Raw genomic sequence first — 54,856 nt, 5'->3', positions numbered from 1 at the left:
TCCCCTTTTCCAGGTGCGCTCGCTCCCGATGGTGCATCTGGCCGTCCGTGGCTTTGTCAGGCCCCTTTCGTTTGGTTGCGGTCATCACCGCTGGCTGTTGCCGCTTGTCGTGGTGACGCCTGCGTTGCTGGTTCGCACGGGTCTGTCAGCCCAGCCTGTGTCCGGGAGCGTGCAGGGATTCGAGTTCCTGTTCGGACGGCTGCTGGCGGCCCAGCCGACAACTCGACTCACCTCGATCACTGGGAGCCACTACATGTCACTCAACACGCGACGTCTCGTTGCCTCGTCTCGACCTCGATTCGAGAAAACTCTGCTGGCCGTCACGCTGGCCTCGTTGGCCTGTTCGGCGCTAGCCGAGGAAAAGGCCGAGCAACTGGAACTCGGAGCGGTAGTCGTCACCGCCACGGGCTTCGAGCAAAGCGTCAAGGATGCGCCCGCCGCCATCACCGTCATCTCTGCCGAGGAGTTGAAGAAGCGCTCCTACACCGATGTGACCGATGCACTGAAGAATGTGGCTGGGGTGCAGATTGCCGGTGGCGGGGTGGAGCGCTCGATCCAGATCCGCGGCATGACGTCCGGCTACACGCTGTTTCTGATCGACGGAAGGCCGATGCAGGGCAACGATGCCTTCGGCCTGAACGGTACCCAGAACGGTACGCCGATCAACTTCCTGCCGCCCATCGAGGCCATCGAGCGCATCGAAGTCATCCGCGGCCCGGCGTCCTCGCTGTATGGCTCCGACGCCATGGGCGGGGTGGTCAACATCATCACCAAGAAGGTCCGCAACGAGTTCAGCGGCAGTATCACCGGCGAATATTCGCTGGCCGACAGCGCCAACAAGGTCAACGAGGACGGCTACCAGACCAGCGCGTACCTCAATGCGCCGCTGATCCGTGACGTGCTTTCCCTGCAGCTCAATGGCTCCTTCCTGAATCAGGACGAAAGCCACCTTGCCGGCCTGGACGACAGCGGCGCCACCGACCCGCGCTATAGAAGAAGCAACGCCGGCGGCAAGCTTGGCTGGAACATCAATGAGCAGAACCTCGTCACCCTGTACTACAACGAGGGGCGCCAGCGGCGCTGGGCCAATCCCGGCAGGAGCCTGCCGCAGGCCGACGAGCCGAGCTTCGCCGACTCCATCCAGCGGACCTATGCGCTCACCCATGAAGGTCGCTACGACAACCTGCTCACCGACAGCTACATCAACTACGACCACTCGGAAAACCTCAGTCGCCTCAACGCGACCACCGGCAACGGCATCGAGTACGGCGTGCTGACCGCCAACACCCAGGCGACCTACTTCATTGGCTCGCACGCTCTGACCGGCGGCCTGACCCACAAGTACGAGAAGCTCGAGGACGGCGCCAGCAGTGGTTTGCGCGAGCCCGTGGTGGCCGATGCCAACGCCGTTGTGGAGATGGACCGCTACCAGAACTCCCTGTTTCTGGAGGACAACTGGAGCCTGACCGACGACCTGACCCTGACTCTCAGCGGCCGCTTCGACGACAACCAGGCCTACGGCAGCGAGTTCAGCCCCAAGGCGTATGCGGTCTACCGGATCAATGACAACTTCACCCTCAAGGGTGGCGTGACGTCCGGCTACAAGGCGCCGAGCCTGCGTCAGGCCGCAACCGATTTCGGCTCTACCTCCCGCGGCGGCGTAATCATCGGCAACCCCGATCTCACGCCGGAAACCAGCCTCAACCGCGAGCTCGGCATTGGTTACGAGAACTTCGATCTGGGCCTCAACACCACGTTGACCGTCTACCAGACCGACTACAAGGACAAGATCAACCGCACTGGCCGAATCTGCGAACCGAACGTGCCCTGCGTCTACAACGGCACCAACTACCCGGCACACCAGTTCGGCTACACCGCCTACGAGAACGTGGACAAGGCCGAGCTCCGGGGCGTCGAGTTCACCTTGGATTACCAGCTTCTCGACAACCTGATGTACCGCCACAGCTACACCTACACCAGCACGGAGCAGAAGTCCGGCCAGTACAAGGGCGAGCCGCTCAACGACATGGCCAAGCACATGTTCAACGTGTCGCTGGACTGGCAGGCGACGGAGAAGCTGAACCTCTGGACCCAGGTCAACTACCGGGGCGAGACGTCCGGGCGCTGGCAGACCGGCACCAGCGGTGCCTCCAGCAACGGCATGACCTACCCGTCCTACACCTTCGCCGACGTCGGTCTGGTGTACCGGCCAACCCAGGATCTCAGCCTGAAGTTCGGCGTTTACAACGTCACCAACAAGGAAGTCACCACCGACGATGACTACGCCTACAACCTCGACGGCAGGCGCTACGTGTTCGGTGTGACCCAGAGCTTCTGACCCTTGTGCATTGGCCAGGTCGCCGATGCTGGCGGCCTTTTGCAACTCGTTTCCGGCGCTGGCACGGCGTCGGACATGACCCCATCGAGAAAAACGAGGAAAGCGATATGACGCTATTCAAGCGTACCCTGACGAACCTGCTGCACCTTGGCGCGCTAATGTGCGCCGTATCGGCCCACGCCGCCTACCCGCTGGCCATCGAACATGGCCAGGGCAGCCTGACGCTGGACGAGGCGCCTAAGCGCGTCGCCGTATTCGACCTGGGCGTGCTCGACACGCTCGACGCCCTGGGCATCGCTGCCGCCGGCGTGCCGCAGATGGCCGGGCCGGCTTACCTGAAAGCGCAATACGCAGGGCGCGAGAGCGTCAACATCGGCACCCTGTTCGAGCCGAACCAGGCCGCGCTGGAAGCGCTCAAACCTGACCTGATCATCATTGGCGGCCGCTCCAGCAATCAGTTCGAGACGCTCTCGGCGCTGGCGCCGACCATCGACCTGAGCATCGCGCCGGACCAGTTCCTGGCGGGTGTGCGGAGCAATATAAAGGTGCTGGGCGAGATATTCGACAAGCAGGAGCAGGCTGCGCAGCTCAAGGCGCAACTGGGCAAGGAACTGGCTGCGGTTCATGCCAAGACTGCCGGCCAGAGCTCGCTGACCCTGTTCACCATCAACGATGCGCTGATGCTGCACGCGCCGGGCGAGCGATTCGGCATGCTCAACGAAGTGCTGGGTACTCGTCCGGTGGTCGAGGCGGTCGACCCGGCGAGCGTCGCGCAGGGGCGCCTAGCGCCGGATTCGCCCGAGGCCAGGCAATTGCGTGAGCGGCAGAAGGCGCGTCTGGATGCAGCATTGAAAGAGCAGCCGCAGTGGCTGGTGGTGCTCGACCGTGGTGCGGCCACCGGCGGCGAAGGCAAGGGCGCCGAAACCCTGGGCAAACATGCCGGTGTCGCGGCCAGCACGGCCTGGCAGCAAGACAAGGTGTTCTATCTCGAGCCGGCTACCTGGTACATCGCCACTGGTGGCTACCAGGGGCTGATGAACACCCTGAAGGATTTTGCCGCCGTGCAATAAGGACGTGGCTTTACTCGACTGCGGTTGGCAGTGCTCAGTCACTGCCCACTGCATCCGGGCTAAGGCCCGATCACGCCCTGAAACCGATCATGGCGTGATGAAGCCCTGGGTTCGGCGTATCATGACGCCCCTTCGCGTCAGTCTGGATTCGAGCGACCCATGACCCTGCAATTTCCTACCATTGCCGACTGCATTGGCAATACCCCTCTGGTACGCCTGCAACGCCTGGGCGGCGACACCAGCAACACCCTGCTGGTCAAGCTGGAAGGCAACAACCCGGCCGGTTCGGTCAAGGACCGCCCGGCGTTGTCGATGATCGATCGCGCCGAACTGCGTGGTGCCATCGTGCCCGGCGATACCCTGATCGAGGCGACCAGCGGCAACACCGGCATCGCCCTGGCCATGGCCGCGGCGATCAAGGGTTACAAGATGATCCTGATCATGCCGGACAACTCCACCGCCGAGCGCAAGTGGGCGATGACCGCCTATGGCGCCGAGCTGATTCTGGTCAGCAAGGAGGAGGGCATGGAAGGTGCGCGCGATCTGGCCGAAAAACTGCAGGCCGAAGGGCGCGGCAAGGTGCTCGACCAGTTCGCCAACGGCGACAACCCCGAGGCGCACTACAGCGGTACCGGCCCGGAGATCTGGCGCCAGACCGGCGGCACCATCACCCATTTCATCAGCTCCATGGGCACCACCGGCACCATCATGGGCACCTCGCGCTATCTCAAGGAGCAGAACCCGGCGATCCAGATCGTCGGCCTGCAGCCGCAGGAAGGCTCGGCCATTCCCGGCATCCGCCGCTGGCCCGAGGAGTATCTGCCGAAGATCTATCAGGCCGAACGGGTCGACCAGGTGATGGACATGGGCCAGGCCGAGGCCGAGCACGTCATGCGTCGCCTGGCACGCGAAGAGGGCATCTTCTGCGGTGTGTCCTCTGGCGGCTCGGTGGCCGGCATGCTGCGCCTGTCGCAGCAGGTGGAAAACGCGGTGCTGGTGGCGATCATCTGCGACCGCGGCGACCGTTACCTTTCCACCGGCATTTACCAAGAACCGGCGCACTGATGGCCAGACGCAGCTCCAACCTGCGCTTTCAGCCCAGCGGCGGCAGTCGCGCGGCGCAGGTTCCGGTCGGCAAGAAGCAGAAACTCGCCATCGAGCGCCTGGCCGGCGACGGTCGCGGCATCGCCTTCGAAGGCGGGCGCACCTGGTTCGTCAGTGGCGCCCTGGCCGGTGAGCAGGTCGAGGCGCGGGTGCTCAGCGCCCGCAGCCAAACCATCGAAGCGCGCGCCGAACGCATCATCACCGCCAGTAGCGAGCGCCGTGAGGCGCCTTGCATTCATGCCGATCGCTGCGGCGGTTGCAACCTGCAGCACATGCCGCATGCCGAGCAGCTTGCCCTGAAACAGCGCACGCTGGCCGAGCAGCTGTCCCGTCTGGGCGGTATCCAACCAGACGAGTGGGCAGCGCCGTTGACGGGCCCAGAGCTGGGTTACCGCCGCCGTGCGCGCGTCGCCGTGCGCTGGGATGCCAAGGCGCGCCAGCTGCAGGTTGGCTTCCGTGCTGAAGCCAGCCAGGACATCGTCGCCATCGATGAGTGCCCTGTGCTGGTACAGCCCTTGCAGCCTATTTTCAACGCCTTGCCGGCGTTGCTGCGCAGCCTGGAAAAACCACAGGCAGTTGGCCACGTCGAGCTATTCAGCGGCACGGCCGAAGCGTTGCTGCTGCGCCACACCATCGCGCTGACAGAGGCTGATCTGAACCGCCTGCGCATGTTCTGCCTTGAGCACCGCGCGCAGCTGTGGCTGCAGGGCGAAGGCCAGCCCGAGCCGGACGATCAGTCCGCCGAGTTGGGCTTCGAGCTGCAGCGCTGGCAACTGCAACTGGCCTACCGTCCGGGTGATTTCGTACAGGTCAATGGTCTGGTCAACGAGGCCATGGTCGCTCAGGCGCTAGACTGGTTGGCAGTACAGCCTGGCGAGCGGGTGCTGGATCTGTTCTGCGGCCTGGGCAACTTCGCCCTGCCGTTGGCCCGTCAGGCGGCTGAAGTGGTGGCCGTGGAGGGCGTCGAGGCGATGGTGCAGCGCGCGGCAGCCAACGCGCGAAACAATGGTTTGGGCAATGCGCACTTTTATCGTGCCGACCTGTCCAACCCGCTGGCCAATGAGGCCTGGGCGCGCGGCGGTTTCGCTGCGGTGCTGCTCGACCCGCCGCGCGACGGGGCGCTGGAGGTGGTGCGTGGGATGGGTGAGCTGGGCGCGCGGCGTCTGGTCTATGTATCCTGCAACCCGACCACGCTGGCGCGCGACGCCGCCGAGTTGGCGCAGCAGGGCTATCGCCTGCGCCGCGCCGGGATTCTCGACATGTTTGCGCAAACGGCGCATGTCGAGGCCATGGCACTGTTCGAGAAACCCGAGGCTTAGGTCTGGGCAAAGCGGTACGTTCGGTACCGCAGGGTGCGCAGGATGCGCATCCTTTCAGTTAATCCGACCGGCTCAGAGAAGGCCGGCGACTGCTCGGTGCGGCCTATGCGCACCGTAGGGAAGGTAAGACGATGGTTCAGGTGAGAGCGCATCAGCCGATCAACGATGACGGCAGCATCAACCTTGAGGCCTGGCTGGATCATGTCACTCGCGTCGATCCGGCGCTGGATCGTCAGGCCCTGCACGAGGCCTGCGAATTTGCCCGCGATCTGGAGCAGCAGGCCAACACCACCGAGCATCACTGGAGCGAGGGCGCGTCGACATTCCGCGCCGGCCTCGACATCGCGGAAATTCTCGCCGATCTCAAGCTCGATCAGGATTCGCTGGTTGCGGCGATCATTTATCGCGGCGTACGCGAGGGCAAGATCACCCTGGCCGCGGTGCACCAGCGTTTCGGCCCGGTGGTGGCCAAGCTGATCGAAGGCGTGCTGCGTATGGCGGCGATTAGCGCCAGTATCAACCCGCGTGAATCGGTGGTGGTCGGCTCGCAGACGCAGGTGGAGAACCTGCGCAAGATGCTCGTGGCCATGGTCGACGACGTGCGTGTGGCGCTGATCAAGCTGGCCGAGCGCACCTGCGCCATCCGCGCGGTCAAGGAAGCCGACGAGGAGAAGCGCCAGCGCGTGGCGCGCGAGGTGTTCGACATCTATGCGCCGCTGGCCCACCGCCTCGGCATCGGCCATATCAAGTGGGAGCTGGAGGACTTGTCCTTCCGCTACCTGGAGCCGGAGCAGTACAAGCAGATCGCCAAGCTGCTGCACGAGCGCCGCCTGGACCGCGAGCAGTACATCAACGACGCCATGGACCATCTGCGCCAGGAGCTGGAAGCCACCGGCATCAAGGCCGACATCAGCGGCCGGGCGAAACACATCTATTCGATCTGGCGCAAGATGCAGCGCAAGGGCCTGCAGTTCAGCCAGATTTACGACGTACGCGCGGTGCGTGTGCTGGTGCCGGAGGTGCGCGACTGCTACACCACCCTGGGTATCGTGCATACCCTGTGGCGGCACATCCCCAAGGAGTTCGACGACTACATCGCCAACCCCAAGGAGAACGGCTACCGCTCGCTGCACACCGCCGTGCTCGGCCCGGAAGGCAAGGTGCTGGAAGTGCAGATCCGCACCCACGCCATGCACGAAGAGGCCGAGCTGGGGGTCTGTGCGCACTGGCGCTACAAGGGCACCGACGTCAAATCCGGCTCCAACCACTACGAAGAAAAGATTTCCTGGCTGCGTCAGGTCATCGAGTGGCACGAGGAATTGGGCGATATCGGCGGCCTGGCCGAGCAGCTGCGCGTCGATATCGAGCCGGACCGGGTCTACGTCTTCACGCCCGACGGCCACGCCATCGACCTGCCCAAAGGCGCGACGCCGCTGGATTTCGCCTACCGCGTGCACACCGAGATCGGTCACAACTGCCGTGGCGCCAAGATCAACGGGCGCATCGTACCGCTGACCTACAGCCTGCAGACCGGCGAGCAGGTGGAGATCATCACCAGCAAGCAGGGCTCGCCAAGCCGCGACTGGCTCAACCCCAACCTGGGCTACGTCACCACCAGCCGCGCGCGGGCCAAGATCGTCCACTGGTTCAAGCTGCAGGATCGCGACCAGAACGTCGCCGCCGGCAAACATCTGCTCGAGCGCGAGCTGGCGCGCATGGCCCTGGTCGGTGCTGACTTCGACAAGCTGGCCGAGAAAGCCAACCTGAAAACTGCGGAGGACCTGTTCGCGGCCCTGGGCGCTGGCGACGTGCGTCTGGCCCATGCGGTCAACCTGGCGCAGCAACTGGTCGAGCCGGAGCGCGGCAACGAGCAGCTCGAGTTGATCCCACGCAAGGCGCAGGGCTTCAAGCCGGGCAAGCGCGGCGATATCCAGATCCAGGGCGTCGGCAACCTGCTGACGCAGATGGCTGGCTGCTGCCAGCCGCTGCCGGGCGACCCCATCGTCGGTTACATCACCCTCGGCCGCGGTGTCACCATTCACCGTCAGGATTGCCCCACGGCACTGCAGCAGACCGCGCGCGAGCCGGAACGGATGATCCAGGTGAGCTGGGGGCCGGTGCCGGTGCAGACCTACCCGGTGGAGATCGTCATCAAGGCCTACGACCGTTCCGGCCTGCTGCGTGACGTCACCCAGGTGCTGCTCAACGAGAAGCTCAACGTGCTGGCGGTCAATACGCGTTCTGACAAGGAGGACAACACCGCCTCCATGTCGATCACCGTGGAAATCCCCGGGCTCGATGCGCTCGGCCGTCTGCTGGCGCGTATCGGCCAGTTGCCCAATATCATCGAGGCGCGTCGCCACCGCGTCAGTTGAACGGCAAGCAATCGTAGCCCGGATGCAATCCGGGGCATGTGACGAAGCATTCCCGGATTGCATCCGGGCTACGTCTCCAAGGAGTTCCATGTACCAACTCGATGACCTGCTGCACCTGATGGCACGCCTGCGCGATCCGCAATACGGCTGCCCGTGGGACCTCAAGCAGAGCTACGCGAGCATCGTGCCCTACACCCTGGAGGAGGCTTACGAAGTCGCCGATGCCATCGAACGCGGCGATTTCGATCACCTGCCCGGCGAGCTGGGTGACCTGCTGTTCCAGGTGGTCTACTACAGCCAGCTGGCCCGCGAGGAGGGGCGCTTCGACTTCGCCAAGGTGGTCGACGGCATCACCGCCAAGCTGATCCGCCGCCACCCGCATGTGTTCCCCGACGGTGATCTGTACGGCGCGCCGGATGCGGCGAAGCTGGAGGAGGCCGCGGTCAAGCAGCGCTGGGAAGAACTCAAGGCGCAGGAGCGCGCAGAAAAGGCCGCGGTCCCTGAGCAACTGTCCCTGCTAGACGATGTACCCAGCGCACTGCCGGCGCTTTCGCGCGCCGCCAAGTTGCAGAAGCGTGCGGCGCAGGTCGGCTTCGACTGGCCCGACGCCTTGCCGGTGATGGACAAGGTGCGCGAAGAGCTGGACGAAGTACTCGAAGCCATGAGCGAGAACGATACCGAGGCGGTAGCCGAGGAGATTGGCGATCTGCTGTTCGTGGTGACCAACCTGGCGCGGCACCTGAAAGTCGACCCGGAGGCCGCGCTGCGCGCAGCCAATGGCAAGTTCGAGCGACGCTTTCGCTTTATCGAGCAAAGCGTGCGTGAAGCCGGACGCAGCCTGGATGGTTGCTCGCTGGAGGAACTGGACGCCCTCTGGGGCGAGGCCAAGAAGCGGGAGAAGATGTAGCCCGGATGAAATCCGGGAATGGCTGGCTAGTCGCTCCCGGATTTCATCCGGGCTACGAGGGCCGCATCGTGCGCCGATTCGGCTGGAGCCGCTGCGCCTTAGCCCTTATGCTGGGCGCCTTGGACTGGCAGCGCGAATCTGCGCGGCTGCCGCAACAACATCATGTTCGGGATCTTTAGTCATGGGTCTTTCCCTGCGCGACCAGCTGCTCAAAGCCGGCCTGGTCAACGAAAAACAGGCCAAGCAGGTTGGCAAACAGCAGCAGAAGCAGAAGCGTCTGGCGCACAAGGGCCAGGCCGAACTGGACGACAGCGCGCGCCAGGCGGCGCTGCAGGCCCAGGCCGAGAAGGCTGCACGCGACCAGGAACTGAACCGCCAGCAGCAGGAAAAGGCCGAGCAGAAAGCCCGTACGGCGCAGATCAAGCAACTGATCGAGCGTTCGCGCCTGCCCAAGCTCGATGGCGAGGACTACTACAACTTCGTCGACGACAAGAAGGTCAAGCGCCTGCCGGTCAACACCATGGTGCGCAACAAACTGTCCAACGGCTGGCTGGCCATCGTTCGCCATGGTGGCGGTTATGAAATTATTCCGCGCGAGGCGGCGTTGAAGATCCAGGAACGCGATGCCTCCCGCATCGTCCTGCTCAATACCCATGTCGAAGAGCCGGATGCCGACGATCCTTACGCGGCCTATCAGATCCCTGACGACCTGATGTGGTAACGCAGCGTTACCGAGCGCTGCGCAGCATGCACCGCAACTGATCGTGGTGCGTCGCGCTCAGCAGCGCTTGCTGCCCAATAGCACCCGGCCGAAGCTGGCGCCGGCGTCCTGTGGGGTGATCGCCAGCAGGCGATCCATGCGCAGGCGCTGTTGCCCATCGCTCGTATGCACCAAAAGGAACTCCTCCTTGCTCGCCGTGGTTTCCGTGGACAGGGCCTGGCCCTGCAGGTGAGAGCCGTCGACCAGTTCGATATCCAGCTGATAGCGGTGCATGCAGGCGATTTCGAGATAGTCGTAGAGATCGCAGGCCAGGGGTTGGTAGTCGTCCATCGAGTTATCCTCCGAGATCGTTAGAGCCTAGCCGACTGTTTTTCGGATAGACAAAAAAGCCGCAACCCGGTACCGGTGTTGCGGCGCTTTCTTTTCGGCGTGGAGCTTACATCAGCGGGATGGTGTAGCTGACGATCAGGCGGTTTTCGTCCAGGTCGCCAATGCTCGCATTGGAGCGCACCATCGCGTTACGCCAGCGCACACCCAGGTTCTTCAGTGGGCCTTGCTGGATGATGTAGCTGATGTCGACGTCGCGCTCCCATTCCTTGCCACTCGCGCCGCCTACGCCGTCGAAGCCGTCGCCGGTGACGTAGCGTACGAAGGCCGTCAGGCCTGGGATGCCATAGCTGGCGAAGTTGACGTCATAGCGTGCCTGCCAGGATTTCTCGTCTTTGCGGGTGAAGTCGAGAATCTGCAGGTAGTTGACGATGTAGGGATCGGTTTCGGCCAGGAAGGGGAAGGCATTGTCGCCACCGACCTTCTGATAGCCCACGCGGAAGGTGTGCGCGCCAATGCCAGCCCAGAGGTTGACCGAGGTGAGATCGTTATCGAGATTGCCGCCGAGTTTGCGACCGTTGTCCTGGGAGTCGAAATAAGCCAGGTTGGCGCCCAGTTTCCAGTCGCCGATCGGCTGTACATGGATCAGGTTGTACAGTTTCTGGTCGTAGATGTCTTCCAGCTCGCCGTACCACAGGCCGACCGTGGTGTTGCCGCCGTTGAACTTGTAGTCGCCGCCGGCGAAATTGTAGCGATCGCTCTCGCCGCCGACGTTGGTGGCGGTGATGTCCTGGCTGTTGGTGGAGTTGCGGAAATTCACTTCGCGCAGCTGGCCGCCGTTGAGGGTCAGGCCGTCGATTTCCTGCGAGGTGATCATGCCGCCGTTGAATATCTGCGGCAGCAGGCGCGAGTCGCCTGAGGAGACGACCGGCAGCTTGGGCATCAAGCCGCCGACTTTGCCCACGGTCTTGGACAGGCGCACCTTGACCGCGCCGGTGGCTTCGGAGTACTCGTCAGGCCCTTCGTTGCCGAAACCATTGGGCAGCAGGTTGGTACCGGCGCGCTCGTCCGAGGAGTCGAGTTTCAACCCCAGGCCGGCATAGGCATCCAGACCAAAACCCACGGTGCCTTCGGTAAAGCCGGACTCGGCCTTGAAAATGAAGCCCTGCGCCCATTCCTCGCGCTTGGACTGGGCGACGCCCGGGTCGCGCAGATCGCGATTCATATAGAAGTTGCGCAGTTCCAGAGTGGCTTTGCTGTCGCCAATGAAATCAGCCTGTGCCAGGGTTGGCAGGGTCAGGCTGGCGCCCAGCGTGGCGAGGGCCACGGCGCGGGCGAGGGGAGTCTTGCTCATTATTGTTGTCTCCTCGTTGTTATTAGCAGGCTGGCCACAATGTGACCGGCCAGTTACGGCGCGATGAAATAAAGCATCTGGATTGCGAGTCGACTGTAAGACTTTAGTCTGGCGCGTTTGCAAGCGAAGCCGTGGCCTGGCAGACCTACGCTCTAGGACGTGGCTTTGGGGGTTATCGGCTGGTGGCCATCGATCGGAAAAATAAGCGCTCGCGGCCAATGAGACTGAGAAAAAACGGCAGCCGTTGGTCGATAAAGGTTAAAGCTAGTCTTCTTTCGGCCGTTAAGTTCGGCAGATAACCTATTCGGGTACCTAGCCATGAATCTTCTGAGCTCACTCAATTCCGCCGCGTCCCGCGCTGCGCAATCCGGCCAGTCCATGGCGGCGCGCAACAATGCTGCCGACGCCCAGGCCACCCTGGCCAACCGCCTTGCCGAGAAGCTGGGCGTGCCGCCGGGTTCGCTCTCCGGATCACGTGATGACTACACCCCGGAGAAAGTAGCCGGGCGGATCATCGACTTCATCGAGCAGCGCCTGCAGAGCGAGGCGGCCGCTGGCGCTGATCCGGCCAAGCTGGACAAGCTGCTGTCCCAGGCGCGCGACGGTGTGGAGAAGGGCTTCGCCGAGGCGCGCAAGATCATCGATGGCATGGGCGCGCTCAAGGGCCAGGTGGCCAGCGATATCGACGATACCTACAAGCGCATTCAGGACGGCCTTGGCGATCTCGACAAGCGCTTCGGCAGTGCGGCTTCTTCCGCTTCCGACAAGGTTGCCCTGGCGGGTTACAGCGAGCGCTTCAGCGCAGTGGCCGAGACGTTCGACCTGTCCGTCACCACACGCGATGGCGATCGTCTGCGCATTTCCGTGGCGCAGGCTTCGGCCAATTGGTCGCAGAGCAGCTTCGCTGCCGCCAGCGATGGCAATTCCACGACGGTCTCCGGTAGCAGCCAGTCCGGAAGCATGCGCATCGGCGGCTGGCAAGTGGAAGTCGAGGGCGAGCTGGATGATGACGAGGTCAAGGCGCTGGAGAAACTCTTCAGTCAGGTGCAGGACCTCTCCGACAAGTTCTATGCGGGTGATCTGGCTGGCGCCTTCGACCGCGCCATGGCGCTGGATATCGACAGCGAGCAATTGGCGTCGATGTCCCTGCGTCTGACCCAGACCAGCGTGCGTCAGGCCACCGATGCCTACGGTGCGGTGGCCGGGCAGGGCGCCAGCGCGGTCAATGGTGGGCTGCAGGAATATGCCCAGGGGCTGCTCGATGCGCTGCGCAGTGCCGACGGCCTGAGCAAGGATGCCGGTGGCCTGCTCAAGGATCTGCTCAAGGGCGGCTTCTCGCTCGATGATCGCTTCGACCAGGCGCGTCTGGACAAGGCCGACAGCCTCAACCGCAGCCTGCTGGACGGCTTGCAATCGCTGCTCGCCGATCAGGCCGGCAAGGATGTCGACGCGAGCTGATCCAGGCCGGTGCTAAACTGCGCACCTTGCTGACAGTGAGGTGCGCTTATGACACCGGAATGCCAACTTTTCGGAACCCTGGGATGTCACCTCTGCGAGGTGGCCGAGGCGTTGTTGATGCCCTTCGTCGAGAATGGCCTGCTGGTCGAGTTGATCGACATTGCCGAGCACGAAGGGATGGTCGAGCAGTACGGTTTGCGTATTCCGGTACTGCGCCGTTGCGATACCGGCAGCGAGCTGAACTGGCCATTCGATGCCGAGCAGGTGGTGGTCTTTCTGAGCTGAAAGGCCGATGCCGACAAATCGCAGGCAATAAAAAACCCGCCGGTTAAGGCGGGTTTTTGATTTGGTCGGAGAGACAGGATTCGAACCTGCGACCTTCTCGTCCCGAACGAGACGCGCTACCAAGCTGCGCTACACTCCGAATGAGGCGTATTCTACCGAAAAACTTTTATTGCACAAGGGGTTAGCCTGAAAAAATCTGTAGGCCAATCATCCCTTTTTGCAACCGGGGCGAGCCCCGGTGTCTGTCAGCAGTGCCTCAGGTCCGGGCTCAGAGATCCTTGACGGTCTGCACCTGATCCTTGTTGATCGTGGCGCGCTTGCCGTCGAGTTGCTCGAATTCGTAGAAGCCGGAGTCTTCATCGAACTTCGGCTTGTCCACGGTCTGGATCTCACGCCCGTCGTTCAGCGTGATCACCGACGGCGTGGAACAGCCGGCCAGTGCAGCGAGGCCGATAGTCATCAGCAGGGCGGGGATGATCCGTTTGGTCATGGTCTGTCTCCTTGCATTCAAATAAGTGCCATACCCTCGCTCTGACGTAAAACTGTCGTATGAGTTCCGCTTAGGGCGTTGCGCTTCAATTGGGGGCTGCGTTTTCCGCGAGCGTTTCCGGTGTGTTCAGGTTGGCTAGCCGGAGGTCGTCCAGGGCGCAGTAGATCGCCACGGGCGACAGCCTGCCGAACCAGCGTTGCGGGCTGCGTTCGCCTGCGTGCCAGGCTTGTTCCAGGTCATCCTTAAATCGTGTCGGCAGCAGGCAGAAAAGTGGTTGCCAATAGCTGCCCTGGCGAATCACCACCGGCCGGCTGCCGGCGTGGGCGAGAAGCGATTCGATCAGTGCGCGGTCCACCAGCGGCGCATCGCAGGGCAGCACCAGCATCTGCTCGTGGCGCGCCGCGGCCATGCCGGCGCGAATGCCGGCTAGCGGCCCTTGAAAGTCCTGGTGCGCATCGGCGACCAGTTGGTCGGCATAGGCTGCGTAGCGCTCGGTGTTGCGATTGCAGGAAATGATCAAGTCGTCGCTCAACGGCCTGGTCAGGTCGTGCAGCCAGGCTATCAGCGGCTGGCCTCGCCATTCGATCAGCCCCTTGTCGCGTCCGCCCATGCGCTGGCCGCGGCCGCCGGAAAGCAGTAGCACCGAGCAGGCGGGAAGGGTGGTGGATGCGGGCATGCGACAGTCTCCGAAGTCAGGCTGTGTGATATAACAGCGCCCATTCTCTCTCAATTGGAAGCCTGCCATGAACCACAAGGCCGATGCGGTTTTCGTGCCGCTGAACATTGCCGTGCTGACCGTCAGCGACACGCGCACGCTGGAGACCGATACCTCGGGGCAACTGTTGGTCGATCGACTGACCGCTGCCGGGCACCAACTGGCGGCGCGCGTCCTGCTCAAGGACGATCTGTACAAGATTCGCGCCCAGGTCGCGACCTGGATTGCCGAGGATCAGGTGCAGGTCGTGGTGATCACCGGCGGTACCGGCTTCACCGGGCGCGACAGCACGCCGGAGGCGGTCGCCTGCCTGCTGGACAAGCAGGTCGATGGTTTTGGCGAGCTGTTCCGGCAGATCTCCGTGGCCGACATCGGCACTTCCACCGTCCAGTCGCGCGCGCTGGCCGGCCTGGCCAACGGCACGCTGGTGTGCTGCCTGCCTGGTTCGACCAATGCCTGCCGCACGGCCTGGGACGGGATTCTCGCTGAACAGCTGGATGCACGGCATCGCCCCTGTAATTTCGTGCCGCATCTGAAACCGGTGGGCGCCTGCGAGTCGCGCGGATGAGTTGTTGCGATCATCCCGGCTTGCTGCCCATGGAGGCGGCGCTGGAGCGTCTGCTGGCATTGGCCAATGCTGCGCCCATCGAACAGACCGAGCAGGTTGCGCTGGCCGATGCCGATGGCCGGGTGCTGGCCGAGCCGCTGATCGCCGCGCTGGATTTGCCGCCCTGGGCCAACAGCGCCATGGACGGTTATGCCCTGCGGTTGGCCGATTGGAACGGCCAGCCGTTGCCGGTCAGTCAGCGTATCCTGGCCGGTACTGCGCCCATGCCACTGCAGCCGGGAACCTGCGCGCGCATTTTCACTGGCGCGCCGCTGCCAGAAGGCGCCGACACCGTGGAAATGCAGGAGAACGTCGAGGTCGATGAGGCGGGGTGCGTGGATTTCCGCGAGCGGCTGAAAGTCGGGCAGAACGTTCGCGCCCAGGGTCAGGAAACCCGCACGGGGGAATGCGTGCTGCCCACGGGTACGCGTTTGGGGCCCATCGAGCTGGGGCTGGCCGCGTCTCTGGGGGCTGCGCAGCTCTTGGTGCGTCGGCGCCTGCGTGTTGCGGTGCTGTCCACTGGCGACGAGTTGGTCGAGCCGGGGCAGACACTTGGCCCGGGCCAGATCTATAACAGCAACCGGCGCCTGCTGATCGCCTGGCTGCAGCGTCTGGGCTGCGCGGTGGTGGATGCGGGGATATTGCCCGACGATCTGCAGCTCACCCGCGAGGCGCTGGGCGCCTTGGGCGAGGTGGATCTGATTCTTTCCACGGGTGGTGTTTCGGTGGGTGAGGCGGATTACCTTGGCCTGGCGCTGCGCGAGGCGGGCGAGCTGGCGTTGTGGAAGCTGGCGATCAAGCCGGGCAAGCCGCTGACCTTCGGTCATTACCAGGGCGTTCCGGTGATAGGTCTGCCGGGCAATCCGGCTTCGACGCTGGTCACCTTCGGTTTGCTGGCGCGTCCGTATATGTTGCGTCGCCTCGGCGCGCAGCGAGTGGAGCCGCTGGGTTTCGCCATGCCGGCAGGGTTCACCTGGGGCAAGCCGGGCATGCGTCGTGAGTACCTGCGCGCGCGCCTGGAGAATGGCCGCGTAGTGCCGTACGCCAACCAGAGTTCGGGTGTTTTGCGAAGCGCCGCGTGGGCCGAAGGGCTGGCAGAAGTAATGGAAGGTAGCACGCTGGCCGAAGGGGATATGCTGCGCTTCATCCCCTTGAGCGAGATTCTCGGCTAGCGCCCTGAAGCGCCCGGTTGTGCGAATGGTCGGGCGCTTTAGATGGCGCGGTGAAACCACTGGGTCACATTTCCGTCGATAGAATTTGCAAATGGGCTTTATAGAGGGCATAGTCGCGCACTTATAAATTCAATCGACACGGTCGTGCCCATGCTAAAACGCTTCGCACCCCTCGTGCCTCTTGCACTTACAGTCTTTCTCGCTGCCTGCGCCGGCCACTCGCCGCAACCGCAGGTCAGCGAAGCCACGGTCGAGCCCGTTGTTCGTCCGCTGTCTCAGCAGGCCGAGCCTGCCGATGATGACATCAACGCGCTGATCGACGACGAACCCTATGAAATGCCGCAGCTGGCCGACAGCCTGCTCGATCTCGGGCGTTCGCTGATCGGTACGCGCTATCGCTACGGCGGCACCTCGGTACAGTCCGGTTTCGATTGCAGCGGTTTCGTCGGTTACCTGTTCCGTGAGGAAGTCGGCCTGGAGCTACCACGCTCCACTCGCGAGCTGATCAATCTCGACGCGCCCAAGGTGGCGCGCGCCGATCTGGAGCCTGGCGACCTGATCCTGTTCAATGACCGCGGTCGTGGTCGTGTCAGCCACGCCGGCATCTACCTGGGTGATGACCAGTTCATCCATTCCAGCAGCAGCCGCAGCGGTGGCGTGCGCATCGACAGCCTCGATGACAGCTACTGGAACCGCAGCTACCTGCAGGCCAAGCGCGTCCTTGCGCTGGCTCCGGTGGAAGAGCAAGTCGCGGCCAAGCGCCACAATTGATGTGTCACGGCGTAACTCCAGGGTTGCGCCGTTTGCCTGCAAGCGGCAGAGTAGAGCGCATTCAGGCCCTGGATCGCCTCGCTTATGCCTTTCACGACCCGTGTCGTCCTCGTTTCTCTCGCACTGCTGCTGACTGCCTGTAGCAGCCGCGCTCCCGCCCCCCAGCCCATCTACCATCCGCCGGTTTCTTCGTCCTCCTATCAGGGTGGCGCGCAGGACGTGTTGTTCCGTGCGCTGGGACTGGTGGGTACGCCGTATCGCTATGGTGGCAACACGCCGGAAGGTGGTTTCGACTGCAGCGGCCTGATCGGCTATGTTTACCGCGATGCTGCCGGTATCAGCCTGCCACGCTCGACCCGCGAGTTGAGCGCGATGCGTACTCCTGACGTTCGCCGTGATGCGCTGCAGAGTGGTGACTTGGTGTTCTTCGCCACCAACGGCGGGCGCGCCGTGAGCCATGCCGGCATCTATGTCGGCGAAGGGCGCTTCGTGCATGCGCCATCCAGTGGCGGCACCGTGCGCCTGGACAGCCTCGACAACGTCTACTGGCAGCGCGTCTATCTCGATGCCAAGCGTGTGATCACGCCCGAGCTTGCGCGCAACCCCTGATTCGCCATGGCCGAGCCCATCCGCCTGCCGCCCCAGCCCGAGGTCTGCGAGCTTTGCGCGCGGCCTGTGGCACTCACTCGTCACCATCTGATTCCCAAGGCGCTGCACGACAAGGCCTACGTGCAGAAGCGCTTTGCCCGTCATGAGCGCATTACCGCCACGCTCTGGGTCTGCCGGGCCTGCCACAACCAGATTCACCGGCTGTTCAGTGAAAAGGAGCTGGCCCTGACCTACAACAGTCGCGAGGCACTGCTGGCGGACGAGCGCCTGCGGACCTTCGTCGAGTGGCTGGCGAGCAAGCCGCCGGGGTTCACACCCAGGCATTAGTGCGGCGGCGTTGACGGGCAGGGCTGCCAGCCTCTACCCTGCGCGCCTTGCTTCAGGTGCCCCAAGTCGTCATGAATGACCACGCCAGGGTGAAACAGGGAAGCCGGTTCCAATGCCGGCGCTGCCCCCGCAACGGTAGGTGAGTCAAACGCCGCTTAAGGCCACTGTGCATCGCACGGGAAGGCGCAGCGTCGAACCTTCGGGTTCGCTCACAAGCCCGGAGACCGGCCTGTCGCAGTTTCACGGCATCGCGGAGGGCGCTGCCCGGCCAACGCTCCGGTTCCACCGGGGCGTTCGTGTTGCCTGTCTTCCGCTCGCCTGACCAGCCATTGGTGCCTGGATGAGGACGCGCAGCGCATCGCGATCTCTTCATTGCCGTTCGCACTGCTCATGCAGGCAACGAGGGCGCCTGACTTTGCAGGAGCACAGCATGAGTGAGTCCGCCGAACGCGACGTCCGCCACAAGGCGCGTATGCAGCGCAAGAAAGCTCTTATCGACGAAAAGATCGCCCAGGCCCAGGATGAATACGGCTTGCTGCTGGTGCACAGCGGCAATGGCAAGGGCAAGAGCAGCAGCGCCTTCGGCATGGTCGCGCGTGCCCTCGGTCATGGCCTCAAGGTGGGCGTGGTGCAGTTCATCAAGGGCGCGGCCAGCACCGGTGAGGAAGCCTTCTTCCGCCGCTTTCCCGAGGAAGTCAGCTACCACGTGATGGGCGAGGGCTTCACCTGGGAAACCCAGGATCGCCAGCGTGATATCGCCAAGGCGCAGGAAGCCTGGGCCGTGGCTCAGCGCCTGCTCTGCGACGAATCCGTTGGCCTGGTGGTGCTGGATGAGCTGAACATCGCCCTCAAGCATGGCTACCTCGAGCTGGAGGTGGTCCTGGCCGATATCGAGGCCCGGCCGCTGCTGCAGCATGTGGTGGTGACCGGCCGGGGTGCCTTGCCGGGAATGATCGAGGCGGCCGACACGGTTACCGAGATGAGCCTGGTCAAGCACGCGTTCAAGTCCGGGTTGAAGGCGCAGAAGGGCATCGAATTCTGATGAATGCACGTCACTGCCCGGCGCTGCTGATCGCCGCCCCGGCGTCCGGCCAGGGCAAGACCACCGTCACCGCCGCGCTGGCGCGCCTGCATACGCGCCAGGGCCGGCGGGTGCGTGTCTTCAAATGTGGGCCGGACTTTCTCGACCCGATGATCCATGCCCGTGCCAGTGGTGCGCCGGTGTACCAGCTCGACCTCGCCATGGTCGGCGAGGTCGAGAGCCGGCGGCTGTTGTGGCAGGCGGCTGGCGAGGCTGATCTGATCCTTATCGAAGGGGTCATGGGCCTGTTCGACGGCAAGCCTTCGGCGGCCGACCTAGCCCGCCATTTCGGCGTGCCGGTACTGGGGGTGATCGACGGTGCGGCCATGGCGCAGACCTTTGGCGCACTGGCCCATGGCCTGGCTACCTTCCAGCCTGATCTGCCCTTTGCCGGCGTACTCGGCAATCGCGTCGCCAGTACCCGCCACGGTGATATCCTGCGTGATGCCCTGCCATCGAGCATCCGCTGGTTCGGCGCCTTGCCGCGCAGCGCAGCAGTGGAGTTGCCCAGTCGGCATCTGGGCCTGGTGCAGGCGGCCGAATTGGCGGATCTGGATGCGCGCCTGGATGCTGCGGCCGATGCGCTGGCCGCTACCGCCGACGTCGACCTACCGCCGGCAGTGAGTTTTGCCGCGCCGGTGATTGAGCAGCCACCTGAGCGGCTGGCTGGAGTTCGTATCGGCGTGGCACGTGATGCTGCGTTCGCCTTCCTTTATCAGGCCAACCTCGATCTGCTGCAGGCACTGGGCGCTGAGCTGCGTTACTTTTCGCCGCTGGCCGATAGCGAACTGCCCGAGGTGGATAGCCTTTATCTGCCTGGTGGTTACCCCGAGTTGTACCTGTCCGAACTGGAAGCGAATCAGGCCATGGCCGCGGCCATTCGCGCCCATCACCAGGCCGGCAAACCGCTGCTCGCCGAATGTGGTGGCATGCTTTATCTGCTCGACGAGTTGCGCGACAAGCAGGGGGCCAGCGGGCGCATGCTTGGTCTGCTGGTGGGCAGCGCCGCGTTGCAACCACGCCTGACGGCGCTGGCCCTGCAGGAAGTGACGCTCCCGGAAGGCGAACTGCGCGGTCACACTTACCATCACTCGCGGCTGGAAAGCCCGCTCGAGCCGCTGGCACAGGGTCGCTGCCCGAACGGCAAGCCGGTGGCCGAAGCGGTGTATCGCCTGGGGCGGCTCACTGCCAGCTACATTCACTTCTATCTGCCGTCCAACCCGGAGGCGGCCGCCGCGCTGTTGCGTCCATGAGCGAGCACGCCTTCAGCCCCGAAGAGCGCGCGGCGGTGTACCGCGCCATCGCCGAGCGTCGCGACATGCGTCACTTCGCTGGAGGCGAGGTGCCGCCCGAAGTGCTGGCGCGCCTGCTCGAAGCGGCGCACCACGCGCCGAGCGTCGGCCTGATGCAGCCCTGGCGTTTCCTGCGTATCAGTGACCGGCAACTGCGTGAGGCCGCCCACGGGTTGGTGGAGGCTGAGCGGGTGCGCACCGCCGAGGCCCTGGGCGAGCGTAGCGACGAGTTCATGCGGCTGAAGGTCGAGGGCGTTCGTGACTGCGCCGAGCTGCTGGCCGTGGCGCTGATGGAGGGGCGCGAAGCGCATGTCTTCGGGCGACGCACACTGCCGGAAATGGATATGGCCTCGGTCGCCTGCGCCATTCAGAATCTGTGGTTGGCTGCGCGCGCCGAAGGACTTGGGCTCGGCTGGGTATCGTTGTTCGACCCCGAGGCGCTGGCCGAGCTGCTGGGTATGCCGGCTGGCAGCAAGCCGGTGGCGCTGCTGTGCCTGGGGCCGGTAGATGCCTTTTATGAGAAACCGATGCTGGTTGAAGAGGGCTGGGCCACGCCTCGACCGCTGAGCGAGTTGCTATTCGAGAATCGATGGGGAGTGCAGGGTGACTGAACGATGAGCCTGGCGCTGATCACCTGTGCCGGCGTGGCGCTGGATGCCGTGCTGGGCGAGCCGTGTCGCGCGCACCCGCTGGTGGCCTTTGGGCGCCTGGCCGATCGCCTGGAGCAACGCTTCAATCCCGCCGGCGGCGGCTGGCGCAGCCACGGTGTTACTGCCTGGTGCCTGGCGGTGCTGCCGCTGACCCTGATCACCTGGCTGCTGGTGCAGATCAGTGGTCTGGGCTGGGCCGTGGAGATCTTCGCCCTGTATTTCGCCCTTGGCCTGCGCAGCCTTTACGAGCATGCGCAACCGGTGGCCCGCGCACTGCGCCTGGGCGATCTGCAGTTGGCACGCGAGCGGGTCGGCTGGATGGTCAGCCGCAACACCGCCGAGCTGGACGCCACCGGCGTGGCCCGCGCCGGTACCGAGTCGGTGCTGGAGAACGGCTCCGATGCGGTCTTCGCCGCCTTGTTCTGGTTCATTGTCGCCGGTGCGCCTGGTGTCGTGCTGTATCGCCTGAGCAATACCCTGGACGCCATGTGGGGCTATCGCAACGAGCGCTTCGAGCGCTTCGGCTGGGCGGCCGCGAAGATAGATGACGTACTCAATTACATCCCGGCGCGCCTGGTGGCGCTGACCTATGCGCTGCTCGGGCATACCTGGCTGGCGCTGCGCTGCTGGCGCCGGCAGGCGCCGTTGTGGGACAGTCCCAATGCTGGCCCGGTGATGGCCGCTGGTGCCGGCAGCCTGGGAGTGAGTCTGGGTGGTGCCGCCGAATACCACGGCGAGCTGCATGAACGCCCGCAGCTGGGCGAGGGCCCGGCGCCGCGCGCGCGGGATATCGAGCGGGCGATGAACCGGGTCGTTGCCGGCGTTGGCCTGTGGTTGCTGTGCCTGATGATCTGGGAGGTGCTGGGTGCTTGAACACGGAGGTCGACTGCGCGCCGCGGCGCAGCGCTACGGCATTCCCCTGGAAGACTGGCTGGACCTGTCCACCGGTGTGGCGCCCTACGGTTGGGAGCTGCCGCCGGTTCCGGCGGCCGCCTGGGCGCGGTTGCCCGAGATCAACGATGGCCTGGAGGCGGCCGCGCGCGATTACTACGGCGCCGCCAGCCTGTTGCCGGTGGCCGGCTCGCAGGCGGCGATCCAGGCGCTGCCACGTCTGCGCGGGCACAGTAGCGTGGGCATCCTCACGCCGACCTATGCCGAGCATGCAGCGGCCTGGCGCCGCGAAGGTCATCGCATCACCAAGCTCAGCGAGGGTTCGGTGCATCGAGCCCTGCCGCAGCTCGACGTGTTGCTGGTAGTCAATCCCAACAATCCGACTGGCCGCCTGATCGAGCCGGCGCGCCTGCTCGACTGGCACGATGAGCTGGCCGAGCGCGGCGGCTGGCTGGTGGTCGACGAAGCGTTCATGGACTGCACGCCGGAGCACAGTCTGGCTGCCTACAGCGATATGCCGGGGCTGATTGTGCTGCGCTCGTTCGGCAAATTCTTCGGCCTGGCCGGCCTGCGTCTGGGCTTCGTCCTGGCCGCCCAGGCACTGCTGGATGAGCTGGAGGTGCTGCTCGGGCCTTGGGCCGTCAGCGGTCCGGCGCGTAGCGTGGCGTTGAGTCTGCTGGCCGACCTTGATGGGCAGCACCGCCAGCGCGAGCGCCTGCTGGCCGACGGCGAGCGCCTGGCGGCACTGCTGCGTGATTGCGGCATGCCGGTCACCGGTAGCTCGGCGCTGTTCCAGTTCTGCTGCACCCGCCGTGCGGTGCCCTGCATGGAGCTGCTGGCGCGGCGCGGCATTCTGATCAGGCTGTTCGCCGAGCTGGACAGCCTGCGCTTCGGCCTGCCGGCAGACGAGGCCGGCTGGCTGCGGCTGGAGCAGGGCTTGCTGGAGTGCGCGCCGGTCCTCGCCAGTCTTGAGGAAACCTCCTAATGCCGACGTTGATGGTGCAGGGCACCACCTCCGATGCCGGCAAGAGCACCCTGGTAACGGCGCTGTGTCGCTGGGCGCGCCGCCAGGGCGTGTCCGTGGTGCCATTCAAGCCGCAGAACATGGCGCTCAATTCGGCGGTGACCGAAGATGGCGGCGAGATCGGCCGTGCCCAGGCGGTGCAGGCGCAGGCGGCTGGTCTGGCGCCGCACACCGATATGAACCCGGTGCTGCTCAAGCCCAACAGTGACATGGGCGCCCAGGTGATCATCCATGGCCGCGCCATCGGCAATATGCAGGCACTGACCTATCACGGCTATAAACCGGTGGCGATGGCGGCGGTGCTGGAGTCCCACGCTCGTCTGCTGGAGAGCCATCAACTGGTACTGGTCGAAGGCGCCGGCTCGCCGGCCGAGATCAACCTGCGCGCCGGCGACATCGCCAATATGGGCTTCGCCGAGGTGGTGGACTGTCCGGTAATCCTGATCGCCGATATCGACAAGGGTGGCGTGTTCGCCCACCTGGTCGGCACCCTGGAGTTGCTCAGCCCCAGCGAACAGTCGCGGATCAGGGGCTTCGTGATCAATCGTTTTCGCGGTGACATTGCTCTGCTCAAGCCGGGGCTGGACTGGCTGGAGCAGCGCACCGGCAAGCCGGTGCTCGGCGTGTTGCCGTACCTGATGGATTTTCACCTGGAGGCCGAGGACGCCGTCGATACCCGTCAGCAAATCAAGGAAGAACAGGCGTTGCGCGTGGTGGTGCCGGTGCTGCCGCGTATCAGCAACCATACCGATTTCGACCCGCTGCGCCTGCATCCGCAGGTGCAGCTGACCTACGTCGGACCGGGTCAGGCCATCCCACCTGCGGATTTGATCATCCTGCCCGGCTCCAAGAGCGTGCGCGCTGATCTCGCGCGTCTGCGCGAGCAGGGCTGGGATACGGCTATCGCCCGCCATCTGCGTTACGACGGCAAGGTCCTGGGCATCTGCGGCGGCCTGCAGATGCTGGGGCGGCAGATTCATGACCCGCATGGTCTGGAAGGCGCCGCTGGCAGCAGCGACGGCCTGGGCCTGCTGGATTTCGAGACGGTGCTGGAGCCGGAAAAGCAACTACGCAACGTGCACGGCCAGCTCTGCCTGGAACAAGCGGATGTCAGCGGCTACGAGATTCATGCCGGCGTCAGTCGCGGGCCGGGTCTCAATGGCGCCGTGCGGCTCGCCGACGGCCGCAGCGACGGCGGCTTCAGCGCCGATGGCCAGGTGCTCGGCACCTACCTGCATGGCCTTTTCGAACAGCCGCCAGCGTTCGCTGCGCTGCTGCGTTGGGCTGGCTTGAAAGAGGTGCAGCACGTGGATTATCAGGCCTTGCGCGAACGCGATATCGAGCGCCTGGCCGATCAGGTGGAGTTGCACCTGGATAGCGAAAAGCTCAGAGCGCTGTGCGGTCTGTAGGAGCGAGCTCTGCTCGCGAAGCGGTTCGCGAGCAGAGCTCGCTCTTACCGGTAGAAATGAATGTGGATTGAATCATGCTTGAACTGATCCTCGGCGGCGCCCGTTCCGGCAAGAGCCGCCTGGCCGAAAAACTAGCCGACGAGTCTGGGCTAGAGGTGGTTTACATCGCCACCAGCCAGCCGCTCGACGGCGAGATGAACGAGCGGGTTGCCCAGCATCGCGCGCGGCGTCCGGCGCATTGGGCGCTGATCGAAGAGCCGCTGGCGCTGGCTCGCGTGCTGCGCGAACAGGCAGCCCCCGGGCGTTGCCTGCTGGTGGATTGCCTGACCCTGTGGCTGACCAACCTGCTGATGCTGGAAGACCCGCAACGCCTGGATGCCGAGCGTGAGGCGTTGCTGGACTGCGTAGGCGAGCAGCCGGGGCGCATTCTGTTGGTCAGCAACGAGACCGGACTCGGGGTGGTGTCGCTGGGCGAGCTGACGCGCCGTTATGTCGATGAGGCTGGCTGGCTGCATCAGGCGCTGGCCGAGCGCAGTCAGCGCGTGGTATTCACGGTCGCCGGGCTGCCCATGGTGCTCAAAGGGGATGGGTTATGAGTCTGCAATGGTGGCAAGGGCCATGCCAGCCGCTCGATCATGTTGCCCGGTCCAAGGCTGAAACCCGTCAACAGCAATTGACCAAGCCGGCCGGCTCGCTCGGCCGACTGGAGGCGCTGGCCATTCATCTGGCGGCGCTGCAGGGGCGCGAGCGGCCCAGCCTGGACAAGTTGTGGATCGCCATTTTCGCCGGCGACCACGGTGTGGTGGCCGAAGGTATTTCCGCCTACCCGCAGTCCGTGACCGGGCAGATGCTTTCCAACTTCGTCAGCGGCGGCGCGGCCATCAGCGTGCTGGCGCGTCAGTTGGATGCCGCGCTGGAGGTCATCGACCTGGGCACTGCCGAGCCGCTGCCGCTGCTGCCTGGGGTAAGACATCTCCAGGTTGGCGCCGGTACACAGAATTTCGTCCGTGATCCGGCCATGACTCTGGCCCAGGCGATGATCTGCCTGGAAGCGGGACGCGACAGTATCCAGCGCGCCCGCGCCGCCGGCTGCGATCTGTTCGTCGGTGGCGAGATGGGCATTGGCAACACCACGGCAGCGGCAGCGCTGGCCTGCTGGCTGCTGAACTGTCCGGCGAGCGATCTGGCTGGCCCCGGCACCGGCCTGGACGGCGCAGGCGTGGCGCATAAAGCGCGGGTCATCGATGCGGCGCTGGCATTGCATCGGGCACAGATCGATGAACCCTTGCAGGCGCTCGTCCACCTTGGCGGCTTCGAGATCGCGGCCCTCGTTGGCGCCTACCTGGCCGCTGCGCAGCAGGGCATCGCGGTACTGGTCGATGGCTTTATCTGCAGCGTTGCGGCCTTGCTCGCCGTGCGCATGAATCCCGCCTGCCGCGACTGGCTGCTGTTCGCCCACCACGGAGCCGAGCCAGGTCACGTGCGTGTGCTGCAGGCGCTGGAGGCCGAGCCGCTGCTGGAGCTGGGTTTGCGCCTGGGCGAGGGCAGCGGCGCTGCCCTGGCCGTACCCTTGCTGCGTCTGGCTTGTGCGCTGCACGGCCAGATGGCGACTTTCGCCGAGGCCGCAGTAGCCGAGAGGCCGAGCTGATGCTGCATCTGGAGTTGCTGCGTCATGGCGAGACGGAGCAGGGCGGTGGTTTGCGCGGCAGCCTGGACGATGCGTTGACCGAGCAGGGTTGGGCGCAGTTGCGCGCCGCCGTGCAGGGGGCTGGGCCCTGGGATCGGTTGATCAGTTCGCCGCTGCAGCGCTGCGCGCGTTTCGCCGAGGAAGTGGCCGCAGCTCACGGGTTGCCGCTGCACTACGAGCCAGGCCTGCAGGAATTGCATTTCGGTGACTGGGAAGGGCGCAGCGCCGCGCAACTGATGGACAGCGATGCCGAAGCGCTGGGGCGTTTCTGGGCCGACCCTTATGCCTTCACGCCACCTAGCGGCGAGCCGCTGCTGCAGTTCGAGGCACGCGTGCTTGCCGCCTTGCAGGGGCTGGCGACGGCGCATGCCGGCCAGCGTCTACTGCTGGTTACCCACGGCGGCGTGATGCGCCTGCTGCTGGCGCGGGCACGTGAGCTGCCGCGCCAGGATCTGCTGCAGGTCAACGTCGGCTACGCCCAACGCTTTCGCCTAAGCCTGGACGCCGACGGGCAACTGACGGAGTTGCGATGATTGCGCTGCTGATCGCCCTGCAGTTCCTCACCCGTCTGCCGGTCAGTTTGCCGGGCATGCCGACGCCCGAACAGGTCGGGCGCTCGCTGCTCTGGTATCCAGCGGTAGGGCTGTTGCTCGGCCTGTTGCTATGGCTTGCACATCTGCTGCTGGGGCAGACTTCGGCTTTGTTGCAGGCCGCGATCATCCTCGCCCTTTGGGTTGGCCTAAGTGGCGGATTGCATCTGGATGGCCTCGCCGACACCGCGGATGCCTGGGTGGGCGGCTTCGGTGATCGCGAGCGCACCCTGACGATCATGAAGGATCCACGCAGCGGGCCGATCGCCGTGGTGGTGTTGGTGCTGCTGCTGTTGCTCAAGTTCGCTGCGCTGCTGACGCTGTTGCAAGCCGGAAAGGGCGCCTGCCTGATATTGCTACCCTGGCTGGGGCGCAGCCTGCTGCCGCTGTTGCTGGCAACCACGCCATACGTGCGCGCCGGCGGCCTGGGCCAGGCGCTGGTCGATCATCTACCGCGCCAGCAGTTGCCTTGGGCACTCGGCGGGCATCTGCTGGGCATGCTGCTGTTCGGCTGGCCCGCGTTGCTGGCTCTGGCGACGGCATCGCTGTTGTTCGTGTGGCTGCGCCGCGCGCTGTTGCGGCGCCTGGGCGGCACCACGGGCGATACCGCTGGAGCGCTGGTCGAACTGGCCGAATGCGGCGCACTGCTGGCGCTGGCATTGAGCCTCTGAAGCAACTGTTATGGCGACGCGCTGCGTAACTGTATGAGTGTGAATCGCTGATGCGGGTATATACCTGCATTTATGTTGCCGACTTCCTGTCTCTGTACCCAACTACGCCGCGCCAGCCGTGGCGTGACCCGTCGCTACGACGACGCGCTAGCCGCCGTCGGCCTTGGGGCTGCCCAGTTTTCCTTGCTGCGCCATGTTCAGCGGCTCGGCCAGCCGAGCATATCCGTGCTGGCCGAAGCCATGGGGCTGGATCGCAGTACTCTGGGGCGCAATCTGCGGGTGCTGGAAGAACAGGGGCTGGTGCAACTGGGAGAAGGGCGTGATTTGCGCGCTCGCGAGGTACGGCTCACAGAGGCCGGCCTGCAACGTGTCGAACAGGCGCTGCCGCTGTGGGAACAGGTGCAGTGTGCGCTGAACGCTCGGCTGGGTGAGAGTCGCCGCGCCGAGTTGATGAAGCTGCTCGACGAACTGGCCTGATGGCCGTATTACTGCCTACACGGTCGCAGGCGGCCGTACGCTGGAGACAACAATGACAACTGCTTGGCGTTCAACCACCTGGCTGCTGCTCGGCGCCTCGCTGATCCTGGCGCTGTCGCTCGGCACTCGCCATGGCTTCGGCCTGTTCCTGCCGCCGATGAGTGCGGAGTTCGGTTGGGGGCGCGAGGTGTACGCCTTCGCCATCGCACTGCAGAACCTGATCTGGGGCCTGGCGCAGCCGATCACTGGCGCACTGGCCGACCGTTTTGGTGCGCGCAAGGCCATCGTCATCGGCGGCGTGCTTTATGTGCTGGGGCTGCTGTGCATGGGCATGGCGGACTCGCCGCTGTCGTTGTCGCTGAGCGCCGGCCTGCTGATCGGTATCGGCCTGTCCGGCACCTCGTTCTCGGTCATTCTCGGCGTGGTCGGCCGCGCGGTGCCGGTAGAGAAACGCAGTATGGCCATGGGCATCGCAGCGGCCGCTGGCTCGTTCGGCCAGTTCGCCATGTTGCCGGGCACGCTGGGTCTGATCGGTTGGTTGGGCTGGTCGGCGGCGCTGTTGGCGCTGGGCCTGCTGATGGCGCTGATCGTGCCGCTGGCCGCGATGATCAACGAGACGCCGCCCCCTGCGAGCCATGGCCCGCAGCAAACCCTGGGTGAAGCGTTGCGCGAGGCCGCCAGTCATTCCGGCTTCTGGCTGCTGGCGCTGGGCTTCTTCGTCTGTGGCTTTCAGGTGGTGTTCGTCGCCGTGCACCTGCCGGCGTATCTGGTCGACCACCACCTGCCGGCGCTGACGGGTACCACGGTGCTGGCACTGGTCGGGTTGTTCAATATCTTCGGCACCTACATCGCCGGCTGGCTCGGCGGGCGCATGGCCAAGCCGCGTCTGCTCAGCATTCTTTACCTGTTGCGTGGCGTGGTGATCACGCTGTTCCTGGTGGCGCCGTTGACGCAGTGGAGCGCCTACCTGTTCGGTATCGCCATGGGGCTGCTGTGGCTATCGACCGTGCCGCTGACCAATGGCACCGTGGCGACCCTGTTCGGTGTGCGCAACCTGTCGATGCTCGGTGGTATCGTCTTCCTGTTCCACCAGCTCGGCTCCTTCCTCGGCGGCTGGCTGGGCGGTTATCTCTACGACACCACCGGCAGCTACGATCTGGTCTGGCAGATTTCTATCGGCCTGAGCCTGATGGCCGCGGCGCTCAACTGGCCCGTGCGCGAGGTGCCGGTGGCGCGCCTGCAGGGGACGCCCGCGTGAGCCGCAAGGCGCTGACGTTCGGTGCCGTGGCGCTGGGCCTCGCTTCGCTGCTGGCGCTGGCCTGGTGGGGTTGGCGCCAGGGCGGGCTGGCCTTGCTGCAGTTGGGCGTCGGTATCTGCTAGTTGCCTGCGGACGGACCTGCGAGTAGCGTGGCGAGATCGCTTTATCGCTCGAGGTTAATCGTCATGTCTTTCCGCCGTTTTGCCTGCTTCCTGCTGCTCTCCAGTCTGGCGCTGCCGGTGCTGGCCGCCGAATGTCCGGCGATGCTGCAGGGCGAGCTGCCCAAGCTGCGCACCAAGGGCGAGAACATCGAACTCTGCCAGTACAGCGGCAAGCCGCTGGTGGTGGTCAATACCGCCAGCTTCTGCGGCTTTACCCCGCAATTCAAAGGGCTCGAAGCGCTCTATCAGCGTTTCAAGGATCAGGATCTGGAAGTGTTGGGCGTGCCGTCCGACGACTTTCGGCAGGAGTCTGCTGACAGCAAGGAGACGGCTACGGTCTGCTACGTCAATTACGGCGTGACCTTCGCCATGACCGAGCCGCAAGCGGTGTCCGGCGATGACGCCATTCCCCTGTTCAAGGGCCTGGCCGAACAGAGCCGGCAGCCGCGCTGGAATTTCTTCAAATATGTGGTCGACCGCCAGGGCAAGGTGGTGGCCAGCTTCTCCAGCCTGACCAAGCCGGATGATCCCGAGTTGATCGCCGCTGTGGAAAAGGCCATCGCCTCGCAGCCCTTGAGCCTCAGCGGTTGGAGGTAGCTCACGCAGCCGTCCCTGGCCGCGTGCGTGACGCCGATCAGAAACGGTAGCTGAGCGACGCCCCCAGGCCATGCGCGCTGTTCTTGTAGCGGGCGCTGTAGGCGCCGCGAGTGGCGCTGACGTGATCGACGTCTACCGACTCTTCGCGCAGGTAGGAGTAGGCCAGGTCGATGGTCATGTCCTCGCTCGGGCTCCAGCCGGCGCCGACGCTGAAGATGGTGCGGTCGCCGGACGGCACGCGCGGCGAGCGGTCGACATTGTTGGTTGGCGACTGGTCGATCGCAATGCCGGTACGCAGCGTCCACTGTGGGTTGAGCTTGTACGACAGGCCGACAGCATGGGCCCAGGTGTCGTGCCAGTTCTGCTCTTCGACGATGGTGGCCAGCGGCGGCGGCAGCGTCGAGGTTTCGTTCTCGATACGGATTTCCTGGAAGCGACTCCAGCGCGTCCAGGTGCTGCCGGCGTACAGGGTCCAGCGGTCGTCGAGTTCGTGGGTGAGCGAAAGGTCCACGGATTCGGGGGTGGTCACGTCAAGCGAGGCATCGTACTTGCCGGCCAGGCCTGCCAGTGCGCCACCGACCTGTACCCGGGTGTCGCCTTCCAGCTCGTACTTCACGCGCGAATGGTAGGTCAGACCGAGGCGGGTCTGCGGGGTGAATTCGTACAGCACGCCGACGTTGAAGCCGACCGCCGTATCATCGCCCTTGACCTTCACCTTGCCGTCTTCGGTGCCGGCATTCAGCGACGAGGAAAGCTCGCCCTCGATATGGTTAAAGGTGGGGCCGAAGCCTACCGACAGCTTGTCGTTGAAACGATAGCTGAGCGTCGGCTGGACAGTGATGACGCGCACATAGCTCTTGTCGGCGTAGTAGCGGCCCTGGTAGCCGCTTTCGTAGTCGGTCATCAGACCGAATGGCACGTAGATACCGAGGCCGAAGGCGACCTTGTCGTCCAGCGGCTTGACGTAATAACCCATGGGCACGCCCGTGACCGGCACCATGTCGCCGTCATTGCTGCCGGCCACAGGGCCGAAGGCGGAGCTGGCTGTGGCATGGCTGATATCGCTCTTGGCATAGATGGCAGCGGCGCCGACGCTGATTTCCTCACGCTTTAGGCGGGCCATGCCGGCCGGGTTGCCGAACACGGTGCTGGCGTCATCGGCGGACGATGAGCGGCCGGCGAACGACGTACCCATGCCGGAAATGCTTTGTTCGTTAAGGGCGAAGCCGGCGGCGAAGCCATGGCTGGAAGTGGCAGTGATAGCGACGGCAAGGCCGGTCTTGAGAAGGCGTTTGCTCACGGGGAAGCTCCTGTGGTGAGGCGAGGGGGCGCACGCTACAGTTTTTCCTGACCGCTGCCAAGGCGCTGAAGTTCCCGAAATAGAGCGCATTGTCGGACAATTGGTGCGATTTGGCGCATAACTCCCTCAGGTTTTTTCTGACGGCTTGGTCAGGCGACCTGGCTCACCGGCTCGATACAACGCTGCCAGGCTTCGAGAAAGTCGTGCTGGCGGCCTTGCGGTTGAAAAACCTTGCACCAAATTCGGCCCAGGGCCATCAGGTCATTGGCGGCTGGCAGCTCCAGTTTTTCGATCTCCACCAGTAGCCAGGCAATGGCCGTGGCGTAGCGCAGGTTGACCGTTAGCTCCATATGCGGGGCTTCGAGAAAGGCATGCTGACTGGCAAGCCCACGGACGCGACTGGCAAGCTCCGGATCGAAGGCCAGGTGCTGATCCCAGAGGGTCTGATGGCGCTGTTCGCTGATGCGATACAGGCCATGGCCTTGCGGATTGTCCAGCGCGCTGCCGAGTGCCGATTGGCAGGCTGCAGCCCCCAGCAGCAGGGCTTCGGCCGTGGCGCTATGGCGCTGCAGATAGAGAAGGGTAGGGCGGATCACGTGCTGGCTGAGATCGCAGGCGGCAATTCCCATAGCATCCTCGCGGAGGGTGCCGGTGGGGGCCGGGCGCATGGCAGCTGTTTGCAGACCGATGAAAAACTATCTGCGTTGGCAATCCTGCGTTAAAAACAGCCTCGAAATGCTCATTTACGCTTGTAAACTCCGCTTTCTCGGCTGTTTTTGCCTTGTCTTGCCTGCCTCGCTAACGTTTTTCAACGGTCTGGGCTCTTCGATAAAGGCCCCACCGGGAGCGGGGTTAGCCGCTCAATTTCAAGTCTAGTGCGATATTTCAGCTGTAAAGGACTGTTTTTAAATTGATTCCGGATTTGAGTTATTGCGCATATTTCGATTGGTACTTAAAACCCAATCATTCTCCGGTGGCAACCGGACGCGCCGGGTCGGTGATCCATTCGCTCCATGAGCCGGCATACAGCGGTGCCAGCGGATAACCGGCCAGGCTCATTGCGAACAGGTTGTGGCAGGCCGTAACCCCGGAGCCGCAGTAGGCCACCATGTTTTCCAGTGGGCGATCGCCGCGTAGTTGGTCGAAGCGATCGCGCAGCGCTTGTGCCGGCAGGAATCGGCCATCGGCCCCGAGGTTGTCGGTGAATGCCGCGCATTGCGCGCCGGGAATGTGTCCGGCGACCGGGTCGAGTGGCTCGACCTCGCCGCGAAAGCGCGGCAACGCTCTGGCGTCGAGCAGGGTGAGATCCGGATTGCCCAGGCGCAGGGCCAGTTGCTCGGCACTCAGCAGCAGGTCGCTGTCGGGTTGCGCCGAGAAATCACCGGGTGCGTTCTCCGGCGGGGCAATGCTCAGTTCCTGGCCGGCCTCGCGCCACGCCTTCAAGCCGCCATCGAGCAAGTAGAGGCCATCGCGCTTGCCCAGCCAAAGCAGCAGCCACCATGCCCGAGCCGCGAAGGCGCCGGGACCGTCGTCGTACAGCACCACCTGGCTGTCCGCCCGCAGGCCGCAGCTGCGCAAACGTTCGACCAGTGCGCTGGGGTCCGGTAGCGGGTGGCGACCGGTTACGCCCTTGATCACCGGGGCAGACAGGTCCTGTTCGAGGTCGAGGAAGTGGGCACCGGGAATATGCCCGTCAAGGTAACTGCGGCGGCCATAGGCCGGGTCTTCGAGGGCGAAGCGGCAATCCAGGATCAGCAGGTTGTCCTGGCCCTGGCGACTTTGAAGCTGTTCCGTGCTGATCAGTTGAGCGAATGGCATGGTACCTCCTGTGTCGTAGACGCGTTTGTCGGCATCATACCGCCTAGCCAATGCGCTGCACCCGGATCAACCTCCCGATAAGTAAGGAGCCATTTCATGCTGAGACTGCAACCCATCGCGCACAGCGCGAATCTGGCCCGTCGTGCCGGTGTGGTGTTGTGCACGCTCGGCGTGACGCTGCATTTCTGCCTGCTGGTGATTGGCCGGGCCGCGGTGGGGCGGTTGCGCCGCGAGCACGTCGATGGTTATACCCGTGCCTGGTCTGCAACATTGCTGCGTTTGGTGCGCATGCATATGACGGTGCAGGGCCAGTGTCCGGATTTCAATGACGGTCGGCGTTACCTGATCCTCTGCACGCATTCCAGCCATTACGACATTCCGGCCAGCTTCGTTGCCATGCCGGGTTCGATTCGCATGCTGGCCAAGAGCGAGTTGTACCGCATTCCATTTCTCGGCCGCGCCATGCGCGCTGCAGAATTTCCCTCAGTGGCCCGGCACAATCCGCAGCAGGCCCGACGTGATCTACAGCGCGCCCGTCAGATGATGGAAAGCGGCATCGTGCTGTGGGCCGCGCCGGAAGGGACGCGCTCGGTCGATGGCCGGCTGCAGCTGTTCAAGAAAGGTTGCTTCCACCTGGCGCTGGATACCGATGCGGTGATCGTGCCGGTTGCCATCCGCGGCATTCAACATGTGCTGCCGGCGCGCACCTGGCGCCTTAATCTCGATCAACCGGTACAGCTGGCGATAGGCGCTGCGATCGATGCCAGTCGCTACGACCGTGACAGCCTCGCGGCCTTGATGGCCGATACGCGGCAGAGCATGGAGGCACTACTGCAGGGCGCTGAAACTGCGCCGATAGCGGACGTTGAGATGACGGTGGTGATCGAAAACTGTGCGCAGTAGGATGGATTTTGGTGCGCGCGTGAGCGGGCGTGAACGGCTTTAAAGCGGGCCATTTGGCCATGCGCCTGGGTTAATGCACTAAAAAGTTTCACTAAAGCGACATTTTGATCTGTTTTGGTGCTTTGCCGCCTGATAGAGTGCCGGCCACTTTTGTCTTTGTGGTGTCGAGGTGCCGCATGTCGTTGTCCGTCGATTCTTTCCTGGCGCGCCTGAAACAGCGCGATCCCGACCAGCCGGAATTTCACCAGGCGGTGGAGGAGGTCGTACGCAGTCTGTGGCCCTTCCTTGAAGCCAACCCGCGCTATCGCGATGCCGGTATTCTCGAACGCATGGTCGAGCCGGAGCGCGCCATCCTGTTCCGTGTGCCGTGGGTCGACGACCGCGGCCAGGTGCAGGTCAACCGTGGCTACCGCATCCAGATGAGCAGCGCCATCGGTCCGTACAAGGGCGGCCTGCGCTTCCACCCTTCGGTGAACCTGGGCGTGCTCAAGTTCCTGGCCTTCGAACAGGTGTTCAAGAACTCGCTGACCTCGCTGCCGATGGGCGGTGGCAAAGGCGGTTCGGACTTCGATCCCAAGGGCAAGAGCGAGGGCGAAGTAATGCGCTTCTGCCAGTCGTTCATGAGCGAACTGTACCGCCATATCGGTGCCGACCTGGACGTACCAGCCGGTGACATCGGTGTCGGTGGCCGCGAGATCGGTTATATGTTCGGCCAGTACAAGCGCCTGTCCAACCAGTTCACCTCGGTGCTGACCGGCAAGGGCCTGAGTTACGGCGGTAGCCTGATCCGCCCGGAAGCGACCGGTTACGGCTGCGTGTATTTCGCTCAGGAGATGCTCAAACGCATCGGTAAGGGCTTCGAAGACAAGCGCGTGGCCATCTCCGGTTCCGGCAACGTCGCCCAGTATGCGGCGCAGAAGGTCATGGAACTGGGCGGTCGCGTCATCTCGCTGTCCGACTCCGAGGGCACTCTGCATATCGAGAGCGGCCTGAGCGATGAGCAGTGGCTGTACCTGATGGATCTGAAAAACGTGCGCCGTGGCCGTCTGCGCGAAATGGCCGAGCACTACGGTCTGCAGTTCCTCGCCGGCCAGCGCCCCTGGGACCTGCCGTGCGACATCGCGCTGCCCTGCGCGACGCAGAACGAGCTGGACGGCGACAACGCCCGCACGCTGCTGAAGAACGGCTGCATCTGTGTGGCCGAGGGCGCCAATATGCCCTCGACCCTGGAAGCGGTTGACCTGTTCGTCGAGGCCGGCATCTGCTACGCACCGGGCAAGGCGTCCAACGCCGGCGGTGTGGCCACCAGCGGCCTGGAAATGAGCCAGAACGCCATGCGTCTGCACTGGAGCGCCGGCGAGGTGGACGAGCGTCTGCACGGCATCATGCAGAACATTCACCATGCCTGCGTGCACCATGGCGAAGAGAATGGCCGCATCAACTACGTCAAGGGCGCCAACATCGCCGGCTTCGTCAAGGTCGCCGATGCGATGTTGGCGCAGGGCGTGGTCTGAGAATTGCGCAAAGTCTGACTTCGACCAGGCTCTGAAAGCAGCGCCGCTGTGACCTCGAGGCCCCGCGTGTGAACGCGGGGCCTCGTCATTTCTGGCGCGGGGCTGTGTTGCCCGAGTGATTCAGGCATGCTGCCTGCCCTCACGCTCGCTACACAGGTCCTCGCCACGCATGAAACGTTTTGTCCAGCTCGACACCGCTCCGATCCCGGGTACGAATGGTGCGTTGAACCTGTTCGAATACGGAGAGGATTTCGTCATCAAGATCGCCGGTGGCGATGGCGGGCAGTTGATGAATACGCGTATGCACGGCTCGGAAGATGCCCTGGCGGCGATTCCCTGCAAGCAGATTGCCGGGCGTCCACAAGTTCGGGTGCTGATCGGTGGTCTGGGCATGGGCTTTACCCTGGCCTCGGCACTCCAACACCTGGGCGCGGATGCCGAAGTGGCGGTGGCCGAGCTGGTGCCTGGCGTGGTCGAGTGGAACCGTGGCCCGTTGGGGGCGAAAGCCGGCTACCCATTGAACGATCCGCGTGCGCTGATCATTCAGGACGACGTCGCCAAGGTGCTGCAGGCTGCCGAGCAGTGCTACGACGCGATCATGCTGGACGTCGACAACGGTCCCGAGGGTTTGACCCAGAAGGGCAATGACTGGCTGTACAGCATGGACGGCCTGCGTCAATGTGCCAAAGCGCTGAGGCCCAAGGGCATGCTGGCGGTCTGGTCATCCAGCGCTGACCGGGCGTTCTCCGAGAAAGTGCGCAAGGCAGGTTTCCAGGGCGAGGCGTTGCAAGTCTATGCCCACGGCAACCGGGGCACGCGGCATACCATCTGGATTGCCCAGAAGGTCTGAGTCCACCCTTTCGATTTGGTGGGCTGAAGCCCGCCCTACGATAGGGTAGGCCGGGCGGCGATCCGCTTCAGCCCACCAACTTGGGCACGACTGCGAATGACCGCTTTGCCTTTTTGTTGTCATTCGCAGGTGGACTCTCGTCGAACGATCGTGGGCAGACTCTTAGTGAATCTGCAGTTTGCCGATGCGGTCGTTGTCGAGGCTGCCGAAGTACAGGTAATCACCCACCGGCTTCACCGAGGTGACCATGCGCAGATGCGTGCCGCTGGTGTCGTGCAGGCTGCGGACGATGTTGCCCTGTTCATCGAGCGCGATGGCGAAGCCATAGGGAATCGCCTTCGGCCACAGCGCGCGCGGCAGCTTGGCCAGTTGCGCCTTGAGCCAGGGGTGGCGATGGAGGAAGTCGGCGTCGGCCTTGCGCGGGGTGGGCAGCGCCACCCAGAAGGTGCCCTTGCGGTCGCCCTGCAGGTTATCCGGCAGCCCTGGCAGGTTATCGATGAAGATGTCGTGCTGGCCGGCCTTATCGCCCTTGAGCCAGTAGCGGGTGATGCGGTAGCGATAGGTCTCGTTGACCAGCACGAAGTCCTCGTTCGCCGACAGCGCCACGCCGTTGGCGAAGTACAGGCCATCGAGCAGTACGCGGGTTTCGCCGCTGGCCGGGTTGTAGCTCAGCAGGCGCCCATGCGGGCGGGCTTCGAGCAGGTCGAGCAGGTAGTCCGGCTGTTCGAAGCGCGAGGAGGCGTCGCTGAAGTAGATGGTGCCGTCGCTGGCAATATCCAGATCATCGGTGAAGGCGAAGGGCAGGCCGTCGGCCTCGGTGGTCAGCACCTTGATCGCACCCTGCGGGTCGATGCTCAACAGGCCCTTGTAGGCGTCGGCGACAATCAGGTTGCCATCGGCATCGAAGTTCATGCCCAGCGGGCGGCCGCCAGTGTCGACGAATGTTTCCAGGCTGTCGTCCTCCTGAACGCGCACGATGCGCCCGTCAAGCAGGCCGGCGTAGACGCGGCCCTCGGCATCCACGGCGGTATCCTCGGGGCCATGGACCTGGCCGCGCGCCAGCAGCTCGGCCTTCATCAGGGTGTCGTTGGGTTCCAGCACGCCGGTCATCTCCGGAGGCGGCGCGGCATCCCAGGGCAGCGGATCGATCGGGCTGGGGGTCAGGGCCAGGTAACCGGCCGCTGCGGCCAGCAGCATGACGAGCAGGGCAAGCAGTTTCTTCAGCATTGTCGTTATTCCGTGGCGGAGGTGGTGCGCGGCACAGAGTACACAGTTCCTGTTGCCGACGGCAGGCCGCACCCCGTGGGATCGCCTAGGCATATATACTGCGCGGCATTGTTCATGGGAGAGCCGCGTGGCTAACGACATTCACTGGATTCTCGACGATGCCGGCCTGGCCGAGCATTGCGCTGCCTGGCAGGCGCTGCCTTTCGTCGCGCTGGACACCGAGTTCATGCGCGTCGACACCTTCTACCCCATCGCTGGATTGCTGCAGGTCAGCGCTGGCGAGGGTGCCTATTTGATCGATCCCTTGCGTATCAGCGACTGGCGACCGTTCGCTGCACTGCTCGAAGCGCCGGGCGTGGTCAAGGTGCTGCATTCGTGCAGTGAAGATCTGGAGGTGTTCCTGCGCCTGACCGGCAGCCTGCCGGCGCCGCTGTTCGATACGCAACTGGCGGCCGGTTATCTCAACCTCGGTTTCTCCATGGGCTACTCGCGCCTGGTGCAGGCCCTGCTCGATATCGAGTTGCCCAAGGGCGAGACCCGCTCTGACTGGCTGCAGCGGCCGCTGTCGGAGCTGCAGGTGCGTTACGCCGCCGAAGACGTGCTGCATCTGGTCGAGGTGTACCGTGCGCTGATGGCTCGCCTGGCGCCGCAGAAAGTCGAGTGGGTGCTGGAGGACGGCGCCGAACTGGTGGCCAACCTGAGCCGTGAAGTGGCGCCAGAGGACGCCTGGCGCGATGCCAAGCTGGCCTGGAAGCTGTCGCGTCAGCAGCAAGCGGTGCTGCGTGCCCTGTGCGCCTGGCGCGAGCGCGAGGCGCGGTCGCGCAATCAGCCACGTAATCGCGTGCTGCGCGAGCATTCGCTGTGGCCGCTGGCGCGCACCCAGCCGGATAACCTGGTGGCGCTGGCGCGTATCGAGGACATGCACCCGAAGACCGTGCGCCAGGATGGCGAAACCCTGCTCAAGCTGATTCGCGAGGCCGCGGCGCTGCCCCCCGAGCAATGGCCCGAGGCCTTGCCCGAGCCGTTGCCGATCGAAGCCTCGGCGCTGCTGAAGAAACTACGTGCCGTCGGCCAGCGTGAGGGCGAGCGCCTGGATATCGTGCCCGAGCTGATGCTGCGCAAGAAAACCCTGGAAGCCCTGCTGAAAAGCGGCTTTCCCAATGGCCCGTACCAATTGCCCGACTCCCTGCGCGGCTGGCGCCGGGAGTTGATGGGTCAGGCGCTTCTGGACTGCCTGGCCGCTGAAGGAGAATCCGCGTGAAACGCATCTGTTCCATCTACAAGAGCCCGCGCAAGAACGAGATGTACCTCTATGTGCTCAAGGCCGAGGCCCTGACCCGCGTGCCCGAGGGGCTGCTCGCGGTGTTCGGCCCGCCTGCGCACGCCTTCGACCTGGTGCTAAGCCCGGATCGCCAGTTGGCGCGGGAAGACATCGCCACGGTGCTGGAGAATCTCGAAAAGCAGGGTTATCACCTGCAGATGCCGCCGCCCGAAGAGGACTACATTCAGCACTTGCCCGACGAGTTGCTGTGCCGTAACGACCCGGTCTGAAGCATGCGCCTGCTGATCGCAGAAGATGACCACGCTCTCTATGCCGAGCGTATTCGTCGCGCCTGCCCTGAGCTACAACTGGTGGTGGATGCGCGGCCTGAGTCACTGCGTGCCGTGGCCGGCGAATGCGAGCTGTGGCTGGGTCAGCCCGACCTGCTCGCCCCCTTGCTGCGCGACGGGCTGCGCCCGCAGTGGCTGCAGTCGACCTGGGCAGGCATCACGCCGCTGCTGGCGGCGGGCCTGCCGCGTGATTATCGCTTGAGCCGCGCCGTTGGCATCTTTGGCCAGGTAATGGCCGAATACGTGCTCGGCCATATGCTGGCCCATGAGCGGCGCCTGTTCGCTCGGCTGGCAGCGCAGGTCGAGCAGCGTTGGGATCACAGCTTGCCGCGCAGCCTGCGTGGGCGCCGGGTGCTGGTGGTCGGTTGCGGCGATATCGGACAGGCCGTGGCCGCGTTTCTGCAGCCCTTCGCTGTGCAATTGCGTGGCGTTGCCAGCCACGCCCGAGAGCAGGCGCCTTTTGCCGAAGTGGCGGCCATGGACGACTTGCCTCGGCTGATCGCCTGGGCCGACTACGTGATCAATCTGTTGCCGGACACGCCGGCAACCCGCGATCTCTACGACGCCCGCCTGTTGGCCCATTTCCGTGAAGAGGCCGTGCTGATCAATGCCGGGCGTGGCGTCGCGGTGGTCGACGCCGACCTGGTCGCCGCGCTCGAGCGAAATCAGCTGGCGGGTGCAGTGATCGATGTGTGCCGTGAGGAACCTCTGCCGCCAGGCCACCCGTTCTGGACGGCGCCGCGTCTGCTGCTCACCGGTCACAGCTCGGCACCCACCGACCCGGCACTGATGAGCGACTTGTTCATCGACAACCTGGCGCGTTGGCAAGCCGGAGAGCCGCTGCGTGGTGAAGTGGATTTCGCTCGCGGTTATTGAGGCACTTGGCGGGTTGCGCCCGCCCTACGGGTGCAGATCTGTAGGGCGGGTGCACCCCGCCAGCGGCGATAACCGGCTCGTACAATCAATCCCTGATGGCGCCATTCGGCATGCGCCGCTTGGCCAGGGCTGGGGCTCAAGCTAGACTGCCGCGCTTTTTTCACCTGAGTCCATACTGCTCCATGACCGCCAACCTCGAACCCTTCTGGAAACGCAAGACGCTCGCCCAGCTCGATCCGGGCGAGTGGGAATCGCTGTGCGACGGTTGCGGCCTGTGCTGCCTGCAGAAGCTCGAGGACGAGGATGACGGTGCCGTCTATTACACGCGTATCGCCTGCAAACTGCTGGACCTGCAGAGCTGCCGGTGCAGCGACTATCCCAACCGGGTCAAGCATGTGCCCGATTGCATCCAGCTCACGCCGGCCCAGGCCGATCAGTTCCAATGGCTGCCGCCGACCTGCGCCTATCGTCTGGTCAGTGAAGGCAAGGATCTGCCGCACTGGCATCACCTGGTGAGCGGCGATGCGGATGCTGTGCATGCCGAGCGGATTTCCCAGTCGGGACGTATGCTGAGCGAGAACAGCGTGGCCGAAGAGGACTGGGAAGATCATCTGATTTTCCGCGCTGGTTGATTGCCGCGCGGCTTCGTGGCAAATCTGTCCCTCGTTCATGGAATTTGCCCTGTGGCGCGGCGGTCATATGCCGCCATGTCCCCGCATCAGGAGTGTTGCTCGATGTCCCTTCGCTTGCCGTTGTACGCGTCTCTGCTGCTTCTGAGCCTGCCGACCTTCGCTGCCACGCAGAAGGTCGATCTGGATTATCACGTGCGCTTTCTGCCTGAGAGCAATCAGGCTGAGGTCAGCATCACGCTGGAGAAGGGCGAGCGCGTGCGCAGTTTCGATTTCAATCTTGGCGAAGATGGGCGCTTCAGTGATTTCAAGGCCGATGGCCAGTGGTCGCAGGAGGTCGCCGGTCGTGGCAAATGGCAGCCGGGCGAGGGCAAGAGCGTTCTCAGCTATCGGGTGCTGATCGACAGCGAGCGCAAGCCCGGCCGTTACGATGCCAGGATGACCGAGGACTGGGCGCTATTTCGCGGGGACGATCTGGTGCCCGCGGCCAGGCTCGATCAGCGTGACAAGACCGATCTGGTGGCGCGCCTGCAGTTCGAACTGCCCAAGGGCTGGAAGAGCGTGGAAACCGGCTGGCCGCGCATCGGCAAGAATCGTTTTCGTATCGACAACCCGGAGCGCAAGTTCGATCGTCCCACCGGCTGGATGCTCGCCGGCAAGCTGGGCACCCGCCGCACGCGCCTGGGCGATACCGAAGTCGCCATTTCCGCGCCAGTCGGCGAGGGCATGCGGCGCATGGATATCATGACTTTCCTCACCTTCGTCTGGCCGCAGATGCAGCAGGTATTCCCGCGCGACCCGGACAAGCTGCTGATCGTCGGCGCCGGCAACCCGATGTGGCGCGGCGGTCTGTCGGCGGCCAATTCCTACTACATGCACGCCGACCGTCCACTGGTCAGCGAGAACGGTACCAGTTCGCTGGTACATGAACTGGTGCATGTATTCGGTCGCATCTATGGTCGTGATCGCAGTGATTGGATCGCTGAAGGTCTGGCCGAGTACTACGCCATCGAGGTGATGCGCCGTGCCGGAGGTATCAGCGAGGACCGCTATCAGAAAATCCGCGAGCAGCTGATTCGCTGGAGCAAACCGGTCAACAGTCTGCGCACCGACAATGCCAGCGGCCAGGTCACCGCGCGCGCCGTGCTGTTGTTGCAGGAGCTGGACCGGGAAATCCGCCAGAAGACCAAGGACAAGGGCAATCTCTCGCTGGACGACGTCACCCGTGGGCTGATGCGCCTGGATCGCGTTAGCACCAAGGACTTTGTCGATATCACCGAGAACGTCATCGGCGGCCCGTCGAAAACCCTGGATACGCGCCTGTTGCGCTGAGCCGTAGCCCACAGGATCCCCTAGGAGCGGCCTCAGCCGCGAATCGCGAATGAATTCGCTCCTACAAAAGCGTTGCCCCTGCACCGAAGCTGTCTAGAGGCACGGTCGGTAGGAGCGGATTTATCCGCGAAAAGGGCTGGCGCCGCGCCGGCAAGCATCGCGAATGAATTCGTTCCTGCGGGTGATGGCTTTCAGCCTTGCTTATCTTCCGTCTTGCCCAGCAGCGCTGCCAGGCCGGCCAGCCCCTTGTGCGTGACCTTGCTGCCGGAACCTGCGCTGGCGGCCTCTTCCTTCTGGTAGTGCAGGTCGACCTGACGCTGGTGCTCGTTGTCGTGGCAGTACAGACACAGCAGCTCCCAGTTGGAGCCGTCTTCCGGGTTGTTGTCGTGATTGTGGTCGCGATGATGCACGGTCAGCTCGCTCAGGCGCTTGCCGCTGAACTCGCGGCCGCAGCGGCCACAGATGTGTGGGTACATGCGCAGCGCCTTTTCCCGGTAGCTGGTTTCGCGGCGTTGCTGGGCTTCGGCGAGAATCTTGTCGAGCTTGCTGGTCGGATTCATGGAGCGGTTCGCTGGAACGTTGGTGGGCAGGTGTTGCCAGAATAGAACGAAAGCCAGTCGAGCAGGAGAGCCATCATGCGTATCCCCATTCTCGCCGCGATGATCCTGGCATCCAGCGTCGCCACCCTGACATGGGCGCAGCAGCCCATGCGCATGCCATCAGCCCCGGAGGCCGGGTCGCCGGGAACGGCGACGCCACAGCCCTATGGCCAGCCCTCGAACGCGGTACCGATCAAGCGCCAGGGGTCGGCGCCCCTTCTCCCGCCGCCTCAGGGACAACCCCTGCCTGGGGCGGCGCCTCGCTCCAATCGCGATCAGTCGATTCCGCAACTGGACGAGCAGATACGCCGCAACAGCCAGGGCCTGGAAGGGCAGCGCAAGCAGGACTGAGCGTCGGTTTTTGTAGGAGCGGCTTCAGCCGCGATGCTTGGGCAATCGCGGCTGAAGTCGCTCCTAGGCGTGCGCTATCCCGAGCACACGGAACAGGAACGCATACTCCAACGCCACATCCCTGATGCCCTGATAACGCCCACTCATGCCGCCATGGCCCGCGCCGAGGTCGGTCTTGAGCAGCAGCAGGTTGTCGTCGGTCTTGTCGCGGCGCAGTTTCGCCACCCACTTGGCGGCTTCCCAGTACTGCACGCGGCTGTCGTTGTAGCCCGCCACGGCGAGAATCGCCGGATAGGCCTGGGCGCGCACATTCTCGTAAGGCGCGTAGGCCTTGATGCGCTCGAAGACCTCGGGCTGGTTCGGGTCGCCCCATTCATCGTACTCGGTCACGGTGAGCGGCAGGTCCGGGTTGAGCATGGTATTGAGAACGTCGACGAAGGGCACCTCGGCGATGGCGGCAGTGAACAGCTCGGGACGCTGGTTGAGCACGGCGCCGATCAGCAGGCCGCCGGCGCTGCCGCCGCTGATCGCCAGCTGAGAGGCGGTGGTCAGGCCTTCGGCGATCAGGCGTTCGGCGCTGGCGATGAAGTCATCGAAGCTGTTCTGCTTGTGCTCCAGCTTGCCGGCACGATACCAGGCTTCACCCATCTCGCCGCCACCGCGTATGTGGGCGATGGCGAAGATGAAGCCGCGGTCGAGCAGGCTCAGGCGAGCATGAGAGAACCAGGGGTCGAGGCTCGCGCCATAGGCACCATAGCCATAGAGGTAAAGCGGGGCCGGTTGGCCTGCGGCGAATACCTCGCGGCGCGCCACCAGGCTGATGGGGATCTGCGTACCGTCGGCCGAGCTGGCCCAGAGACGGCGGCTCTCATAGACATCGGCATCGAACGGGCCTTCTACCGGCGTCTGCTTGAGTACCTGCTGCTCACCCGTGGCCAGTTCCAGCTGGCGTACCTGGGCGGGGCGGTTCAGCGCTTCGTAGCGTAGGCGAATCACCGGGCTGTGAAACTCCAGGCTGTCCTGCACGTAGAGACTGTAGGCCGCATCCGGCAACTGCAAGCGATATGCCATGCGGCCCTGCGGTTGCACTTCGAGGATAGGCAGGCCACCTTCGCGCAGCGCCAGGACGATGGCGCGTTGGTTCAGCGTGGCGCCTTCTAGCATCACCTGCGGGTCATGTGGACGAATCTGCTGCCAATGCGAGCGCTGCGGTTTGTCCTCGGTGGCGCGGTACAGTGCGAAGTTGATCCCGCTCTGGTTGCTGCGAATCAGCCAGCACCACTCGCCGTTGAGCATGCCGTGGTCGACGTCATACTCATGGCCTTCCTCGCGGGGCGCCAGGCAAGTGAAGGCGTCTTGCGGGGTTTGGGCGTCCAGCACCCAGACTTCGCTGGTGGTCTTGCTGCCCAATTGCAGAATCAGCTGGCGCTCGGAGCTGGAACGATAGCAATGCAGGAAGAAACGGCCATCTGCCTCCTCGAATACCGCTTCGGCTGCGGCCTCGCCGAGTCGGTGACGATAGAGCTTGTAGGGGCGGTGGGTGTCGTCCAGTTCGGTGAAGAACAGCGTCTGGCTGTCGTTCGCCCAGGTCATGCTGCCGTCGCAGTCGTCGAAGGGCAGCTCGCTGATCTGGCCGCTGCCCAGCTCCTTGACGAACAGGCGGTAGATTTCGTCGCCGCTGCTGTCGATGCTGTAGGCCAGGCGTTGCTGGTCGGGGCTGATGCTGAATGCACCCACGGAAAGAAAGCCGCCACCGGCCAGCTCGTTGGGGTCCAGCAGCAGCGTTTCGCTGACGCTGTCGACCTGCAGCGAACCATCGGCAGGACGACGGCAGCGATAGTGCCGTGGATACTCGTCACCGGCCGTAGTGCGCTGGTAGTAGAGATAGTCGCCCCAGGGCGTGGGCAGCGATAGGTCGGTCTCGCGGATACGCCCCTTGATCTCCGCGAACAGTTGCTCGCGCAGCGCCTGCTGCGGTTCCAGCACGCTTTCCAGGTAAGCGTTCTCTGCCTGCAGATGGACCAGTACTTCCTCGCTGTCGCGGTTCTCCAGCCAGTGATAGGGATCGTTGCCGGCTTCCTGGCGGGCGATGGGGGCAGAGGACATGGCGAAACTCCAGATCGGCCTGGCCGGCAAGAGCGCCGAGCCGGGTAAAAACCGCTATCATAAGCGCCCCTTTGCCAGACCTGCCACGCCGGCGCCTGCTTATGATGAATGAAAACGACTACCTCCTGGCCTGGGCGGCCTACGGCTTCGCTGCCCTGGGTTGCCTGTTGGTATGGATGCGCCTGACCAGTTGGATGTGGCGCTACCTGCGCGAGCCGCTCGCCGTGCTGGTGGCCGTGCTGCTGTTCAGCCCGACCATCGTCGATCCGACGCGTGAGCTGTTCGCGCCCGCACTGGCGGTCACCGCCATGGACGTTTTGCTCAAGGTTGGCAACAACGCCTGGCGTGCCGTGGCCGATCTGGCGCTCTACAGCCTGATCGCTTTTGCCGTTTACCTGCTGTTCGTTGCCATTCGCTGGCCCATCGAGCGTTGGTGGAAGAACCGCGATGGCCAGGCGGTCTCCGAGCCTGACGAAGACCCGCGCACGCTGCGCGAGCGCATGGAAGAGGACGACGATCTGCCGGTTCGCGACTACGGGCGCGATCGCAACGGCCGTATGGAACCGCGTATCTGATTTGCCCCCTTGCGCCGGCTGGCCCGTGCGTTCAGCATGATGGCCTTGTGCAAGGGAGGCTCGATGGATTGCGTTTTCTGTGCCATTGCCGAGCGGCGGCTACCCGCTCATCGGCTTTACGAGGACGATGACTTCATCGTTCTGCTGGATATCTTTCCCATGCGTCCGGCCCATGTGCTGATCGTCAGCCGCCTGCATGCGCCGTTTCTGCGTGACTTGCCCGTGCCGGTTCGTGAGCGTCTGCTGACCTTGTCGGAGCGCGTGGCCAGTGCGCTGCGTCAGGCCGGTTACGGGGTCAACGGCATCAATATGCTGATCAACGATGGTCCGGACTCCAACCAGCACGTGCCTCATCTTCATCTACACCTGATTCCGCGTCGGCCGGGCGACTTGCCGGCGCTGCTCTGGCGATTGCTGGTGCGTTTTCTGCCAATGGGCCGCAAGCGACTCGAAGCGCGTCTGCAGGACGAAGCCGAGCGTCTGCGCCTGATCCTCGGCAAGGAGAATTGATTCGATGTGCGAATTGCTCGGCATGAGCGCCAATGTCCCCACCGATATCGTCTTCAGCTTTACCGGGCTGATGCAGCGCGGCGGCCGTACCGGGCCGCACCGTGATGGCTGGGGCATCGGTTTCTACGAGGGGCGTGGCCTGCGTCTGTTTCAGGACCCGCGGGCGAGCAGCGAGTCCGAGGTGGCGCAACTGGTACAGCGCTATCCGATCAAGAGCGAGGTGGTGATCGGCCACATCCGCCAGGCCAATGTCGGTCAGGTTTCACTGGTCAATACCCATCCCTTCAGCCGCGAGTTGTGGGGGCGCAACTGGTGTTTCGCGCACAACGGTCAGCTCGCTGGTCTGCAGGGCTCCACCAGTTTCTATCGACCGGTGGGCGAGACCGATAGCGAGGCCGCCTTTTGCGACCTGCTCAACCGCGTGCGGCGCGCCTTTCCCGAGCCGGTCTCGGTGGAAATGCTCCTGCCGGTGCTGGTCGCAGCCTGTGCCAGCTACCGTCAGCTCGGCGTGTTCAACTGCCTGCTCAGCGATGGCGATTGGCTGTTCAGCTTCTGCTCGACCAAGCTAGCGCATATCACCCGGCGCGCGCCGTTCGGTCCGGCGCAGCTCAAGGACGCTGATCTCAAGGTGGACTTCCACTCGGAAACCACACCCAATGATGTGGTGACGGTCATCGCCACCGAACCTCTGACCGACAACGAACAATGGTCGCTGTACCAGCCGGGCGAATGGCGCCTGTGGCGCCGCGGCGAATGCATCACTCACGGCAAGGCCTGATCCCATGCTTAGAAGCTACCTGCGTCTGACGCTGTTCGCCTTCGGCCTGTTGCTTGGCGTACAGGTGCCGGGCTTCATCGATGACTATGCCAAGCGCGTCGAGGCGCATCGTCTGGAGTCGCAACAGAGTCTCAAGGGCTTCCAGGAAACCGCACAGAAATTCTTCAAGGGCGACATGGGCGCGCTGGTGGCGCACTACCGCGTCAGCGACGACCCAGTGATGCGTAGCGACGCCAACAGCGTCGGGCATCTGGTGCAGCGTTCGGCTTTGCTCGAGCGCGAGTGGCAGGCCATGCAGGGCCCCTGGTACGCCCAGGCCTGGCACCTGGCGACTGGCGCCGATCATGAGCTGTTCCAGGAGACCTTGCGGGTTTACCGCTATCAGGTGCTGTTCACTCCAGATGCAATCCTCTGGGGTGTGATCAGTGCGTTGCTGCTGGCTTGGCTGGCGGAGCTGCTGGTGCTGATGTTCGGCTTGATATTCGGGGCAGGGCGGACTAGACGCGCCCAGCAACGCCACTGGCGCTGAATCGGCAAGCCCTGGGAGCGATACTCCGGGCAAGCCGAGCGGAGCAAAAGGTGCGCTGGTTCGCCAGACGTGTGAGCAGGGTATGTTAATGTAATACCGCGTTACATTTATCTCTTACCCTGTTTCACTGGAGTTTCCATGTCGATCAAGGATTCGATCCTGGCAGCCGCGCTGGCTGCCGTCCTGCCGTTCACGTCCGTTGCGTACGCCAATCCCGAGACCGAGCCTGAGAGTGCTGCGCTCAGCGAGGAGGTCACCGAAGGTGACGATTCGGCGCAGTACATCAGCCCTGAAGAATTCGTCGCCAGCCTGGAGTTCAAGACCGGGCGAGTGGTGCTTGGCAACAACCTGGCCACCCTCAACCTGCCCGATTCGCTGGTATTCCTCGATGGCGAGAATGCCCAGCGCCTGCTGGTCGACGGTTGGGGCAACCCGCCGGATGACGTACCGCCGCTGGGCATGATCCTGCCGGCCGGTGTCTCGCCGTTGGCCGACGAGTCCTGGGGCGTGACCGTCGAATACGAAGACAGCGGCTATGTGTCCGACGAGGACGCCGCCGATATCGACTATGGCGACATGCTCAAGGACATGCAGGCCGACATGCGCGAGGCCAACACCTGGCGTGAAGAGAACGGCTACGAGCCGGTACAACTGGTCGGCTGGGCCGCTGCGCCACGCTACGATGCCGAAGGCAAGAAACTGCACTGGGCCAAGGAACTTAAGTTCGGCGACAGCGAGATCAATACCCTGAACTACAACATCCGCGTGCTGGGCCGTAAGGGTGTGCTGGTACTGAATTTCGTCGCCAACATGGACCAGCTGGCTGAAATCGAAGCCAACGTACCGGCCGTGCTGGCAGCTACCGAATTCAACCCTGGCCAGCGCTACGCCGAATTCGATCCGGATCTGGACACCGTCGCCGCATACGGCCTGGGCGCGTTAGTAGCCGGCAAGGTGGCGGCCAAGACCGGCCTGCTGGCCATGCTGCTGGTACTGCTGAAGAAGTTCTGGTTCATCCCGGTGGTGGTGATCGGCTGGCTGTTCAAGCGTATCGGCCGGAGCAAGCAGAACATGCCGAGCGAAGAGGCGAGTGCGCCGCAAGCGCCGGTAGCCACTGCCGAGAGCAAGCCGGAAGAGCCACTGCAGACCCCGGCGCAGACGGTGATGGACCTGAACAAGCCGGACGACGACAAGCGCTGAGTGCGCGCCTTCCAGGCAAAGGGCTCTTCGGGGTTATGTCGTCAATCAAGGAAAACGCCGCGACTGCTCTGCAGGGGCGCGGCGTTTTTATTTGATCAGGCAGCAGCGACTGCCGCGGCGAGGCAAACTTATCGCGGACAAGTCCGCTCCCACATAGGTCCAGCGCTCGCAGGGCTGGTGCGGTAATTCCTGTGGGAGCGGACTCGTTCGCGAAGCCTTGTCCTCTGGATACCGATTAAATCAGTGGCGTAGCCCTGAACAGCGATAGGTGACAGGCGTTACCCTTTCGTTGCAGCGCTTTCGCTTACTTGGACAGGTACTTCATTCCATCTTCCAGCCCCTGCAGGGTCAGCGGATACATGCGTTCCTCGACCAGCTCGCGCACCAGATGGGTGGAGGCGGTGTAGTTCCATGTGCCCTTGGGATAGGGGTTGATCCAGATGATCTTCTTGAACTTCTCGGTGAAGCGCTTCATCCAGACGTAGCCGGCTTCCTCGTTCCAGTGCTCGACGCTGCCGCCGGCCTGGGTGATCTCGTAGGGCGCCATGGCCGCATCGCCGACGAACACCACCTTGTAGTCGGCGCCGTACTTGTGCAGCAGATCCAGGGTCGAAGTGCGCTCGCTGGTGCGGCGCATGTTGTTCTTCCACACGCTCTCGTAGATGAAGTTGTGGAAGTAGAAATATTCAAGATGCTTGAACTCGGTCTTACAGGCGGAAAACAGCTCCTCGCAGACCTTTACGTGGGCGTCCATCGAACCGCCGATATCCAGCAGCAACAGGAGCTTGACCGTGTTGCGGCGCTCCGGGCGCATCTGGATATTTAGCAGCCCGCCGTCCTTCGCGGTGTGGTCGATGGTGCCGTCCAGGTCCAGCTCTTCGGCTGCGCCCTGGCGGGCGAACTTGCGCAGGCGGCGCAGCGCCACCTTGATATTGCGCGTGCCCAACTCGACTTGGTCATCGAGGTTCTTGTACTCGCGCTGGTCCCACACCTTGGCGGCCTTTCCCTGGCGCTTGCCGGCGTCGCCGACGCGAATGCCTTCCGGGTTGTAGCCGCCGGAGCCGAACGGGCTGGTGCCGCCGGTGCCGATCCACTTGTTGCCGCCGGCGTGCTTCTCTTTTTGCTCCTCGAGGCGCTTCTTGAATTCCTCGATCAGCTTGTCCAGGCCGCCGAGGCTCTGGATCTGCGCCTTTTCCTCATCGCTCAGCAGGCGCTCGAACTCCTTGCGCAGCCATTCCTCGGGGATCATCGCCTCGATATGTTCGTTGAGGTTTTCCAGACCCTTGAAGTAAGCGCCGAAGGCACGGTCGAACTTGTCGAAGTGGCGTTCGTCTTTCACCAGGATCGCGCGCGCGAGGTAATAGAACTCGTCCATGTCGGCGAACACGACGTTGTGCTTGAGCGCGTTGATCAGGTCGAGCAACTCGCGCACCGACACCGGCACCTTGGCCGCGCGCATTTCGTTGAATAAATTGAGCAGCATGGCTGCGCCCTCGTTTATTGGTTGGCTCTGGCACGTTGCGTCAAAGCCTATTGCCGGGGGACGGCTTCTCTGTTGCACGGGGCAAGGGATTGCGAGCTAGAGCCAGGCAAGGCGGAATCAGGTGAGCAAGCGCAGTGTACTTTTGTACATGGGCATTGCGAGCCTGATTCCAACGCAGCATGGCCGACGCGCAGCAGCCCGAATTCCTACCTAGAAGCACGGCGGGTCATGAAGGCCAGGCGCTCGAGCAATTGCACATCCTGCTCATTCTTCACCAGGGCGCCGGCCAGCGGCGGGATGGCCTTGGTCGGATCACGTTCGCGCAGCACCGCTTCGCCGATGTTGTCGGCCATCAGCAGCTTGAGCCAGTCGACCAGTTCGCTGGTCGAGGGCTTCTTCTTCAGACCCGGCACCTTGCGTACGTCGAAGAACACATCCAGCGCCTCGGCCACCAGCTCGCCGCTGATGTTGGGGTAGTGCACGTCGACGATCTTCTTCAGCGTGTCGCGATCCGGGAAGGCGATGTAGTGGAAGAAGCAGCGGCGCAGGAAGGCGTCCGGCAGTTCCTTCTCGTTGTTCGAGGTGATGATGATGATCGGGCGCTGCTTGGCCTTGATCGTCTCGTTGGTCTCGTAAACGTAGAACTCCATCTTGTCGAGTTCCTGCAACAGGTCGTTGGGGAACTCGATGTCGGCCTTGTCAATCTCGTCGATCAGCAGGATCACGCGCTCGTCGGACTCGAACGCCTCCCACAGCTTGCCCTTCTTGATGTAGTTGCGAACGTCGTGGACCTTGTCAGAGTCGAGCTGCGAATCGCGCAGGCGGCTGACCGCATCGTATTCGTAGAGGCCCTGGTGCGCCTTGGTGGTGGACTTGATGTGCCAGGTGATCAGGCGGGCAGAGAAGGCGTCGGCCAATTGCTCGGCGAGCATGGTCTTGCCGGTGCCCGGCTCACCCTTTACCAGCAGCGGGCGCTGTAGGGTGATGGCGGCGTTGACCGCGAGTTTGAGGTCGTCGGTGGCGACGTAGGACTGGGTGCCTTCGAATTTCATCGGGAAGATTCCTCGAACGGGCGCGCGCGGCGCAGCCGGCTGACTTTGTGACTGCGACTATAACGCGCAGCCGGTTCGTCTGTGAACGAAGACGCGGTATTCAGTCACTGAATGGCGGGTCACGCCGATCGAGGCCATCTTCAGCGATGATTTAGTCTTCGCTACCCGGCGGAGCGTTCTCGAAGCGAGCATTGAAGGCTTCGACGAAACCGTTGCGCAGGATGCCGATGAACGCCTGTAAGGCGCTGATATCCTGCTGGCGCGTGCTACCGCTGAGTTCCACGCGGGTGGCGATCTGGTCCTGGCGCTGGTTCTTCAACACTTTCTCGCTACCGCCGACCAACGCCTCCCATATCGAGCGCAGGAAGCCCTTGTCCTGATCCTCTACATCCTGCTGCCAGTCGAATACCTCGACGTTACGCAGTAGCGGTTTGATATAGCCGCTGAGCTGCGCGTCCTCGGCGTGGGCCTCGATCACCAGGTCACCATTACCGCTTTTGAAGTCGAACTTGCCATAGGCGTTGGCCAGGTCGTTCAGGCGCGGTAGCTCGATGCCGGTCGCGCGTACGCGGAATTCGAAATCTTCGAAATTGTGGAAGGGGTCGAACACGGCAGTTGCTTCCAGTGGCGCGTGATCGAGCAGTTGTGCGGTGCCTTCGAACCGGGCCACGCGATCGCCCTGTTCATCGGCCACGTTGGTCAGGTTGTAAAGGCTGGCGTCGATGGCATTGGCGCGTAGCTTCACCGGTGGCGAGGCATTGAAATTGTAGAAGCCCAGGGTGCCGTCGAGCACGCGTACTTCATTGAGGGTGATCGGCAGCAGCTTGTTCAACTGCTCGCGCCAGTCGACACCTTCACCGGTCTGGGTGTCGTCGCTGTTTTGCCCATCGACGAAGTTCACCTGCGGCTTGTCGAAGATCACCCTGGCCACCACGGCACGCTCCTGCCACAGGTCGCGCCAGCTCACCGAGATATCGATGCGCGGAGCATCGACGAAAGGTACCGGTACCTGCTGCTCGGCCTTGACGATGTTCAGGCCATTGATGCGATAGGCGCCGCGCCAGAGCGCGAGGTCGATGTCTTCTATGTGCCCACGGTAATCGCCCATGTCAGCGAGCTTGCCATTGAGGTAGTCGCGAAGGACGTAGGGCAGGGCAACGTGCAGTATCACCAGCAGGGCGAGCAGGCTGAGGCAAATCCACAGCGGCAGGCTGTAACGGCGTTTCATCTGGTGTGTCCGTCAGGTCTGTTCACCTCAGGTTGACTGCGCGAGCGGGTGCAGAGTTCGACCTTCCTGATGCTGGACGCCATGGATCATCGGGCATAGGCTGATGAGCTCCGCAACGACAAGGAATCGATGCATCATGAGCCGCATTTTCGCAGATAACGCCCAGGCCATCGGCAATACGCCGCTGGTGATGATCAACCGTCTGGGGCCGATAGGTGTGACCATCCTGGCCAAGATCGAGGGGCGCAACCCAGCCTATTCGGTCAAGTGCCGCATTGGCGCCAGCATGATCTGGGATGCCGAGGAGCGCGGCGTGCTCAAGCCGGGCATGACCATCGTCGAACCGACCTCCGGCAATACCGGTATCGGCCTGGCCTTCGTCGCTGCCGCACGTGGTTACAAGCTGGTGCTGACCATGCCAGCCTCGATGAGCCTGGAGCGGCGCAAGGTGCTCAAGGCCTTGGGCGCCGAGCTGGTGCTGACCGAGCCGGCCAAGGGCATGAAGGGCGCGATCGAGAAAGCCCACGAGCTGGTCGCCGCCAACCCTGACTACTACCTGCCGCAGCAGTTCGAGAACCCGACCAACCCGGCCATCCACGAAAAGACCACAGGGCCGGAAATCTGGCGCGACACCGAAGGCGCCATCGACGTGCTGGTCTCCGGCGTCGGCACCGGCGGCACCATCACCGGCGTTTCACGCTACATCAAGCAGACCCAGGGCAAGCCGATCCTGTCGGTGGCGGTGGAGCCGGTGAGTTCGCCGGTGATCAGCCAGACCCTGGCGGGTGACGAGGTCAAGGCCGCTCCGCACAAGATCCAGGGCATCGGCGCCGGTTTCGTGCCGAAGAACCTCGACCTGGCAATGGTCGATCAGGTCGAGCAAGTCAATGACGATGAAGCCAAGGCCATGGCCCTGCGCCTGATGCGCGAAGAAGGCATTCTCTGCGGGATTTCCTGTGGCGCGGCGATGGCGGCGGCGGTGCGCCTGGCCGAGAAGCCGGAGATGCAGGGCAAGACCATCGTGGTGATCCTGCCTGACTCCGGTGAGCGTTATCTGTCGAGCATGCTGTTCAGCGATCTGTTCACCGAGCAGGAATTGCAGCAGTAAGACCCGCTGGTCGCGATCAAAGCCGCCTTCGGGTTAATGCCGATCAGTTAAGCGCCGACTGGCTACTATTCAATCCCCTCGCCCCTCTGGGGAGAAGGTTAGGGAGAGGGGTAAATGCCCGTTTTGCGGTATTTCGGCCCTCTCCCCCAGCCCCTCTCCCCCAGCCCCTCTCCCGTAAACGGGAGAGGGGAGCCATGCGCTTACAGCCTTAACTGACTGGCATTGGCCTTCGGGCGGCCTTTCCGTAGGGGCGCATCTTGGCGATTTCGCGGTGGCCTTGGTGCGCGTAGCCCGCCCTACACCTTGGCTACGCCAGGCCTGACCACCAGCCAAAGCGCCAGGGCGATCAGTACGCAGCCGGGTAGGTAGTCCCAGCTCAGTGGCTCACCCAGCAGCAGGGCGCCCCATAACACGCCGAACGGCGGGATCAGGAAGGTCGTGGTACTGGCCCTGATCGGCCCGATGTCGGCCAGCAGGCGGAAATACAGCACGTAGGCAAACGCCGTGCAGATCAGACCCAGGCCGGCCAGCGATAACCATACTTCCAGACCGCCCCAGCTGGGCGGCGGTTGCAGCGCCAGGCTGCCGACAAACAGCGGTAGCAGGAACAGACTGGCTCCTGCCAGGCTGGCGAAGGCGGTCAGGCGGTTGTCCAGGCCGCCCTGCTGGCCGATCCAGCGGCGGGTAAGAAAGCCCGCGAAGCCGTAGCAGGTGGTGGCCACCAGGCAGGCTCCGGCGCCGAGCAGCAGTTGCAGGTCGAAGGCCACCGGCCCGGTACGGGTCAGCACCGCCACGCCGAGCAGACCGAGAAATACGCCCGCCGCCTTGCTTGGCGTGATGCCCTCATGGAAGAACAACGCACCGATCAATACGCCCATCAACGGCGTGGTGGCATTGAAGATCGCCGAGTAGCCGGCCGGCAGAATGAGCGCCGCCAGGCAGTACATGGCTGAAGGCAGGCCGGCGTTGATCACGCCCAAGCCCAGGCAGATGCGCAGCTTGCCGCGAAAGTCCCAATTGCTGCGCAGCAGCACAAGCACGGCGAGCAGCCCGAGTGCGCCGAAGCTGGCGCGAAAGAACGCGGTCGGCATACTGCCCAGCACCGGTGCGGCAACGCGCATAAACAGGAAGCTGGCGCCCCAGATGGCGGCGAGCAGCAGCAGGCGAAACAGATCGGCGGTACGCACGGTGAAACATCCGGCAGGGTGGGGGCGAGAGTGTTGCCGCTGGGCAGGGTTCTGGCAATCCGCATTGCGCTTTTGAATGTTTGGGTAGGACTCGGTGGCAGGGACGGTGTGGGAGGGGCTTTAGCCGCGACCTGCAATGGTGGAGGCTTTGTCAATCACGATTGCATCCATGTAGGCGTTGTCGGCTAAGCTCGGCTGAACACTGCGGATGAGGCATGCGTAATGGGGCAACAATGGCCAACCGGCGAGATCGCTCTCCTGATCCTCGACGGCTTCGACGATTACCGCGAGCACTTTCGCCAGATCACCGATGGCGCGCGCATGCGCTTCGAGCAGGCGCAGTGGCAGGAGGC

Annotated in this window: 58 protein-coding genes, 1 tRNA gene and 1 riboswitch (1 of these 60 cut by a window edge); of the genes, 44 read left to right on the top strand and 15 right to left on the bottom strand. The window is 63.8% G+C overall.

What is annotated here, in order from left to right; translation table 11 throughout:
• Positions 1-253: 253 nt before the first annotated feature.
• The 7 genes from B3P22_RS07490 to B3P22_RS07460 all read left to right on the top strand — a co-directional run bounded on the left by B3P22_RS07490 (position 254) and on the right by B3P22_RS07460 (position 9,834).
• Positions 254-2,338: a TonB-dependent receptor domain-containing protein gene (locus B3P22_RS07490; RefSeq protein WP_296270545.1), complete on the top strand. Its 2,085-nt coding sequence runs from the start codon at positions 254-256 to the stop codon at positions 2,336-2,338.
• Between the two features lie 107 nt (positions 2,339-2,445).
• Positions 2,446-3,408 (top strand): siderophore ABC transporter substrate-binding protein, encoded by a 963-nt coding sequence (locus tag B3P22_RS07485; RefSeq protein ID WP_296270544.1) that lies wholly within the window; start codon positions 2,446-2,448, stop codon positions 3,406-3,408.
• 159 nt (positions 3,409-3,567) lie between these two features.
• The gene (gene cysM, locus B3P22_RS07480; RefSeq protein ID WP_197856700.1) at positions 3,568-4,473 is read left to right on the top strand and encodes a cysteine synthase CysM; all 906 of its coding nucleotides are present in this window, start codon (positions 3,568-3,570) and stop codon (positions 4,471-4,473) included.
• Positions 4,473-5,831 carry a 23S rRNA (uracil(1939)-C(5))-methyltransferase RlmD gene (gene rlmD / locus B3P22_RS07475; protein ID WP_296270543.1) on the top strand — a complete coding sequence of 453 codons (1,359 nt, stop codon included), beginning with the start codon at positions 4,473-4,475 and terminating at the stop codon, positions 5,829-5,831. Before cysM ends, rlmD begins: the two co-directional genes overlap by 1 nt.
• Positions 5,832-5,962: 131 nt before the next feature.
• A complete protein-coding gene (gene relA, locus B3P22_RS07470) occupies positions 5,963-8,206 on the top strand; it encodes a GTP diphosphokinase (RefSeq protein WP_296270542.1) in 2,244 nt (747 codons plus the stop codon).
• An 88-nt stretch (positions 8,207-8,294) separates the two neighbouring features.
• Complete coding sequence (gene mazG / locus B3P22_RS07465; RefSeq protein ID WP_296270541.1) at positions 8,295-9,113, top strand: nucleoside triphosphate pyrophosphohydrolase; 819 nt, start codon at positions 8,295-8,297, stop codon at positions 9,111-9,113.
• Positions 9,114-9,294: 181 nt separating this feature from the next.
• Positions 9,295-9,834 (top strand): DUF2058 domain-containing protein, encoded by a 540-nt coding sequence (locus B3P22_RS07460; RefSeq protein ID WP_296270540.1) that lies wholly within the window; start codon positions 9,295-9,297, stop codon positions 9,832-9,834.
• Positions 9,835-9,891: 57 nt separating this feature from the next.
• Here the strand turns inward: B3P22_RS07460 and B3P22_RS07455 are convergent, their stop codons facing one another.
• Together B3P22_RS07455 and B3P22_RS07450 are read right to left on the bottom strand one after the other, a co-directional pair.
• Positions 9,892-10,164 (bottom strand): Rho-binding antiterminator, encoded by a 273-nt coding sequence (locus B3P22_RS07455; RefSeq protein WP_296270539.1) that lies wholly within the window; start codon positions 10,162-10,164, stop codon positions 9,892-9,894.
• A 106-nt stretch (positions 10,165-10,270) separates the two neighbouring features.
• On the bottom strand, positions 10,271-11,515 hold the full coding sequence (locus B3P22_RS07450; RefSeq protein ID WP_296270538.1) for an OprD family porin: 1,245 nt from the start codon (positions 11,513-11,515) through the stop codon (positions 10,271-10,273).
• Between the two features lie 318 nt (positions 11,516-11,833).
• Here B3P22_RS07450 and B3P22_RS07445 point away from each other — a divergent pair, with 318 nt between their 5' ends.
• Both B3P22_RS07445 and B3P22_RS07440 read left to right on the top strand, forming a co-directional pair.
• A complete protein-coding gene (locus B3P22_RS07445; protein ID WP_275546186.1) occupies positions 11,834-12,973 on the top strand; it encodes a DUF5610 domain-containing protein in 1,140 nt (379 codons plus the stop codon).
• 48 nt (positions 12,974-13,021) lie between these two features.
• Entirely contained in the window at positions 13,022-13,258 is a 237-nt protein-coding gene (locus B3P22_RS07440) for a glutaredoxin family protein (RefSeq protein WP_197856692.1), read from the top strand.
• A 62-nt stretch (positions 13,259-13,320) separates the two neighbouring features.
• On the opposite strand, the gene B3P22_RS07435 is transcribed toward B3P22_RS07440, so the two are convergent.
• The 3 genes from B3P22_RS07435 to mobA all read right to left on the bottom strand — a co-directional run bounded on the left by B3P22_RS07435 (position 13,321) and on the right by mobA (position 14,424).
• Positions 13,321-13,397, bottom strand: a tRNA-Pro gene (locus B3P22_RS07435).
• A 129-nt stretch (positions 13,398-13,526) separates the two neighbouring features.
• Positions 13,527-13,748: a YgdI/YgdR family lipoprotein gene (locus tag B3P22_RS07430; RefSeq protein ID WP_197856673.1), complete on the bottom strand. Its 222-nt coding sequence runs from the start codon at positions 13,746-13,748 to the stop codon at positions 13,527-13,529.
• An 85-nt stretch (positions 13,749-13,833) separates the two neighbouring features.
• Positions 13,834-14,424, bottom strand: coding sequence for a molybdenum cofactor guanylyltransferase MobA (gene mobA / locus B3P22_RS07425; RefSeq protein ID WP_296270537.1), 591 nt, complete (start codon positions 14,422-14,424; stop codon positions 13,834-13,836).
• A 67-nt stretch (positions 14,425-14,491) separates the two neighbouring features.
• On the opposite strand from mobA, the gene moaB reads away from it, so the two are divergent.
• The 19 genes from moaB to B3P22_RS07330 all read left to right on the top strand — a co-directional run bounded on the left by moaB (position 14,492) and on the right by B3P22_RS07330 (position 29,737).
• The gene (gene moaB, locus B3P22_RS07420; RefSeq protein ID WP_197856671.1) at positions 14,492-15,031 is read left to right on the top strand and encodes a molybdenum cofactor biosynthesis protein B; all 540 of its coding nucleotides are present in this window, start codon (positions 14,492-14,494) and stop codon (positions 15,029-15,031) included.
• Positions 15,028-16,242: a gephyrin-like molybdotransferase Glp gene (glp, locus tag B3P22_RS07415; RefSeq protein ID WP_296270536.1), complete on the top strand. Its 1,215-nt coding sequence runs from the start codon at positions 15,028-15,030 to the stop codon at positions 16,240-16,242. The genes moaB and glp overlap by 4 nt, the downstream gene beginning before the upstream one ends.
• A 150-nt stretch (positions 16,243-16,392) precedes the next feature.
• Positions 16,393-17,013, top strand: a complete 621-nt coding sequence (locus B3P22_RS07410) for a C40 family peptidase (protein WP_296270535.1) — start codon at positions 16,393-16,395, stop codon at positions 17,011-17,013.
• Positions 17,014-17,097: 84 nt separating this feature from the next.
• Positions 17,098-17,622, top strand: coding sequence for a C40 family peptidase (locus tag B3P22_RS07405; RefSeq protein ID WP_197856668.1), 525 nt, complete (start codon positions 17,098-17,100; stop codon positions 17,620-17,622).
• 6 nt (positions 17,623-17,628) lie between these two features.
• Positions 17,629-17,949, top strand: coding sequence for a hypothetical protein (locus B3P22_RS07400; protein ID WP_275546181.1), 321 nt, complete (start codon positions 17,629-17,631; stop codon positions 17,947-17,949).
• Between the two features lie 37 nt (positions 17,950-17,986).
• Positions 17,987-18,196, top strand: a riboswitch (cobalamin riboswitch).
• Positions 18,197-18,379: 183 nt separating this feature from the next.
• Positions 18,380-18,991, top strand: a complete 612-nt coding sequence (gene cobO, locus B3P22_RS07395; protein WP_296270534.1) for a cob(I)yrinic acid a,c-diamide adenosyltransferase — start codon at positions 18,380-18,382, stop codon at positions 18,989-18,991.
• Complete coding sequence (locus B3P22_RS07390; RefSeq protein WP_296270533.1) at positions 18,991-20,283, top strand: cobyrinate a,c-diamide synthase; 1,293 nt, start codon at positions 18,991-18,993, stop codon at positions 20,281-20,283. Before cobO ends, B3P22_RS07390 begins: the two co-directional genes overlap by 1 nt.
• Entirely contained in the window at positions 20,280-20,933 is a 654-nt protein-coding gene (bluB, locus tag B3P22_RS07385; protein WP_197856664.1) for a 5,6-dimethylbenzimidazole synthase, read from the top strand. The genes B3P22_RS07390 and bluB overlap by 4 nt, the downstream gene beginning before the upstream one ends.
• 3 nt (positions 20,934-20,936) lie before the next feature.
• Positions 20,937-21,845 carry an adenosylcobinamide-phosphate synthase CbiB gene (gene cbiB / locus B3P22_RS07380; protein ID WP_296270532.1) on the top strand — a complete coding sequence of 303 codons (909 nt, stop codon included), beginning with the start codon at positions 20,937-20,939 and terminating at the stop codon, positions 21,843-21,845.
• On the top strand, positions 21,838-22,848 hold the full coding sequence (cobD, locus tag B3P22_RS07375; RefSeq protein ID WP_296270531.1) for a threonine-phosphate decarboxylase CobD: 1,011 nt from the start codon (positions 21,838-21,840) through the stop codon (positions 22,846-22,848). Before cbiB ends, cobD begins: the two co-directional genes overlap by 8 nt.
• On the top strand, positions 22,848-24,296 hold the full coding sequence (locus B3P22_RS07370; protein WP_296270530.1) for a cobyric acid synthase: 1,449 nt from the start codon (positions 22,848-22,850) through the stop codon (positions 24,294-24,296). The genes cobD and B3P22_RS07370 overlap by 1 nt, the downstream gene beginning before the upstream one ends.
• Before the next feature lie 74 nt (positions 24,297-24,370).
• A complete protein-coding gene (gene cobU / locus B3P22_RS07365; RefSeq protein ID WP_296270529.1) occupies positions 24,371-24,892 on the top strand; it encodes a bifunctional adenosylcobinamide kinase/adenosylcobinamide-phosphate guanylyltransferase in 522 nt (173 codons plus the stop codon).
• Positions 24,889-25,944: a nicotinate-nucleotide--dimethylbenzimidazole phosphoribosyltransferase gene (cobT, locus tag B3P22_RS07360; protein WP_296270528.1), complete on the top strand. Its 1,056-nt coding sequence runs from the start codon at positions 24,889-24,891 to the stop codon at positions 25,942-25,944. Before cobU ends, cobT begins: the two co-directional genes overlap by 4 nt.
• On the top strand, positions 25,944-26,516 hold the full coding sequence (cobC, locus tag B3P22_RS07355) for an alpha-ribazole phosphatase family protein (protein ID WP_296270527.1): 573 nt from the start codon (positions 25,944-25,946) through the stop codon (positions 26,514-26,516). Before cobT ends, cobC begins: the two co-directional genes overlap by 1 nt.
• Positions 26,513-27,244, top strand: coding sequence for an adenosylcobinamide-GDP ribazoletransferase (locus B3P22_RS07350; RefSeq protein ID WP_296270526.1), 732 nt, complete (start codon positions 26,513-26,515; stop codon positions 27,242-27,244). The genes cobC and B3P22_RS07350 overlap by 4 nt, the downstream gene beginning before the upstream one ends.
• A 72-nt stretch (positions 27,245-27,316) precedes the next feature.
• The gene (locus B3P22_RS07345) at positions 27,317-27,721 is read left to right on the top strand and encodes a MarR family winged helix-turn-helix transcriptional regulator (RefSeq protein WP_197856656.1); all 405 of its coding nucleotides are present in this window, start codon (positions 27,317-27,319) and stop codon (positions 27,719-27,721) included.
• Between the two features lie 52 nt (positions 27,722-27,773).
• Positions 27,774-28,979, top strand: a complete 1,206-nt coding sequence (locus B3P22_RS07340) for an MFS transporter (RefSeq protein ID WP_296270525.1) — start codon at positions 27,774-27,776, stop codon at positions 28,977-28,979.
• Positions 28,976-29,101: a hypothetical protein gene (locus tag B3P22_RS07335; RefSeq protein ID WP_296270524.1), complete on the top strand. Its 126-nt coding sequence runs from the start codon at positions 28,976-28,978 to the stop codon at positions 29,099-29,101. Before B3P22_RS07340 ends, B3P22_RS07335 begins: the two co-directional genes overlap by 4 nt.
• Before the next feature lie 63 nt (positions 29,102-29,164).
• Entirely contained in the window at positions 29,165-29,737 is a 573-nt protein-coding gene (locus B3P22_RS07330) for a glutathione peroxidase (protein WP_296270523.1), read from the top strand.
• A 37-nt stretch (positions 29,738-29,774) separates the two neighbouring features.
• Here the strand turns inward: B3P22_RS07330 and B3P22_RS07325 are convergent, their stop codons facing one another.
• From B3P22_RS07325 to B3P22_RS07315, 3 genes are all read right to left on the bottom strand, one after another.
• On the bottom strand, positions 29,775-31,037 hold the full coding sequence (locus B3P22_RS07325) for an OmpP1/FadL family transporter (protein WP_296270522.1): 1,263 nt from the start codon (positions 31,035-31,037) through the stop codon (positions 29,775-29,777).
• Positions 31,038-31,186: 149 nt separating this feature from the next.
• Positions 31,187-31,666: a hypothetical protein gene (locus tag B3P22_RS07320; protein ID WP_296270521.1), complete on the bottom strand. Its 480-nt coding sequence runs from the start codon at positions 31,664-31,666 to the stop codon at positions 31,187-31,189.
• A gap of 334 nt (positions 31,667-32,000) precedes the next feature.
• Positions 32,001-32,855, bottom strand: coding sequence for a sulfurtransferase (locus tag B3P22_RS07315; RefSeq protein WP_296270520.1), 855 nt, complete (start codon positions 32,853-32,855; stop codon positions 32,001-32,003).
• A gap of 96 nt (positions 32,856-32,951) precedes the next feature.
• Between B3P22_RS07315 and B3P22_RS07310 the strand changes: the two genes are divergently transcribed.
• The 3 genes from B3P22_RS07310 to B3P22_RS07300 all read left to right on the top strand — a co-directional run bounded on the left by B3P22_RS07310 (position 32,952) and on the right by B3P22_RS07300 (position 36,122).
• Positions 32,952-33,758 carry a lysophospholipid acyltransferase family protein gene (locus B3P22_RS07310; protein ID WP_296270519.1) on the top strand — a complete coding sequence of 269 codons (807 nt, stop codon included), beginning with the start codon at positions 32,952-32,954 and terminating at the stop codon, positions 33,756-33,758.
• Positions 33,759-33,934: 176 nt separating this feature from the next.
• Complete coding sequence (gdhA, locus tag B3P22_RS07305; RefSeq protein ID WP_296270518.1) at positions 33,935-35,272, top strand: NADP-specific glutamate dehydrogenase; 1,338 nt, start codon at positions 33,935-33,937, stop codon at positions 35,270-35,272.
• Positions 35,273-35,441: 169 nt separating this feature from the next.
• A complete protein-coding gene (locus B3P22_RS07300) occupies positions 35,442-36,122 on the top strand; it encodes a spermidine synthase (protein WP_296270517.1) in 681 nt (226 codons plus the stop codon).
• A gap of 162 nt (positions 36,123-36,284) precedes the next feature.
• On the opposite strand, the gene B3P22_RS07295 is transcribed toward B3P22_RS07300, so the two are convergent.
• Positions 36,285-37,346 (bottom strand): SMP-30/gluconolactonase/LRE family protein, encoded by a 1,062-nt coding sequence (locus B3P22_RS07295; RefSeq protein WP_296270604.1) that lies wholly within the window; start codon positions 37,344-37,346, stop codon positions 36,285-36,287.
• Between the two features lie 130 nt (positions 37,347-37,476).
• Here B3P22_RS07295 and rnd point away from each other — a divergent pair, with 130 nt between their 5' ends.
• From rnd to B3P22_RS07270, 5 genes are all read left to right on the top strand, one after another.
• Positions 37,477-38,610, top strand: coding sequence for a ribonuclease D (rnd, locus tag B3P22_RS07290; RefSeq protein WP_296270516.1), 1,134 nt, complete (start codon positions 37,477-37,479; stop codon positions 38,608-38,610).
• Positions 38,607-38,900 carry a YcgL domain-containing protein gene (locus B3P22_RS07285; RefSeq protein ID WP_296270515.1) on the top strand — a complete coding sequence of 98 codons (294 nt, stop codon included), beginning with the start codon at positions 38,607-38,609 and terminating at the stop codon, positions 38,898-38,900. Before rnd ends, B3P22_RS07285 begins: the two co-directional genes overlap by 4 nt.
• Positions 38,901-38,903: 3 nt before the next feature.
• Positions 38,904-39,836: a D-2-hydroxyacid dehydrogenase gene (locus B3P22_RS07280; RefSeq protein WP_296270514.1), complete on the top strand. Its 933-nt coding sequence runs from the start codon at positions 38,904-38,906 to the stop codon at positions 39,834-39,836.
• A 182-nt stretch (positions 39,837-40,018) separates the two neighbouring features.
• Complete coding sequence (locus B3P22_RS07275) at positions 40,019-40,468, top strand: YcgN family cysteine cluster protein (protein ID WP_296270513.1); 450 nt, start codon at positions 40,019-40,021, stop codon at positions 40,466-40,468.
• Positions 40,469-40,570: 102 nt separating this feature from the next.
• A complete protein-coding gene (locus B3P22_RS07270) occupies positions 40,571-41,797 on the top strand; it encodes a hypothetical protein (RefSeq protein WP_296270512.1) in 1,227 nt (408 codons plus the stop codon).
• Between the two features lie 191 nt (positions 41,798-41,988).
• Here B3P22_RS07270 and B3P22_RS07265 read toward each other — a convergent pair whose 3' ends face one another.
• Positions 41,989-42,357 carry a YajD family HNH nuclease gene (locus B3P22_RS07265; protein WP_296270511.1) on the bottom strand — a complete coding sequence of 123 codons (369 nt, stop codon included), beginning with the start codon at positions 42,355-42,357 and terminating at the stop codon, positions 41,989-41,991.
• A gap of 75 nt (positions 42,358-42,432) precedes the next feature.
• On the opposite strand from B3P22_RS07265, the gene B3P22_RS07260 reads away from it, so the two are divergent.
• Positions 42,433-42,747: a hypothetical protein gene (locus tag B3P22_RS07260; protein ID WP_197856644.1), complete on the top strand. Its 315-nt coding sequence runs from the start codon at positions 42,433-42,435 to the stop codon at positions 42,745-42,747.
• 63 nt (positions 42,748-42,810) lie between these two features.
• On the opposite strand, the gene B3P22_RS07255 is transcribed toward B3P22_RS07260, so the two are convergent.
• Positions 42,811-44,853 carry a S9 family peptidase gene (locus tag B3P22_RS07255; protein WP_296270510.1) on the bottom strand — a complete coding sequence of 681 codons (2,043 nt, stop codon included), beginning with the start codon at positions 44,851-44,853 and terminating at the stop codon, positions 42,811-42,813.
• A gap of 101 nt (positions 44,854-44,954) precedes the next feature.
• Between B3P22_RS07255 and B3P22_RS07250 the strand changes: the two genes are divergently transcribed.
• The 5 genes from B3P22_RS07250 (at position 44,955) to B3P22_RS07230 (ending at position 48,445) form a co-directional block, all read left to right on the top strand.
• Entirely contained in the window at positions 44,955-45,428 is a 474-nt protein-coding gene (locus B3P22_RS07250; protein WP_296270509.1) for an MFS transporter, read from the top strand.
• Positions 45,429-45,491: 63 nt separating this feature from the next.
• Positions 45,492-45,938, top strand: a complete 447-nt coding sequence (locus B3P22_RS07245) for an HIT family protein (protein WP_279921772.1) — start codon at positions 45,492-45,494, stop codon at positions 45,936-45,938.
• Positions 45,939-45,942: 4 nt separating this feature from the next.
• Positions 45,943-46,716, top strand: a complete 774-nt coding sequence (locus tag B3P22_RS07240) for a class II glutamine amidotransferase (protein WP_197856640.1) — start codon at positions 45,943-45,945, stop codon at positions 46,714-46,716.
• Positions 46,717-46,720: 4 nt separating this feature from the next.
• Positions 46,721-47,245 (top strand): DUF2937 family protein, encoded by a 525-nt coding sequence (locus tag B3P22_RS07235; RefSeq protein WP_197856639.1) that lies wholly within the window; start codon positions 46,721-46,723, stop codon positions 47,243-47,245.
• 138 nt (positions 47,246-47,383) lie between these two features.
• Positions 47,384-48,445, top strand: coding sequence for a DUF2167 domain-containing protein (locus B3P22_RS07230; protein ID WP_296270508.1), 1,062 nt, complete (start codon positions 47,384-47,386; stop codon positions 48,443-48,445).
• 304 nt (positions 48,446-48,749) lie between these two features.
• Here B3P22_RS07230 and B3P22_RS07225 read toward each other — a convergent pair whose 3' ends face one another.
• The 3 genes from B3P22_RS07225 to B3P22_RS07215 form a co-directional block, all read right to left on the bottom strand.
• Positions 48,750-49,928, bottom strand: coding sequence for a vWA domain-containing protein (locus tag B3P22_RS07225; RefSeq protein ID WP_296270507.1), 1,179 nt, complete (start codon positions 49,926-49,928; stop codon positions 48,750-48,752).
• Positions 49,929-50,134: 206 nt separating this feature from the next.
• On the bottom strand, positions 50,135-50,980 hold the full coding sequence (locus B3P22_RS07220) for an AAA family ATPase (RefSeq protein WP_072424653.1): 846 nt from the start codon (positions 50,978-50,980) through the stop codon (positions 50,135-50,137).
• Positions 50,981-51,131: 151 nt separating this feature from the next.
• Entirely contained in the window at positions 51,132-52,208 is a 1,077-nt protein-coding gene (locus B3P22_RS07215) for a DUF748 domain-containing protein (RefSeq protein WP_296270506.1), read from the bottom strand.
• Positions 52,209-52,344: 136 nt separating this feature from the next.
• On the opposite strand from B3P22_RS07215, the gene cysK reads away from it, so the two are divergent.
• Positions 52,345-53,316 (top strand): cysteine synthase A, encoded by a 972-nt coding sequence (gene cysK, locus B3P22_RS07210; RefSeq protein ID WP_296270505.1) that lies wholly within the window; start codon positions 52,345-52,347, stop codon positions 53,314-53,316.
• Between the two features lie 296 nt (positions 53,317-53,612).
• On the opposite strand, the gene B3P22_RS07205 is transcribed toward cysK, so the two are convergent.
• Positions 53,613-54,503 (bottom strand): DMT family transporter, encoded by an 891-nt coding sequence (locus B3P22_RS07205; protein WP_296270504.1) that lies wholly within the window; start codon positions 54,501-54,503, stop codon positions 53,613-53,615.
• Positions 54,504-54,725: 222 nt separating this feature from the next.
• Between B3P22_RS07205 and aceK the strand changes: the two genes are divergently transcribed.
• Positions 54,726-54,856 carry the start of a bifunctional isocitrate dehydrogenase kinase/phosphatase gene (aceK, locus tag B3P22_RS07200; RefSeq protein WP_296270503.1) on the top strand. 1,588 nt of this gene lie beyond the right edge of the window, so 131 of the gene's 1,719 nt are visible here — the first part of the coding sequence; the start codon lies at positions 54,726-54,728; the stop codon falls past the right edge of the window.

Source organism: Pseudomonas sp. UBA6323 (assembly GCF_002439135.1).
Taxonomy (GTDB): domain Bacteria; phylum Pseudomonadota; class Gammaproteobacteria; order Pseudomonadales; family Pseudomonadaceae; genus Aquipseudomonas.
The sequence above is the reverse complement of the archived record's forward strand: the minus strand, read 5'-3'. Positions and strand labels throughout refer to the sequence as shown.

Coding starts and splice junctions, on each gene's coding strand:
- glp (WP_296270536.1), top strand. CDS start 15,028: ATGAGTTGTTGCGATCATCCCGGCTTGCTGCCCATGGAGGCGGCGCTG.
- cobU (WP_296270529.1), top strand. CDS start 24,371: ATGCTTGAACTGATCCTCGGCGGCGCCCGTTCCGGCAAGAGCCGCCTG.
- B3P22_RS07315 (WP_296270520.1), bottom strand. CDS start 32,855: ATGCCATTCGCTCAACTGATCAGCACGGAACAGCTTCAAAGTCGCCAG.
- moaB (WP_197856671.1), top strand. CDS start 14,492: ATGAACCACAAGGCCGATGCGGTTTTCGTGCCGCTGAACATTGCCGTG.
- B3P22_RS07405 (WP_197856668.1), top strand. CDS start 17,098: ATGCCTTTCACGACCCGTGTCGTCCTCGTTTCTCTCGCACTGCTGCTG.
- mobA (WP_296270537.1), bottom strand. CDS start 14,424: ATGCCCGCATCCACCACCCTTCCCGCCTGCTCGGTGCTACTGCTTTCC.
- cysM (WP_197856700.1), top strand. CDS start 3,568: ATGACCCTGCAATTTCCTACCATTGCCGACTGCATTGGCAATACCCCT.
- B3P22_RS07300 (WP_296270517.1), top strand. CDS start 35,442: ATGAAACGTTTTGTCCAGCTCGACACCGCTCCGATCCCGGGTACGAAT.
- B3P22_RS07260 (WP_197856644.1), top strand. CDS start 42,433: ATGCGTATCCCCATTCTCGCCGCGATGATCCTGGCATCCAGCGTCGCC.
- cbiB (WP_296270532.1), top strand. CDS start 20,937: ATGAGCCTGGCGCTGATCACCTGTGCCGGCGTGGCGCTGGATGCCGTG.
- B3P22_RS07320 (WP_296270521.1), bottom strand. CDS start 31,666: ATGGGAATTGCCGCCTGCGATCTCAGCCAGCACGTGATCCGCCCTACC.
- B3P22_RS07240 (WP_197856640.1), top strand. CDS start 45,943: ATGTGCGAATTGCTCGGCATGAGCGCCAATGTCCCCACCGATATCGTC.
- cobT (WP_296270528.1), top strand. CDS start 24,889: ATGAGTCTGCAATGGTGGCAAGGGCCATGCCAGCCGCTCGATCATGTT.
- B3P22_RS07280 (WP_296270514.1), top strand. CDS start 38,904: ATGCGCCTGCTGATCGCAGAAGATGACCACGCTCTCTATGCCGAGCGT.
- B3P22_RS07460 (WP_296270540.1), top strand. CDS start 9,295: ATGGGTCTTTCCCTGCGCGACCAGCTGCTCAAAGCCGGCCTGGTCAAC.
- bluB (WP_197856664.1), top strand. CDS start 20,280: ATGAGCGAGCACGCCTTCAGCCCCGAAGAGCGCGCGGCGGTGTACCGC.
- B3P22_RS07265 (WP_296270511.1), bottom strand. CDS start 42,357: ATGAATCCGACCAGCAAGCTCGACAAGATTCTCGCCGAAGCCCAGCAA.
- gdhA (WP_296270518.1), top strand. CDS start 33,935: ATGTCGTTGTCCGTCGATTCTTTCCTGGCGCGCCTGAAACAGCGCGAT.
- B3P22_RS07485 (WP_296270544.1), top strand. CDS start 2,446: ATGACGCTATTCAAGCGTACCCTGACGAACCTGCTGCACCTTGGCGCG.
- B3P22_RS07215 (WP_296270506.1), bottom strand. CDS start 52,208: ATGAAACGCCGTTACAGCCTGCCGCTGTGGATTTGCCTCAGCCTGCTC.
- B3P22_RS07270 (WP_296270512.1), top strand. CDS start 40,571: ATGTCCCTTCGCTTGCCGTTGTACGCGTCTCTGCTGCTTCTGAGCCTG.
- rlmD (WP_296270543.1), top strand. CDS start 4,473: ATGGCCAGACGCAGCTCCAACCTGCGCTTTCAGCCCAGCGGCGGCAGT.
- B3P22_RS07345 (WP_197856656.1), top strand. CDS start 27,317: ATGTTGCCGACTTCCTGTCTCTGTACCCAACTACGCCGCGCCAGCCGT.
- B3P22_RS07370 (WP_296270530.1), top strand. CDS start 22,848: ATGCCGACGTTGATGGTGCAGGGCACCACCTCCGATGCCGGCAAGAGC.
- B3P22_RS07410 (WP_296270535.1), top strand. CDS start 16,393: ATGCTAAAACGCTTCGCACCCCTCGTGCCTCTTGCACTTACAGTCTTT.
- B3P22_RS07330 (WP_296270523.1), top strand. CDS start 29,165: ATGTCTTTCCGCCGTTTTGCCTGCTTCCTGCTGCTCTCCAGTCTGGCG.
- relA (WP_296270542.1), top strand. CDS start 5,963: ATGGTTCAGGTGAGAGCGCATCAGCCGATCAACGATGACGGCAGCATC.
- B3P22_RS07440 (WP_197856692.1), top strand. CDS start 13,022: ATGACACCGGAATGCCAACTTTTCGGAACCCTGGGATGTCACCTCTGC.
- B3P22_RS07430 (WP_197856673.1), bottom strand. CDS start 13,748: ATGACCAAACGGATCATCCCCGCCCTGCTGATGACTATCGGCCTCGCT.
- B3P22_RS07490 (WP_296270545.1), top strand. CDS start 254: ATGTCACTCAACACGCGACGTCTCGTTGCCTCGTCTCGACCTCGATTC.
- cysK (WP_296270505.1), top strand. CDS start 52,345: ATGAGCCGCATTTTCGCAGATAACGCCCAGGCCATCGGCAATACGCCG.
- B3P22_RS07230 (WP_296270508.1), top strand. CDS start 47,384: ATGTCGATCAAGGATTCGATCCTGGCAGCCGCGCTGGCTGCCGTCCTG.
- B3P22_RS07400 (WP_275546181.1), top strand. CDS start 17,629: ATGGCCGAGCCCATCCGCCTGCCGCCCCAGCCCGAGGTCTGCGAGCTT.
- B3P22_RS07390 (WP_296270533.1), top strand. CDS start 18,991: ATGAATGCACGTCACTGCCCGGCGCTGCTGATCGCCGCCCCGGCGTCC.
- B3P22_RS07220 (WP_072424653.1), bottom strand. CDS start 50,980: ATGAAATTCGAAGGCACCCAGTCCTACGTCGCCACCGACGACCTCAAA.
- B3P22_RS07255 (WP_296270510.1), bottom strand. CDS start 44,853: ATGTCCTCTGCCCCCATCGCCCGCCAGGAAGCCGGCAACGATCCCTAT.
- B3P22_RS07275 (WP_296270513.1), top strand. CDS start 40,019: ATGACCGCCAACCTCGAACCCTTCTGGAAACGCAAGACGCTCGCCCAG.
- B3P22_RS07250 (WP_296270509.1), top strand. CDS start 44,955: ATGATGAATGAAAACGACTACCTCCTGGCCTGGGCGGCCTACGGCTTC.
- B3P22_RS07235 (WP_197856639.1), top strand. CDS start 46,721: ATGCTTAGAAGCTACCTGCGTCTGACGCTGTTCGCCTTCGGCCTGTTG.
- cobO (WP_296270534.1), top strand. CDS start 18,380: ATGAGTGAGTCCGCCGAACGCGACGTCCGCCACAAGGCGCGTATGCAG.
- B3P22_RS07445 (WP_275546186.1), top strand. CDS start 11,834: ATGAATCTTCTGAGCTCACTCAATTCCGCCGCGTCCCGCGCTGCGCAA.
- B3P22_RS07245 (WP_279921772.1), top strand. CDS start 45,492: ATGGATTGCGTTTTCTGTGCCATTGCCGAGCGGCGGCTACCCGCTCAT.
- B3P22_RS07225 (WP_296270507.1), bottom strand. CDS start 49,928: ATGCTGCTCAATTTATTCAACGAAATGCGCGCGGCCAAGGTGCCGGTG.
- cobC (WP_296270527.1), top strand. CDS start 25,944: ATGCTGCATCTGGAGTTGCTGCGTCATGGCGAGACGGAGCAGGGCGGT.
- mazG (WP_296270541.1), top strand. CDS start 8,295: ATGTACCAACTCGATGACCTGCTGCACCTGATGGCACGCCTGCGCGAT.
- B3P22_RS07450 (WP_296270538.1), bottom strand. CDS start 11,515: ATGAGCAAGACTCCCCTCGCCCGCGCCGTGGCCCTCGCCACGCTGGGC.
- B3P22_RS07340 (WP_296270525.1), top strand. CDS start 27,774: ATGACAACTGCTTGGCGTTCAACCACCTGGCTGCTGCTCGGCGCCTCG.
- B3P22_RS07455 (WP_296270539.1), bottom strand. CDS start 10,164: ATGGACGACTACCAACCCCTGGCCTGCGATCTCTACGACTATCTCGAA.
- B3P22_RS07350 (WP_296270526.1), top strand. CDS start 26,513: ATGATTGCGCTGCTGATCGCCCTGCAGTTCCTCACCCGTCTGCCGGTC.
- B3P22_RS07310 (WP_296270519.1), top strand. CDS start 32,952: ATGCTGAGACTGCAACCCATCGCGCACAGCGCGAATCTGGCCCGTCGT.